Origin of the sequence: Thiomicrorhabdus sp. Milos-T2, from assembly GCF_000702325.1 — a bacterium.
Lineage (GTDB): Bacteria > Pseudomonadota > Gammaproteobacteria > Thiomicrospirales > Thiomicrospiraceae > Thiomicrorhabdus.
In genome coordinates this window covers 1,437,332-1,495,002 of the sequence record NZ_KL370891.1, presented here as the reverse complement: position 1 = coordinate 1,495,002, position 57,671 = coordinate 1,437,332, and the positions used below count along the sequence as shown (strand labels likewise).

Annotated in this window: 55 protein-coding genes and 3 tRNA genes (2 of these 58 running past the window's edge); 41 read left to right on the top strand and 17 right to left on the bottom strand. The window is 38.0% G+C overall.

Features of this window, described 5'->3' with window-relative positions:
• Both BS34_RS0106800 and BS34_RS0106795 read right to left on the bottom strand, forming a co-directional pair.
• A protein-coding gene (locus tag BS34_RS0106800; RefSeq protein WP_029407783.1) for a PhoH family protein crosses the window boundary here: on the bottom strand, window positions 1-508 show its 5' end (the start). 899 nt of this gene lie to the left of the window's left edge; the window shows 508 of its 1,407 coding nt (coding positions 1-508); it begins with the start codon at window positions 506-508; its stop codon lies off the left edge, out of view.
• An 88-nt stretch (window positions 509-596) separates the two neighbouring features.
• A complete protein-coding gene (locus BS34_RS0106795; protein WP_029407782.1) occupies window positions 597-1,076 on the bottom strand; it encodes a peroxiredoxin in 480 nt (159 codons plus the stop codon).
• 215 nt (window positions 1,077-1,291) lie between these two features.
• On the opposite strand from BS34_RS0106795, the gene dapA reads away from it, so the two are divergent.
• The 4 genes from dapA to BS34_RS0106775 all read left to right on the top strand — a co-directional run bounded on the left by dapA (window position 1,292) and on the right by BS34_RS0106775 (window position 9,460).
• Window positions 1,292-2,173 carry a 4-hydroxy-tetrahydrodipicolinate synthase gene (gene dapA / locus BS34_RS0106790; protein ID WP_038126304.1) on the top strand — a complete coding sequence of 294 codons (882 nt, stop codon included), beginning with the start codon at window positions 1,292-1,294 and terminating at the stop codon, window positions 2,171-2,173.
• Between the two features lie 62 nt (window positions 2,174-2,235).
• Window positions 2,236-3,357, top strand: coding sequence for an outer membrane protein assembly factor BamC (gene bamC, locus BS34_RS0106785; protein WP_029407780.1), 1,122 nt, complete (start codon window positions 2,236-2,238; stop codon window positions 3,355-3,357).
• Window positions 3,358-3,445: 88 nt separating this feature from the next.
• Entirely contained in the window at window positions 3,446-7,315 is a 3,870-nt protein-coding gene (purL, locus tag BS34_RS0106780; RefSeq protein WP_029407779.1) for a phosphoribosylformylglycinamidine synthase, read from the top strand.
• Window positions 7,316-7,546: 231 nt separating this feature from the next.
• Window positions 7,547-9,460, top strand: a complete 1,914-nt coding sequence (locus BS34_RS0106775; protein WP_029407778.1) for a 5'-nucleotidase C-terminal domain-containing protein — start codon at window positions 7,547-7,549, stop codon at window positions 9,458-9,460.
• Between the two features lie 229 nt (window positions 9,461-9,689).
• Here the strand turns inward: BS34_RS0106775 and BS34_RS0106770 are convergent, their stop codons facing one another.
• From BS34_RS0106770 to ettA, 4 genes are all read right to left on the bottom strand, one after another.
• The gene (locus BS34_RS0106770) at window positions 9,690-10,160 is read right to left on the bottom strand and encodes a hypothetical protein (protein WP_158660986.1); all 471 of its coding nucleotides are present in this window, start codon (window positions 10,158-10,160) and stop codon (window positions 9,690-9,692) included.
• 246 nt (window positions 10,161-10,406) lie between these two features.
• On the bottom strand, window positions 10,407-10,898 hold the full coding sequence (locus BS34_RS0106765; protein ID WP_029407776.1) for a DsrE family protein: 492 nt from the start codon (window positions 10,896-10,898) through the stop codon (window positions 10,407-10,409).
• Window positions 10,899-10,975: 77 nt separating this feature from the next.
• Window positions 10,976-11,887 (bottom strand): GGDEF domain-containing protein, encoded by a 912-nt coding sequence (locus BS34_RS0106760; RefSeq protein ID WP_029407775.1) that lies wholly within the window; start codon window positions 11,885-11,887, stop codon window positions 10,976-10,978.
• Window positions 11,888-11,890: 3 nt separating this feature from the next.
• Complete coding sequence (gene ettA, locus BS34_RS0106755; RefSeq protein ID WP_029407774.1) at window positions 11,891-13,561, bottom strand: energy-dependent translational throttle protein EttA; 1,671 nt, start codon at window positions 13,559-13,561, stop codon at window positions 11,891-11,893.
• A gap of 250 nt (window positions 13,562-13,811) precedes the next feature.
• Here ettA and glyA point away from each other — a divergent pair, with 250 nt between their 5' ends.
• The 8 genes from glyA (at window position 13,812) to thiL (ending at window position 21,388) form a co-directional block, all read left to right on the top strand.
• Window positions 13,812-15,083 (top strand): serine hydroxymethyltransferase, encoded by a 1,272-nt coding sequence (gene glyA, locus BS34_RS0106750; protein ID WP_029407773.1) that lies wholly within the window; start codon window positions 13,812-13,814, stop codon window positions 15,081-15,083.
• 133 nt (window positions 15,084-15,216) lie between these two features.
• Window positions 15,217-15,681, top strand: a complete 465-nt coding sequence (nrdR, locus tag BS34_RS0106745; RefSeq protein WP_029407772.1) for a transcriptional regulator NrdR — start codon at window positions 15,217-15,219, stop codon at window positions 15,679-15,681.
• 13 nt (window positions 15,682-15,694) lie between these two features.
• Window positions 15,695-16,849: a bifunctional diaminohydroxyphosphoribosylaminopyrimidine deaminase/5-amino-6-(5-phosphoribosylamino)uracil reductase RibD gene (gene ribD, locus BS34_RS0106740; RefSeq protein WP_029407771.1), complete on the top strand. Its 1,155-nt coding sequence runs from the start codon at window positions 15,695-15,697 to the stop codon at window positions 16,847-16,849.
• 12 nt (window positions 16,850-16,861) lie between these two features.
• Entirely contained in the window at window positions 16,862-17,512 is a 651-nt protein-coding gene (locus BS34_RS0106735; RefSeq protein ID WP_029407770.1) for a riboflavin synthase, read from the top strand.
• 2 nt (window positions 17,513-17,514) lie between these two features.
• A complete protein-coding gene (gene ribBA, locus BS34_RS0106730) occupies window positions 17,515-18,630 on the top strand; it encodes a bifunctional 3,4-dihydroxy-2-butanone-4-phosphate synthase/GTP cyclohydrolase II (protein ID WP_029407769.1) in 1,116 nt (371 codons plus the stop codon).
• Between the two features lie 396 nt (window positions 18,631-19,026).
• Window positions 19,027-19,488: a 6,7-dimethyl-8-ribityllumazine synthase gene (gene ribE / locus BS34_RS0106725; protein ID WP_029407768.1), complete on the top strand. Its 462-nt coding sequence runs from the start codon at window positions 19,027-19,029 to the stop codon at window positions 19,486-19,488.
• A complete protein-coding gene (gene nusB / locus BS34_RS0106720; RefSeq protein ID WP_084151580.1) occupies window positions 19,488-19,967 on the top strand; it encodes a transcription antitermination factor NusB in 480 nt (159 codons plus the stop codon). The genes ribE and nusB overlap by 1 nt, the downstream gene beginning before the upstream one ends.
• A 362-nt stretch (window positions 19,968-20,329) precedes the next feature.
• Complete coding sequence (thiL, locus tag BS34_RS0106715) at window positions 20,330-21,388, top strand: thiamine-phosphate kinase (RefSeq protein ID WP_233993159.1); 1,059 nt, start codon at window positions 20,330-20,332, stop codon at window positions 21,386-21,388.
• Between the two features lie 91 nt (window positions 21,389-21,479).
• Here the strand turns inward: thiL and BS34_RS0106710 are convergent, their stop codons facing one another.
• Entirely contained in the window at window positions 21,480-22,550 is a 1,071-nt protein-coding gene (locus tag BS34_RS0106710; protein WP_029407765.1) for a 3-deoxy-7-phosphoheptulonate synthase, read from the bottom strand.
• 327 nt (window positions 22,551-22,877) lie between these two features.
• Here BS34_RS0106710 and BS34_RS0106705 point away from each other — a divergent pair, with 327 nt between their 5' ends.
• Entirely contained in the window at window positions 22,878-23,171 is a 294-nt protein-coding gene (locus BS34_RS0106705; RefSeq protein ID WP_029407764.1) for a DUF3579 domain-containing protein, read from the top strand.
• A 534-nt stretch (window positions 23,172-23,705) separates the two neighbouring features.
• Here BS34_RS0106705 and BS34_RS0106700 read toward each other — a convergent pair.
• Window positions 23,706-24,491, bottom strand: coding sequence for a prepilin peptidase (locus tag BS34_RS0106700; protein WP_029407763.1), 786 nt, complete (start codon window positions 24,489-24,491; stop codon window positions 23,706-23,708).
• A 268-nt stretch (window positions 24,492-24,759) separates the two neighbouring features.
• Here BS34_RS0106700 and BS34_RS0106695 point away from each other — a divergent pair, with 268 nt between their 5' ends.
• From BS34_RS0106695 to BS34_RS0106620, 16 genes are all read left to right on the top strand, one after another.
• Complete coding sequence (locus BS34_RS0106695; RefSeq protein WP_029407762.1) at window positions 24,760-25,461, top strand: DUF502 domain-containing protein; 702 nt, start codon at window positions 24,760-24,762, stop codon at window positions 25,459-25,461.
• 269 nt (window positions 25,462-25,730) lie between these two features.
• Window positions 25,731-27,515 (top strand): aspartate--tRNA ligase, encoded by a 1,785-nt coding sequence (gene aspS / locus BS34_RS0106690; protein WP_029407761.1) that lies wholly within the window; start codon window positions 25,731-25,733, stop codon window positions 27,513-27,515.
• Between the two features lie 26 nt (window positions 27,516-27,541).
• Complete coding sequence (nadA, locus tag BS34_RS0106685; protein ID WP_084151579.1) at window positions 27,542-28,678, top strand: quinolinate synthase NadA; 1,137 nt, start codon at window positions 27,542-27,544, stop codon at window positions 28,676-28,678.
• An 82-nt stretch (window positions 28,679-28,760) separates the two neighbouring features.
• Window positions 28,761-29,279 carry a crossover junction endodeoxyribonuclease RuvC gene (gene ruvC / locus BS34_RS0106680; RefSeq protein WP_029407759.1) on the top strand — a complete coding sequence of 173 codons (519 nt, stop codon included), beginning with the start codon at window positions 28,761-28,763 and terminating at the stop codon, window positions 29,277-29,279.
• Window positions 29,280-29,292: 13 nt separating this feature from the next.
• Window positions 29,293-29,925, top strand: coding sequence for a Holliday junction branch migration protein RuvA (gene ruvA, locus BS34_RS0106675; protein WP_029407758.1), 633 nt, complete (start codon window positions 29,293-29,295; stop codon window positions 29,923-29,925).
• Window positions 29,926-30,927, top strand: a complete 1,002-nt coding sequence (gene ruvB / locus BS34_RS0106670; RefSeq protein ID WP_029407757.1) for a Holliday junction branch migration DNA helicase RuvB — start codon at window positions 29,926-29,928, stop codon at window positions 30,925-30,927.
• A 165-nt stretch (window positions 30,928-31,092) separates the two neighbouring features.
• A complete protein-coding gene (gene tolQ / locus BS34_RS0106665; protein ID WP_029407756.1) occupies window positions 31,093-31,779 on the top strand; it encodes a protein TolQ in 687 nt (228 codons plus the stop codon).
• A gap of 90 nt (window positions 31,780-31,869) precedes the next feature.
• A complete protein-coding gene (locus BS34_RS0106660; protein ID WP_029407755.1) occupies window positions 31,870-32,325 on the top strand; it encodes an ExbD/TolR family protein in 456 nt (151 codons plus the stop codon).
• Entirely contained in the window at window positions 32,325-33,365 is a 1,041-nt protein-coding gene (gene tolA, locus BS34_RS0106655; protein WP_029407754.1) for a cell envelope integrity protein TolA, read from the top strand. The genes BS34_RS0106660 and tolA overlap by 1 nt, the downstream gene beginning before the upstream one ends.
• A gap of 176 nt (window positions 33,366-33,541) precedes the next feature.
• Window positions 33,542-34,921: a Tol-Pal system beta propeller repeat protein TolB gene (gene tolB, locus BS34_RS0106650; RefSeq protein WP_038126530.1), complete on the top strand. Its 1,380-nt coding sequence runs from the start codon at window positions 33,542-33,544 to the stop codon at window positions 34,919-34,921.
• Window positions 34,922-35,017: 96 nt separating this feature from the next.
• The gene (gene pal / locus BS34_RS0106645; RefSeq protein WP_029407752.1) at window positions 35,018-35,602 is read left to right on the top strand and encodes a peptidoglycan-associated lipoprotein Pal; all 585 of its coding nucleotides are present in this window, start codon (window positions 35,018-35,020) and stop codon (window positions 35,600-35,602) included.
• A gap of 9 nt (window positions 35,603-35,611) precedes the next feature.
• A complete protein-coding gene (gene ybgF, locus BS34_RS12600; RefSeq protein WP_029407751.1) occupies window positions 35,612-36,508 on the top strand; it encodes a tol-pal system protein YbgF in 897 nt (298 codons plus the stop codon).
• Complete coding sequence (queC, locus tag BS34_RS0106635) at window positions 36,508-37,209, top strand: 7-cyano-7-deazaguanine synthase QueC (protein WP_029407750.1); 702 nt, start codon at window positions 36,508-36,510, stop codon at window positions 37,207-37,209. Before ybgF ends, queC begins: the two co-directional genes overlap by 1 nt.
• A 504-nt stretch (window positions 37,210-37,713) precedes the next feature.
• Window positions 37,714-37,789, top strand: a tRNA-Lys gene (locus tag BS34_RS0106630).
• A gap of 54 nt (window positions 37,790-37,843) precedes the next feature.
• Window positions 37,844-37,919, top strand: a tRNA-Lys gene (locus tag BS34_RS0106625).
• A 54-nt stretch (window positions 37,920-37,973) separates the two neighbouring features.
• Window positions 37,974-38,049 (top strand) — tRNA-Lys (locus BS34_RS0106620).
• A 218-nt stretch (window positions 38,050-38,267) separates the two neighbouring features.
• On the opposite strand, the gene BS34_RS0106615 is transcribed toward BS34_RS0106620, so the two are convergent.
• Entirely contained in the window at window positions 38,268-39,035 is a 768-nt protein-coding gene (locus tag BS34_RS0106615; RefSeq protein WP_029407749.1) for a hypothetical protein, read from the bottom strand.
• 205 nt (window positions 39,036-39,240) lie between these two features.
• On the opposite strand from BS34_RS0106615, the gene BS34_RS0106610 reads away from it, so the two are divergent.
• The 6 genes from BS34_RS0106610 (at window position 39,241) to BS34_RS0106585 (ending at window position 44,478) form a co-directional block, all read left to right on the top strand.
• Window positions 39,241-39,492 carry a hypothetical protein gene (locus tag BS34_RS0106610; protein WP_029407748.1) on the top strand — a complete coding sequence of 84 codons (252 nt, stop codon included), beginning with the start codon at window positions 39,241-39,243 and terminating at the stop codon, window positions 39,490-39,492.
• 206 nt (window positions 39,493-39,698) lie between these two features.
• On the top strand, window positions 39,699-40,367 hold the full coding sequence (locus BS34_RS0106605) for a metal-dependent transcriptional regulator (protein ID WP_029407747.1): 669 nt from the start codon (window positions 39,699-39,701) through the stop codon (window positions 40,365-40,367).
• A gap of 5 nt (window positions 40,368-40,372) precedes the next feature.
• Window positions 40,373-41,431, top strand: a complete 1,059-nt coding sequence (gene glnL / locus BS34_RS0106600) for a nitrogen regulation protein NR(II) (protein WP_233993158.1) — start codon at window positions 40,373-40,375, stop codon at window positions 41,429-41,431.
• A 2-nt stretch (window positions 41,432-41,433) separates the two neighbouring features.
• Window positions 41,434-42,894, top strand: a complete 1,461-nt coding sequence (gene ntrC / locus BS34_RS0106595) for a nitrogen regulation protein NR(I) (protein WP_051640727.1) — start codon at window positions 41,434-41,436, stop codon at window positions 42,892-42,894.
• A gap of 52 nt (window positions 42,895-42,946) precedes the next feature.
• Window positions 42,947-43,714 (top strand): hypothetical protein, encoded by a 768-nt coding sequence (locus BS34_RS0106590; RefSeq protein WP_029407744.1) that lies wholly within the window; start codon window positions 42,947-42,949, stop codon window positions 43,712-43,714.
• A 215-nt stretch (window positions 43,715-43,929) separates the two neighbouring features.
• Window positions 43,930-44,478, top strand: coding sequence for a hypothetical protein (locus tag BS34_RS0106585; protein ID WP_029407743.1), 549 nt, complete (start codon window positions 43,930-43,932; stop codon window positions 44,476-44,478).
• Window positions 44,479-44,751: 273 nt separating this feature from the next.
• Here the strand turns inward: BS34_RS0106585 and BS34_RS0106580 are convergent, their stop codons facing one another.
• The 3 genes from BS34_RS0106580 to asd all read right to left on the bottom strand — a co-directional run bounded on the left by BS34_RS0106580 (window position 44,752) and on the right by asd (window position 46,620).
• Window positions 44,752-44,961: a cold-shock protein gene (locus tag BS34_RS0106580; RefSeq protein ID WP_029407742.1), complete on the bottom strand. Its 210-nt coding sequence runs from the start codon at window positions 44,959-44,961 to the stop codon at window positions 44,752-44,754.
• Between the two features lie 401 nt (window positions 44,962-45,362).
• Entirely contained in the window at window positions 45,363-45,701 is a 339-nt protein-coding gene (locus tag BS34_RS0106575; RefSeq protein ID WP_029407741.1) for a P-II family nitrogen regulator, read from the bottom strand.
• A gap of 25 nt (window positions 45,702-45,726) precedes the next feature.
• Window positions 45,727-46,620: an archaetidylserine decarboxylase gene (asd, locus tag BS34_RS0106570; RefSeq protein WP_038126302.1), complete on the bottom strand. Its 894-nt coding sequence runs from the start codon at window positions 46,618-46,620 to the stop codon at window positions 45,727-45,729.
• A gap of 290 nt (window positions 46,621-46,910) precedes the next feature.
• Between asd and BS34_RS0106565 the strand changes: the two genes are divergently transcribed.
• The 5 genes from BS34_RS0106565 to BS34_RS0106545 all read left to right on the top strand — a co-directional run bounded on the left by BS34_RS0106565 (window position 46,911) and on the right by BS34_RS0106545 (window position 51,162).
• Window positions 46,911-48,125 (top strand): argininosuccinate synthase, encoded by a 1,215-nt coding sequence (locus tag BS34_RS0106565; RefSeq protein WP_255327160.1) that lies wholly within the window; start codon window positions 46,911-46,913, stop codon window positions 48,123-48,125.
• A gap of 147 nt (window positions 48,126-48,272) precedes the next feature.
• Window positions 48,273-48,770: a phosphatidylglycerophosphatase A family protein gene (locus BS34_RS0106560; RefSeq protein ID WP_029407738.1), complete on the top strand. Its 498-nt coding sequence runs from the start codon at window positions 48,273-48,275 to the stop codon at window positions 48,768-48,770.
• A 159-nt stretch (window positions 48,771-48,929) separates the two neighbouring features.
• Window positions 48,930-49,226, top strand: coding sequence for a rhodanese-like domain-containing protein (locus BS34_RS0106555; RefSeq protein ID WP_029407737.1), 297 nt, complete (start codon window positions 48,930-48,932; stop codon window positions 49,224-49,226).
• Between the two features lie 185 nt (window positions 49,227-49,411).
• Window positions 49,412-50,674 carry a dicarboxylate/amino acid:cation symporter gene (locus BS34_RS0106550; RefSeq protein ID WP_029407736.1) on the top strand — a complete coding sequence of 421 codons (1,263 nt, stop codon included), beginning with the start codon at window positions 49,412-49,414 and terminating at the stop codon, window positions 50,672-50,674.
• Between the two features lie 143 nt (window positions 50,675-50,817).
• Complete coding sequence (locus BS34_RS0106545; protein WP_029407735.1) at window positions 50,818-51,162, top strand: hypothetical protein; 345 nt, start codon at window positions 50,818-50,820, stop codon at window positions 51,160-51,162.
• Between the two features lie 93 nt (window positions 51,163-51,255).
• On the opposite strand, the gene BS34_RS0106540 is transcribed toward BS34_RS0106545, so the two are convergent.
• The 3 genes from BS34_RS0106540 to BS34_RS0106530 form a co-directional block, all read right to left on the bottom strand.
• Entirely contained in the window at window positions 51,256-52,032 is a 777-nt protein-coding gene (locus tag BS34_RS0106540) for a UDP-2,3-diacylglucosamine diphosphatase (protein WP_038126300.1), read from the bottom strand.
• A gap of 136 nt (window positions 52,033-52,168) precedes the next feature.
• Window positions 52,169-52,672, bottom strand: a complete 504-nt coding sequence (locus tag BS34_RS0106535; protein ID WP_029407733.1) for a peptidylprolyl isomerase — start codon at window positions 52,670-52,672, stop codon at window positions 52,169-52,171.
• A 25-nt stretch (window positions 52,673-52,697) separates the two neighbouring features.
• Window positions 52,698-53,291: a peptidylprolyl isomerase gene (locus BS34_RS0106530; protein WP_029407732.1), complete on the bottom strand. Its 594-nt coding sequence runs from the start codon at window positions 53,289-53,291 to the stop codon at window positions 52,698-52,700.
• A gap of 227 nt (window positions 53,292-53,518) precedes the next feature.
• Between BS34_RS0106530 and cysS the strand changes: the two genes are divergently transcribed.
• Window positions 53,519-54,895 (top strand): cysteine--tRNA ligase, encoded by a 1,377-nt coding sequence (gene cysS / locus BS34_RS0106525; RefSeq protein WP_029407731.1) that lies wholly within the window; start codon window positions 53,519-53,521, stop codon window positions 54,893-54,895.
• A 388-nt stretch (window positions 54,896-55,283) separates the two neighbouring features.
• Here cysS and BS34_RS0106520 read toward each other — a convergent pair whose 3' ends face one another.
• Together BS34_RS0106520 and BS34_RS0106515 are read right to left on the bottom strand one after the other, a co-directional pair.
• On the bottom strand, window positions 55,284-57,242 hold the full coding sequence (locus BS34_RS0106520) for a transglycosylase SLT domain-containing protein (RefSeq protein ID WP_233993155.1): 1,959 nt from the start codon (window positions 57,240-57,242) through the stop codon (window positions 55,284-55,286).
• Window positions 57,243-57,422: 180 nt separating this feature from the next.
• Window positions 57,423-57,671, bottom strand: the end of a protein-coding gene (locus tag BS34_RS0106515) for a lytic transglycosylase (protein WP_158660984.1). The gene runs 1,560 nt beyond the window's last position; the window shows 249 of its 1,809 coding nt (coding positions 1,561-1,809); the start codon falls outside the window, past its right edge — the gene reads right to left on this strand; it ends in the stop codon at window positions 57,423-57,425.

The following is a 57,671-nucleotide window of genomic DNA, read 5'->3' as shown; positions in this document are numbered from 1 at the left end:
CCGCATCTTCTAAAACACGGTCGTTAAAATAGTCTTCGGAGTGCAGGCCTACTGCCGAGGACTTAATACGCATGTTAATGTCTTTAGTGACTAAGGTGACATTACGATTATTGTATTTCTCTTTTAAAGCTAAACCGGTTTGTAGAATGTGGTTATCGGCTTTATGGCTAGGTAGGGAATCTGGTAAATCAACCGCCAGCGGTTCAGTTTCAAAGAAGAGTTTACCTAAGATAAGTTCTTCTTGATTGGGGTTGGGGTGAATGCGTTCTAGTGATAAGCCGGCTTTAATCTCCTCAAAACTAGCATTACTAATGATTTGATCGATAAGTCGGTTCGTTTCTCGAACATTTCGTGAAACTTCAGACATTCCTTTTTTACCGGCATCAAGTTCTTCTAATACCGTCATGGATAAAAAGATATCATGCTCTGCAAAATTAAAAAGAGCCATAGGGTCGTGCATTAATACGTTGGTATCTAAAATAAATAATCGTTTACAATCATTGGTCATCTAAGATCCTTTGAAAATTTGCTTGATTAGTTTGAGCTCTTTACACGAATCATAAGTAAATAAAAAAGATGTGATTTGTGTAAAGGTTTTAGTTTTGTAAATTTTTAAGTGTTTCTAATACTTCTTGAGCGTGGCCTTTTACTTTTACATTTCTCCATTCTTTAATTAATTCACCGGTTTTGTTGATAATAAAGGTGCTTCGAACTATGCCCATGTACTCTTTTCCAAAATTCTTTTTAAGCTGGTAAACACCAAAAAGTTTGCAAAATTCGGTTTCAGGGTCTGAGATAAGTTCAAAGCTAAAATTCTGTTTTGTGATGAAGTTTTCATGGCGCTTTATTGAGTCGAGCGATGCACCATAAATTTGGGTGTTAAGTTTAAGAAAGTCTGGCGCTAGGGCTGAGAAGTCTAAGCCTTCTGTTGTGCAGCCAGGGGTGCTATCTTTGGGGTAAAAATAAATGACTGTGTAATGGTTTAAAAAATCGTTTTGTGTGAGGGTTTTGTGAGAGTTAGCCGATACAGAGGTTACTGAGAAGGAAGGAAGTTTTTCGCCTATTTGTAAAGTCATTAATATGTCCTAATATTTAATTTCTAAGATTTAGTATGCCGACTTTTATTGGTATGTACAAGTATAAAAAAGCTTTAAATTCAGTAATAAATAAGAAAGCTTAAACATGATGTTTGGCTACAGAGGGATAAGGGGAATATTTGGTTGAAGTGTGGGGTTGGAAAGGGTAATATTACATTTTTTATACGACTGTAAAATGAATGGAGAAATTCACCGTGTTTAGAGGCAGTATGGTGGCGTTAGTCACACCTATGTTAGAAGATGAAACTGTAGATTTTAACGCCTTAGAAAAATTGGTGGAATTTCATATAGCTTCTCAAACAGATGTTATTGTAGCGATGGGAACCACGGGCGAGTCTGCGACTTTAAACATGCAAGAACATTGTGAAGTTGTACGTTTTGTGGTTGAAAAAGTAAATGGTCGAATTCCTGTTATCGCTGGTACGGGCGCGAATTCTACTAGCGAAGCTATTGACTTAACGCAGTGTGCCAAAGATTCGGGTGCAGATGCTTGCTTGTTGGTAACGCCTTATTACAATAAACCAACCCAGGAAGGCTTGTATCTTCATTATAAAAAAGTGGCAGAAACAGTCGATATTCCACAAATTCTATATAATGTACCTGGTCGTACAGCTTGTGATTTATTACCTGAAACGGTAATTCGCCTGGCGAAAGTTAATAATATTATTGGTATTAAAGAGGCTACCGGTGAAATTAATCGAGTGGCTCAAATTAAAGCTGGTGTATCTGATGATTTTGATTTGTATACCGGGGATGATGCGTCAGCGGTAGATTTTATTTTAGCTGGCGGCCATGGTGGAATTTCAGTGTCAGCCAATGTAGTACCTAAACAACTTCATGATGTTTATGCAGCGGCATTAGCGGGGGATGAAAGTAAAGCTCGTGAGTTAGATGCACCATTGCAAGTAATTCATAAGGATCTCTTTGTTGAATCAAGCCCTATTCCCGTGAAATGGGCTGTAGCTGAAATGGGCTTGATAGGCTTAGCTATTCGTTTACCTCTTACTCCCCTTTCTTCAAGTTGTCAGCCGATTGTGCGTAAAGCTTTGTTAGAAGCGGGTGTCAATCTTAAGTAATTTAAATTTTTTTATTATCGAGACGAACTGATTAACGGTCTCCAATTAAAGGTAAAAGTTTTATGCGTCTTTATGCAAAAACGTTTGTATTAACTACATCTATAGCGACTATAAGTTTAAGTGGTTGTTCAACAATTTCGAATCTGTTTGGTTCAGATGGAAGCTACCGTGATAATGAAGGTAAATTAGTAAAAACGCTTGAGATACCACCAAATTTATTTAATCCCGCAAAACCTCAAACTGAGATGCCTTTAGCTTTGAAAAAAGCAGAGCAAGATGCGTTGGCTGAAAAAGATACTTATGACTATATTCCAAACTTTAAATCAAAAGGTTTAGCAATTAAAAATAACCTATCTGAACGTTGGATGGAGATTGACTCGACAAATAGTGAGCAAGTTTGGTCTAGTTTAAAACGTTTCTTTATTTCTAAAGGGTTTGGTATTGCTGAAGAACGTAAAGATATTGGGGTTTTAAAAACGGATTATTTGCAACGTACAGAGCTAGTTCCTTTAGATGATGTAGGTCCACTGACTAAAATGTTGAATAGCTGGCGTCCTGAATTGGCTGATGGCGTTTACGATAAATTTACTGCAAGGGTTGAATCTGATCCTAAAGATGGGGTTGTTAGAGTCTATATTAATCATAGTGAACTTTATTCTCCTGATGCAAATGAGGCACGTGAAATAGATCGCCAATGGCGTATCAAGCCTTATAATCCTGTTATGGAAGCACAAGCTTTGTATGAAGCGATGGTTTTCTTTGGTTCAAGTAGTGAAAAAGCACTCGCTCAATTGAAAGTCACTGAGCAAATGGTTGAGGTTGTAGAGGGTGAAGAACTTGAAGGCCTAGCCTTTAGAGCGAGTATGGACAAGAGTTGGAGTTATTTACAGGCGATGATTTATCGCGCAAGCTGGTCTATTGATAAGGTTAAGGCTTCAGCCAATGAAATGTGGGTTCAAGTACCTAAATCTGCTAAAGAAGATGATTCATTCTTATCGAGTTTAGCTTTTTGGCGTGATTCAGGTAAAAAAGCCTTACCTGATTTGTTAAAACTTAAATTAACGCAATCAGAAACAGATTCTGAAAAAGTTATCTTAACGGTTAGCTCACCAGAAGGTTCTGCACCTTTAAATGATAGCCAGAGACGTTATGTATTTGAAAGTCTGGGATTATTAACAAAATAATTAAAATAGTATTTTGCCCTCTTTAAAGAGGGCTTTATTTTTTATGAGACCTAATAAAATTTAGGTCTTTGTAGTAAGGGTCAAAAGTATGCAAGTAATCTGGGGTAATCCAGCTCATTCAGCTTATCGTTTAAATCAACTGTTAAATAAGCTTAAACAAGTCGGTTCAATTCAAAGTTTGCAGTCTCAATATGTCTATTTTGTAGATTTGGACGGTGAGCTAACAAGTACTGAATTATCGCATTTACAAGTTCTGTTAAATAATTCTGAAGAAGATAAAACCTCAACTTTGTCCAAAACGAGCTGTATTGTTACCCCGCGTTTAGGGACAATCTCGCCTTGGTCTTCAAAAGCGACGGATATTACTCATACTTGCGGTATTGAGCATGTTCATAGAATTGAGCGTGGAGTAGTTTATACGTTTGGTGGTGTGAGCGCGGAAGATCAAAAAGCGATGATTCCTATTGTTCATGATCGAATGGTTGAGCAGGTTTCTGTTGATTTTGAAACGCTTGAAGGTCTGTTTTCTCATCAATCGCCTAAGCCTTACTCGAGTGTTGATATTTTAGGCGGTGGCCGAGATGCATTGGCGGTTGCCAATACTGAAATGGGGTTAGCGTTAAGTGATGATGAAATTGATTACTTAGTTGAAGCTTTTGTTGGATTAAAGCGTAATCCTGTCGATGCTGAATTAATGATGTTTGCTCAAGCAAACTCAGAACATTGTCGCCATAAGATATTTAATGCAGATTGGACGATTGATGGTGAAGATAAGCCGAACTCTCTGTTTGGTATGATTCGAAATACTTATCAAAAGAACCCAGAAGGCGTGTTGTCGGCTTACAGTGATAACGCTGCAGTTGTTGAAGGTTATTCTGCCTCTAGATTTTTCCCTAATCCTGAAACTCGTGAATATGAAACGCATCCAGAAAAAGTGCATTTTCAAATTAAAGTAGAAACCCATAATCATCCAACAGCAATTTCTCCTTGGCCAGGTGCGGCTACAGGTTCTGGTGGTGAAATTCGTGATGAAGGGGCAACAGGTAAAGGCTCTAAGCCTAAGGTTGGTTTAACTGGGTTTACGGTTTCTAACTTAAATATTCCTGGCTTTAAACAGCCATGGGAAGCTGAATATGGCAAGCCGGCACGTATTGTAACGCCATTTGAAATCATGATTGAAGGTCCGCTTGGTGCGGCTGGTTTTAATAATGAATTTGGCCGACCTGCCATTAATGGTTATTTTCGTACCTATGAAAATGCCTATATAACCCATGATGGTGAAGAGGTTCGTGGGTATCATAAACCTATTATGCTTGCCGGTGGTTTGGGTAGTATTCGTGAAGAGCATGTAGAAAAGGGCGATATCCCTGTTGGGGCTAAACTGGTTATTTTAGGTGGTCCAGCAATGTTGATTGGTTTAGGTGGTGGTGCCGCCTCTTCTGTTGATACGGGTGCAGGTTCTGAAGCTTTGGACTTTGCTTCTGTGCAGCGTGAAAACCCAGAGATGGAACGTCGTGCTCAAGAGGTTATTGATCGCTGTACTTATTTAGGTGATGAAACGCCAATTGCTTCAATACATGATGTAGGCGCAGGTGGTATTTCAAACGCCTTCCCTGAGCTAGTAAATGATGCAGGAAAGGGAGGGCGCATTGATTTACGCTCTGTTCCAAACGATGAGCCTGGAATGTCTCCTATGGAGATTTGGAGTAATGAATCACAAGAGCGTTATGTTATTGCAATCCATCCCGATAAGATTGATCTATTTGAAGAAATTTGTAAACGTGAACGTTGTTTATATGCCATTGTAGGTGAAGCTACAAAAGAACAAGAATTGGTGGTAAATGACACCATCTTTGATAATAACCCAGTTGATATGCCATTAAATGTATTGTTAGGCAAGCCCCCTAAAATGCATAGAACGGCTGAAACTCGTCAGATTCCACAAGCTGGCTTTGAAACGGCTAATTTAGATTTTAATGATATAACCGAACGTCTTTTAAAGTTACCGACTATTGCCAGTAAAAACTTCTTAATTACTATTGGTGATAGAAGTATTACAGGCATGGTGACTCGTGATCAAATGGTTGGGCCATGGCAAGTTCCTGTCGCTGATGCTGCAGTAACTTGTGCGGATTACAATGGTTATACAGGTGAAGCAATGGCTTCTGGAGAGCGTCCTCCCGTGGCTCTAATTAATCCTAAGGCATCGGCGCGTTTGTCAATTGCTGAAGCGATTACCAATATCGCTTGTGCCAAGATTAAAAAAATGAGTGATATTAAAATCTCTGCAAACTGGATGGCAGCAGCAGGACATCCTGGTGAAGATTCAGCTCTGTATGATGCGGTTGAAGCGGTAGGTTTAGAGTTGTGTCCTGAACTTGGAATTGCCGTGCCTGTTGGTAAAGACTCAATGTCTATGAAGACCGTTTGGCAAGATGATGGTGAATCAAAAGCGGTTATTTCTCCGGTTTCATTAAATATTACGACTTTTGCTCCTGTTGAAGATGTGCGTAAAACGGTTACACCACAATTACGTACGGATCTGGGTGAAACAGAGCTGCTAGTGATTGATTTAGGAAAAGGTCAAAACCGTGTTGGAGCAAGTTGTTTAGCACAGGTTTATAATCAAGTGGGTGATGTTGCTGCAGACTTGGATAACTCAATAGATTTATTAAACTTGTTTAATGCTACGCAAGCAATGATAGCTGATGATTTACTGCTGGCTTACCATGATCGTGCAGATGGTGGTTTATTAGTTACGCTATTAGAAATGGCATTTGCAGGTCACTGTGGTTTGAATGTTGATGTAACAGCTCTTGGTTCTGAACCGGTAGCGGCATTATCTGCAGAAGAAGTGGGTGTGGTAATTCAAGTTAAAGTGGCTGACAAACCAAAGGTTGAAGCTATTCTTAATCAACACGCTCTCGGGTCTATTTCACATTGGATTGGGTCAATTGCAGAGAACGATCAAATTCAAATTGTGGCGCAGGGTAAAACCATGTTGGATAAATCACGTGTTGAACTTCAATCATGGTGGTCTGAAACCTCATACCGCATGCAAGCTCTGCGTGATAATGAAAATTGTGCTCAACAGGAATTTGATGCAGTTAAACATTCTGAGAATACCGAAATTTCTCCAGTAGTAAGCTTTGATATTAACGATGATATTACCGCTGAGTTTGCTGGTAAACCCAAACCAATGGTTGCGATTTTACGTGAGCAAGGGGTGAATGGTCAGCAAGAAATGGCAGCAGCATTTAATCGTGCAGGCTTTGATGCGATTGATGTTCATATGACAGATGTGTTGTCTGGAGAAGTTAAGTTTGCAGATTATAAAGGTTTGGTTGCTTGTGGTGGTTTCTCTTACGGTGATGTTTTAGGTGCAGGAAGAGGTTGGGCTAACTCCATTCTATTTAATGATACCGCTCGAGCAGAATTTGAGGCTTTCTTTAATCGTGATGATACCTTTACTTTAGGTGTTTGTAACGGTTGCCAAATGCTTTCAAATTTAAAAGAGATTATTCCTGGGGCTCAGGGTTGGCCTGCTTTTGTACGAAATGAATCTGAGCAGTTTGAAGCACGTTTCTCGCAAGTTGAAATTCAAGAATCGCCCTCTATCTTATTAAAAGGAATGGAAGGGACTCGAATCCCTGTAGCGATTGCCCACGGTGAAGGTCGAATGGATTTTGGTAAGGGATCTTCAAGTGATGTAGATGGCTTGGTTGGGGTTCGTTATGTTGATGCAATTGGCCAACCAACTGAAGCTTACCCATTTAATCCAAATGGAACAGAAGCGGGTATGACCGGGCTTACAACGCCTGATGGGCGTGTGACAATTATGATGCCTCACCCTGAACGTGTATTTAGAACCGTGCAAAACTCATGGCATCCAGACGAGTGGTTAGAAGATGCGCCTTGGATGCGTTTATTTAGAAATGCTCGTAAATGGGTTGGATAAATCGTTTTTCATTACTGATAAAACCTGCAAAATTCTAAACAGGTTATTTCAGAAATGAGTTAAGTAACAAAGTTGCTCATCTAGTTTATTAGAAAATCCTAATAAGTATTTTCTAATAGATGATAACTTTCCTTTATTTGACTTTATGTGGGCTACCACTTACATTTGTCAGACAAAATTTTAATGTCCTTGTAAAAACAGGGCGTATTTTTCATAAAAACGGAGAGACCTATGTCTTTAAATCGCCGCGAATTTCTTCATGTAATGTCAATGGCTGCAGCTGCAGGGATGTTACCTGGTACAGCTAGTGCAATGTCTGGTGGGGCTGATAAAGCTGCTGCTCTTAAGGCATCTGATGAGATTTATAACCAACCTATGAAAGGTAAGGTTCGTCTTTTACATATTACTGATACACATGCTCAGTTAAAGCCTATTTACTTCCGTGAGCCTAACGTAAACTTAGGTACAGGACCTGCTTTTGGTAAATTACCTCACGTTGTAGGTCATAAATTATTAAAAGAAATTGGTGTTAAAGAAAATACACCTCTAGCACACGCTTTTACTTACTTAAACTTCCAAGATGCTTCAATGCAGTATGGTAAAGTCGGTGGTTTTGCACATATCAAAACACTATTAGACAAGTTGCGTGAGCAAGCTGGTGGTCAAAATAATACTTTAACAATGGACGGTGGTGATTTATGGCACGGTTCAGGTACAGCGTTATTCACACGTGGTATGGATATGGTAGAAGCATCAAACCTTTTAGGTATTGATATCATGACTGGACACTGGGAATTCACTTATAAAGAAGAAGAAGTGCTTAAGAATGTTAACGCTTTTAAAGGTGAGTTCTTAGCGCAAAACCTTCGTATTAAAGAAGATTCTTTATTTGGTGACGAATATCGTGAAATGGTTGATGCAAACAATGGTACTGGTCTTTATGATGAAGATGAAGCTCGTGCATTCAAGCCTTATACCATTAAAATTGTAAATGGTGAGCGTATCGCGGTTGTTGGTCAGGCATTCCCTCGTACTGCTAACGCTAACCCTCAATCTAACTTCCCTGATTGGTCTTTTGGTCTTCGTGAAGATGCTTTACAAGAAACGGTTGATAAAATCCGTGAGAAAGAAAAAGTAGCGGCAATTGTTATGATTTCTCATAACGGTATGGACGTTGATATCAAAATGGCTTCACGTGTCAATGGTATCGATGCTATCTTTGGTGGTCACACTCATGATGGTGTTGCAAAAACAACTCCAGTTAAAACTCCAGAAGGTGGCGTATGTCACGTAACTAATGCCGGTTCTAACGGTAAGTTTGTTGGTGTTATGGATTTAGATATCGTTAAAGGTAAATTACGTGGTGTTGACTACAAGTTACTACCTGTTTTCTCAAATGTTTTAGAAGCAGATCCTGAAGTTCAGACTTACCTTGATCACCTATACACTAAAAAATATGATGAGAACATTATTGAATCACGTAACCCTGATCGTGCTGTAAATAAAGACCGTTTAGGTAAGACTTATGGTGAAATTATGGGTGAAGAGCTAGCGGTAGCAGAAGATACTCTATACCGTCGTGGTAACTTCATGGGGACATGGGATCAGATTATCGTAAACTCTTTACGTGAAGAGCATGATACTCAAATTGCTATGTCTGCCGGTGTTCGTTGGGGTACTTCAGTATTAGCTGGTGAAATGATCACTATGGAACGTGTTATGGATGAAACATCTATGACATATGGTGAGACTTATAAGTCAGAAGTAACGGGTGCAGCAATGAAAGATATCCTTGAAGGTATCTGTGAAAACCTATTCCAAAAAGACCCATACCTACAATCTGGTGGTGATATGGTTCGTTTGGGTGGTATGGACTATACTTGTGAGCCAAATGCTAAATTAGGTAGCCGTATCTCTGAAATGCGTCTAGATGATGGTACGCCTTTAGAAGCAAACAAAACTTATACGGTTGCTGGTTGGGCACAGGTTGAAGCTGTGGGCCAAGGTCGTCTAATGTGGGATGTTGCTGCTGACTACCTACGTAACCATAAAGGTTCAACTAAGCTTAAGAAAGTTAACCATCCTAAGCTTAAAGGTGTTAAAAATAACCCAGGTATCGAAGCATACCCAGGTGAAATGGCTTAATTTAAAAGCTATTTAACGCACCATAAAAAACCGGCTATACGCCGGTTTTTTTGTATCTGCTATTAAGATATAAAGTTAGAGAAATCTTGGCAAGAGTGTGGTAAAAAAGTTTCTTAGAGTTTGTCGAGGGCTAACTATTGTTGATTAATTGATTTTACCAGGCCTGGTAGTTTATGAAATTAAGAAGAAGGAAAATTAATAAGAGAAAGTAAGGAGAAGGGCAATAAGATTAAATATGACATAGTTGTTTATTAATTTTATGAATCGCTACGTTATTGCCTGCAAGGTCTTCGTATTGCACCACGACGTCTTTCTCTAAACCTTTGCTTTGAATGGTGTAAAAAAGGTCTGTTTTACAGTAGCTATCAATAATATCGAGCGTAAAGCTGTTTTGAAAGTTTACGCCATTAACTCGGCTTGCTGATTGAGCAATACCGTTAATAAGATTGCTATAGCAAATTTTTGGGTCATGGATGATTTGAACGATGATTTGTTGGTTTTTTTGAATGGTAGAAACTTCTTTAATACCAGGAATTGTATTGCTATGAAGTTGTTCTTTTAATGTACTGTTTAGATTATTTACTAAATCGTAGGTATTGCTCTTTATGGGTTTTTCAATATCACTATTATCATTTGCCATAATGGGTAATGAGTGTTGAATTAACGCCATAATAAGTATAGGTTTTAGTATCGATTTCATGTTTTATTAAAGGGTACATTTTTTAGTAAATTGTCTATTTATTATAGTGGGGGAGTAATCTGAAAGAAACCGGTAACAGTGAAATTTATGCTGAACTCAAGTATGTAGTAAGTATTTTGAATTAGCCTTTTTTAATTTTGAGGGCTACTATTTGACGGCTACTAAATAATCAGTTAATCAAAATCAACCAGGCCTGGTTGTTTCTTTTCACTTCCTTAAAATTAAGGAAGTGGTGTTTATATTTAATTATTGAACTTTAAGATAGGCATAACCTTCACTTTGTAAAATCGCGATTTTTGCCACTCCTGAAGGTGTAAATTCAATTCCTTTGTATACGTTACTTTGCGGTAAGCCAACTTCATCACGTGTTTTATCACATAACTCCACCTTAACACCGCGAACGTTAATTAATGCATCTAAACGACCTTTAAGTTCAGCTCGTCTATCCAAGAGAGCTTTATCAGCTTCATAAGGCGTGCCTTTTAAATTATCGTCTGTTGTAAATCGTAAGCCGTAACCTACAAAAACTAAATGCACATCGGCTTCCATTAATTCAGAATCATAGAAGTTTAAGATGTTATTAATTGAAGTTAAGGTGGCTGAATAACGCGTAGGATCTTTAAAATCTACATGATAAACCACTTTGGCACCATCATCTGCCGCTTGAGTCGTTAGAGGGAAAGCCATCAATAGGCTTAAGCTAAAAGCAGTAAAGCCTTTTAATATTGTTTTTAACATAATTTTTCTCCTAACTATAGTCAATAATAGAACTTGGATTCATGCCTTTATATTACGTTAGTACATTACTTAATACATTACATAATACGAGTAATATCACGAGTACCTTCGGCGGCTTGAATAGCTTCATTAACACGTTTAAATAATACTTGGCTGTCCTCTTCGTTGTTGCGTAATTCTGTGATACCTGCATGACTGGTTAAACAAGTGGTTTGACCATCTTCAAGTTTAATGGTTTGCGATGAGATGGTTTCTTGCGCAAGTTTTGCAATACGAAAAGCATCTACGGCTTTAACTTCAGGCAGCAGTATCATAAATTGGTCACAGCTTAGGCGTCCAATATAGCCCAGCTCTTTAACTACGTTTTGAATAGCGTGAGCGGCGGTTAGTATTGCTTTGTCACCCATTTCATGACCATGACCATCCGTTATACGTTTAAAGCAATCAAGATTGATTTTAGCTAATGACAGCGCCTTATTATTTAAGCGCGCTTTGTTGAGTTCTTCATCCACTAAACCTAAAAAGAAGTCACGGTTAAATAGGCTCGTTAGCGGGTCAGTAGAAGAGAGGTGTTCTATTTGCTCTTCCATATATTTACGGCTGGTAATGTTAATGGCTAACCAAATAACAGCAGGTTGTTCATAAGTTCCATCACTAACCGGATATACACGCGCTTCATACCATTGACCACCTTTAGGGCCGGCTTCAACACCTTCTACTTCATCATTTGCAAGTTGGTATTCGATTTCTTGCAATTGTCCTGAAGCGATGGCTCTTTGAACCACTTTTAAAAAGCGGTTAGCCATTTGTTCTGGTAATACTTGATGGTAGTTTTTACCTATAAGAGTTGAACCATCAGCATAAAGGTTACGAGCTTGTCCGCCAACAATATCTAGATAAGTTCCATCTTGACCCATAACAAAAATAGGGTCAGGCATTGCATTTGCAATAGCTTCTATATGGGAGGCTGTAGTAAGAATTTCAGTCATGCTCTAATCCTTTGAAATGGGCTTGTATTTAATTCTGTGAGGTTGTGCTGCATCTGACCCTTTACGGCGTTTTAAGTCTTCTTCATAATCGGAGAAGTTACCTTCAAACCACTCTACATGTGAATCACCTTCAAAAGCAAGCATATGTGTTGCAATTCTATCTAAGAACCAACGATCGTGGGAAATTACCACGGCACAACCTGCAAACTCAAGCAGAGCTTCTTCTAAAGCACGTAAAGTTTCAACGTCTAAATCGTTTGTGGGTTCATCTAATAACAATAAATTACCGCCACTGCGTAAAGTTTTAGCTAGATGTACTCGGTTACGTTCACCACCTGAAAGTTGGCCAATTTTCTTTTGTTGGTCTCCACCTCTAAAGTTAAAACGACTACAGTAGGCACGTGAGTTTACCTCCGTATTACCGACCATAAAAACTTCATCTCCTTCAGAGATTTCTTCCCATACCGATTTTTTGTCATTTAAAGCATCACGACTCTGGTCAACATAAGAAAGGTTAACCGTTTCACCAAATTCAATCGAACCACTGTCGGGCTGTTCTTGGCCGGTTAACATTTTAAAAAGGGTCGATTTACCTGCACCGTTGGCACCAATAATTCCAACAATCCCTCCTTGTGGTAATCGGAAATCTAAGTCGTCAATTAATAAGCGGTCTCCAAATCCTTTTGAGATATGGTTAACTTCAATTACTTTTTCACCTAAGCGTTCCGCCACAGGGATAAAAATTTCACTGGTCTCGTTACGTTTTTGAGACTCTTGACTGCTTAGTTCTTCAAAGCGAGTCATTCGAGCTTTAGATTTTGCATGGCGACCTTTAGCGTTAGAGCGCACCCATTCAAGTTCGTTTTTGATGGTTTTCATGCGAGCAGCTTCAGATTTGGATTCTTGTTCTAAACGTTTCTCTTTTTGATCAAGCCAAGAGGAGTAGTTACCCTCGTAAGGAATTCCTTCACCACGGTCTAATTCTAAAATCCATTGAGCGGCATTGTCTAAGAAATATCTATCGTGAGTAATGGCGACGACGGTTCCTGGGAAGTCCAGTAAAAAACGCTCCAGCCAAGCAATAGATTCTGCATCCAAGTGGTTGGTTGGCTCGTCGAGCAAAAGCATATCTGGTTTTTCTAAAAGCAGTTTGCATAATGCAACACGACGTTTTTCACCACCAGACAAGTGTGTAACTTCTGAGTCCCAGTCAGGTAATCGCAGAGCTTCTGCGGCAATCTCTAAGGTACGTTCAATATTGTGACCATCTTTTGCTTGAATAATATCTTCAATTTCGGCCTGTTTTTTAGCAAGGGCATCGAAGTCAGCATCTGGTTCGGCATAAGCAGCATAAACCGCATCTAGTTCAGCGAGTGCATCTTTAACTTCTGATACAGCTTCTTCGATATTGCCACGCACGGTTTTATTTTCATCAAGTTGAGGTTCTTGAGCTAAATACCCAATTTTAATGCCGGGTTGTGGTCGTGCTTCACCGATAATGTCGCTATCAATCCCTGCCATAATTTTTAATAGGGTTGATTTACCTGAACCATTTAGACCTAATACGCCAATTTTAGCGCCTGGAAAAAATGATAAAGAGATGTCTTTTAATATGTGTCTGTTTGGTGGAACCACTTTACCCACGCGGTTCATGGTATATACAAACTGAGCCATGTAATTTCCTAACTATGATTGATATTTGTTTTGTAAATGATATGTATAAATTTATTTTAAGAAACTTTAACTAAAAATAGTCATTATATAAAGCACAAAGCTTTATATCAGTGAAGATTTTATCAGATGCACTACATATAGTGGTTAAATGGTGGTTAATTGCTAGATTACATTTGGCTATTTGCTGTAAAAAAGGTAAAATCTTCCTCTTTGAAAATATTCGATCTTTTTGAAACGGAGAACCGTAAAAATGTTCACAAAATCAATGACCATCGCTGGCTATGACGATTTAATTGCGGATGCAATTAAAAATGAAGAAAAACGCCAAGAATCTCATATTGAGTTAATTGCATCTGAAAACTACACTAGCCCACGTGTTATGGAAGCTCAAGGTTCCTATTTCACAAACAAGTACGCTGAAGGTTATCCTGGTAAGCGCTACTATGGTGGTTGTGAATATGCAGATGTGGCTGAGCAAGCGGCAATTGATCGCGCTAAAGAATTATTTGGTGCTGACTATGCAAACGTTCAACCTCACTCTGGTTCTCAGGCAAATGCGGCCGTTTATTTAGCGCTTCTAGAAGCGGGTGATACGGTTTTAGGTATGAGCCTTGCTCATGGTGGACACTTAACTCACGGTTCTCATGTGAGTTTTTCAGGTAAATTATACAAAGCTGTTCAATACGGTATTGATCCCGTTTCAGGCAAGATTGATTATGATGAGGTTCAAGCATTAGCCAATGAGCATAAGCCGAAAATGATTATTGCTGGTTTCTCGGCCTATTCTCAAGTAGTTGATTGGGCAAAGTTCCGTGAAATTGCAGACTCAGTTGGGGCTTACTTGTTAGTAGATATGGCTCATGTTGCTGGTTTAGTTGCTGGTGGTGTCTACCCAAGCCCAGTTCCATTTGCAGACGTTTGTACGACCACTACGCACAAAACTTTACGTGGACCTCGGGGTGGTTTAATTATTTGTAAATCAAATCCTGATTTAGAGAAAAAGTTCAATTCAGCTATTTTCCCTGGTAGTCAAGGCGGGCCTTTAGTTCATGTAATGGCAGCTAAAGCGGTTGCCTTTAAAGAGTGTCTAGAACCATCTTGGAATAGCTATTGTGAAAACGTAGTAAAAAATGCCCAAGCGATGGCTAAAGTATTTATGTCGCGTGGTTGTGATGTTATTTCTGGTGGTACAGAAAACCACCTGTTCTTAGTCAGCCTGATTGAAAAAGGGTTAACCGGTAAATTGGTTGATAAAGCATTAGATGAAGCTCACATTACTGTTAATAAAAACTCAGTACCTAATGATCCAATGTCACCATTCGTTACTTCAGGTATTCGTGTAGGGACAGCAGCAGCGACTACTCGTGATTTTAATGAAGAAGATTGCACTAACTTAGCAACCTGGATGTGTGATGTTATTGATGCATGTGACCAAGAAAAAGAAACTTGGGATGAAGCCGTTATTGCTGAAGTACGTTCTAAAGTTTCTGCTTTATGCGAAGCTAAACCTGTTTATAAGTAAAGAATGCTAACTTCGGTTTGGATAATCAAACCGAGTTTAGCTTGTTTATGACTAAACAATGACTAAAAAACCACCAGGCCTGGTGGTTTTTTGGTTTTTAAAATTTAAAAAATGGTTTATTAGAGGAGTTTTTATGCACTGTCCTTTTTGTAATGCAGCGGATACAAAGGTCATTGATTCACGTCTGGCAACAGAGGGTGTTCAAGTTCGCCGTCGTAGAGAATGTATTCACTGCGGAGAGCGCTTTACCACCTATGAATCTGCTGAATTGTCTTTGCCTCGAGTGGTTAAAAGCGATGGGAATCGTGAGAAATTTGATGAGTCTAAAGTTCGTGCGGGGTTGATAAAAGCCCTTGAAAAACGTCCTGTTTCTAGTGATGCTATTGATCATGTGGCAAGCCAAATAACAAAACGTTTAATGTCTGAAGGAGTGAGGGAAATTCCTTCTTCGCAATTGGGTGAATGGGTAATGGACTCTCTTCGTGAGCTAGACCAGGTTGCCTATGTTCGTTTTGCTTCTGTGTACCGTTCTTTTCAAGATGTGAATGCTTTTAGAGAAGAGATAGAGCGTTTGGTAAAAGTCACTACAGCCAAATAATTTAGGAAAATAAATGTCATTAGTCTCTTCTGCCGATTTGCTTTATATGCAACAAGCTATTGATTTAGCAAAAAAGGGCTTGTACTCTACTAAGCCAAATCCAGCTGTGGGTTGTGTCTTAGTTAAAGACGGTGTTGTGGTTGGTGAAGGCTGGCACCAAAAAGCGGGGCAACCGCATGCAGAGCGAGTGGCTTTAGCGAATGCAGGCGATAAGGCGAAAGGCGCTACTGCTTATGTTACTTTAGAGCCGTGTTCACATTTTGGTAGAACGCCTCCTTGCGCAGATGGCTTAATTGAAGCGCAAGTCAGTAGGGTTGTGGTGGCAATGCAAGACCCTAACCCGATGGTTTCAGGGCAAGGTATAGAGCGTATTCGAAAAGCCGGTATTGAAGTTTTAGTGGGTGTTTTGGAAGCGGAAGCTAAACAAATCAATTTAGGATTTATTAGAAAGATGGAAAAACAGTTACCATTTGTAAGATTAAAAATGGCCAGTAGCTTAGATGGTCGTACCGCAATGGAAAATGGTGAAAGTTATTGGATAACTGGTGAAGAATCACGTTTAGAAGTTCACAGAATGAGAGCCCGTTGTGGTGCGCTCATTACTGGAATAGGAACGGTATTGGCAGATAATCCAAGTTTAACTGTACGTTTAACCGATAATGAATTAGCTAAGCTCAATTTAAATCAAGACAATTGTCACCCCATTCGTGTTGTGTTAGACCCCCATTTAAGCATGCCTTTAGATGCCAAAATGCTGAGTTTACCTGGTCGAACTATTTTAATGACTTCTCTTGAAACGGTAGAGCGTAGTTCAGAAATTGTAGATGCAATTCATGCTAAAGGTGTGGAAATAGTTGCGGTTTCTGCTGAAAATGATCGTTTAGATATTGAATCCATTTTGCGCTATTTAGCGGAAGCTGAGCAAATTAATGATGTGATGGTTGAATCCGGTGCTATTGTTGCTGGCGCATTCATTCTGTCAGGCCTGGTCAATGAAATACATTCTTTTATTGCACCTTCGCTAATGGGTAATATGGCTAAACCTATGTTTGTTTTACCGGGTTTAGAAACGATGGATGATAAAATTAATTTAAGTATTCAATCTATGGATCGTTTTGGTGAAGATGCTCGTATTATTTTGGTACCAAAGCAAACTACATTAATCTGAGGGATAACAATAATGTTTACAGGAATTATTCAAGCCGAAGGGGCAATATCAAACATTGAACCGCGCGATGGAGATTGGCGAGTTACTATTAAAGTGGGCAAACTTGACATGCATGATGTTCAAATTGGCGATAGTATTGCGGCAAATGGAATTTGCTTAACTGCGATTGAGGTTGGCGATAATTATTATGTAGCAGATGTTTCTGGAGAAACGCTCAATGTCACCAATGCAGGAAAGTGGTCATTAGGAACGCCTGTGAACTTAGAAAAAGCATTAACTTTGCAAGATAGATTAGGTGGGCACTTAGTCAGTGGACATGTTGATGGTGTTGGCCAGGTAAAGTCAATTTCACAAGATGCACGCTCTTGGCGTTATGAAGTAGAAGCTCCGCTTGAAATCGCTAAATATATTGCCGTAAAAGGCTCTATTTGCATTAATGGAATTAGTCTGACAGTGAATGAAGTAGATGATTGCGTTTTTGGGGTGAATATTGTGCCGCATACCCATCAAGAAACAACCATTAAGCACTTAGAGGTTGGTTCAAGTGTGAATTTAGAAGTTGATTTATTGGCGCGCTATTTAGAAAGAATGATGACCGCACCGCAGGCATCACAAACAGGTACAATAACCCAACAATTTTTAGCAGAAAACGGATTCAAATAACCATGCCATTAAATACAATAGAAGAACTTATAGAAGATTACAAACAAGGAAAAATGGTCATTCTTATGGATGATGAAGACCGTGAAAATGAAGGTGATCTTTTAGTTCCGGCAAGTACATGTAGTGCTGATGATATTAACTTTATGGCAAAATATGGCCGTGGTCTTATTTGTTTAACACTTACCAAAGAGCGTTGTAATCAACTGCACTTACCACTGATGGTCACAAACAATACTGATCAAAACGGCACCAATTTTACGGTTTCAATTGAAGCGGCTGAAGGGGTAACAACGGGGATTTCTGCCGCGGATAGAGCCATAACGGTGCAAACCGCAGTGGCGGAGAATGCTGGTCCTGCTGATATTGTAACGCCAGGTCATATTTTTCCGTTAATGGCTCAACCCGGTGGGGTTCTAACTCGTGCAGGGCATACTGAAGCGGGTTGTGATTTAGCTCGTTTATCGGGTTTAGAAGCAGCTTCTGTTATTGTTGAGATCATGAATGAAGATGGTTCAATGGCGCGTCGTGAAGACCTTGAAGGTTATGCGGCTGAGCATGGTTTAAAAATTGGAACGATTGCCGATTTAATTGAGTATCGTTTGCAAAATGAAAAAACGATAGAACGCGTTTCAGAATGTAAATTTCCAACTCAATTTGGTGATTTTAAACTGATTGGCTATCAAGATATCTTAGAACAGAAAGCACACTTTGCTTTGGTCTACGGTAATATTGATAGTGCGCAACCCACCGCTGTACGTGTTCATATGCTAGATACTTTGTGCGATGCATTTGGCTCACAACGCCAAGAGTGTGGTTGGTCTTTAGATAAAGCAATGGAGCAAGTCGCAGAAGAAGGTTGTGGAGCCATTGTTGTATTGCGTAAAAATGAAGAGGCGGCTGAACTATTAGACAAAATTCAGCAATATCAGATGAAAGATATGGGGGTTAAATCCCCCGAGAGAATCTCTGAAGATGACACTAAAACCTATGGTTTAGGAGCTCAAATCATTGCCGATTTAGGGATTAAAAAATTAAAGATTATCGGCTCTGCATGGCGCATGACAGCTTTAAGTGGTTTTGGTCTTGAAATTACCGAAGTTATTGAGAAAAAAGACTAAGAGATCTTTACGTAGGTCTTATCAATTTAAAAAAGGTTGTTTTAGGTTTTCCTGGTTGGAATGAGACCTTTGCACGAGAGTAGGCACGAGTAAAAATGGTTCTAGGTGCCCCTTGAGGGTAAAAATTCACCTGATTTTTGTTGTACCCCAAGGGCACTTCCGTTGGGCGACAACTTGCGAATAGCTAGCTATTCCCTGCGTTTTCCGCCGCAAACGAAGAACTCGACGCCCGAAGGGGTAAGTCGAGAATCAGGCAAATTTTTTACCCTCAAGGGTACTTACGCCTATTTTTCTTTCGCACCTATCTCGTGCAAAGGTCTCAGAATAAGTTTTTAAACCCGGTAATTTATGGCAAAATAACCGGCTAATACAAATAGAATTTAAGAGAAGTAGATTATGGAAATGATTCAAGGCAATTTAAATGCTGAAGGAATGAAGCTTGGCTTTGTGGTAACAAGATGGAATAGCTTTGTGGTTGACCACCTTGTAAAAGGTTCTATTGAAGTCGTAGAAAGACATGGTGGTTCTGCTGATAACATTACCCAAGTTATCGTTCCTGGCGCATTTGAAGTCCCTTTGGCTGTGGAAAAAATGGCCGCTTCTGGTAAGTACGATGCCATTGTTGCATTAGGTGCAGTGATTCAGGGTGGAACTCCTCATTTTGACTATGTTGCAGGTGAAGCAACTAAAGGCATTAGCAGTGTAATGTTGAAATACGGCGTACCGGTTGCTTTTGGTATTTTAACCGTAAACTCAATTGAACAAGCAATTGAGCGTTCTGGTACCAAAATGGGTAATAAAGGTGAAGAAGCTACGGTTTCTGCTATTGAAATGGTTAACGTGTTGAAGCAACTTTAATGAAAACAATCAAAGATATTCAACCAGGCCAGGGCGAAGAAGTCGCAGAACATGAAGGCCAAATTACTCCTAGAACTCAATCGCGTAGGGTTGCTCTGCAAGCACTTTATCAGTGGCAGATGACTAATGAAGAGATTCCAGAAATTATTAAACAGTTTAATGAAGATGGTTTATTGGAAGGGTTAGAATTTGATTTCTTTAAAGAAATTATTTCGTATGTCTCTCAAAATTCAGAAGCACTAGATGCTTTATATAGTGAACATTTAGACCGTTCTGTAGCACGCATTGACCCCGTTGAACGTGCGATTATGCGTATGGGTGTTTATGAGTTGCAGTCTAAAATCGAGATTCCGTACAAAGTGGTTATTAATGAAAGTGTTGAACTTGCTAAACGTTTTGGTGCTGAAGAGAGTCATAAATACGTAAATGGTATTTTAGACAAAGCGGCAAAAGAATTACGTGAAGCTGAGTTTGCCTAAAGTGTTTTAAATTTACTTGGTGATTTTTGGTAATTATTACACCAAGCGGATTATTTAAGCCCTGCTTTAAAGCAGGGCTTTTTTTATTTGTTAGAATCAACATCCTCCTATTAGATATGGGTTAAAAAATACGGGTATATGTATTTTATGATTGATTAAACAAACCTTTTAACCACGAAGACACGAAAGCACGAAGATTTCTAATATCTAATACCAACTTAAATTTAACGAATAACCAAACTAAACGTAATAAATTAATCGCTGTTAAACTTTACAAATACCGAGTTTATAGGCGTGACTTAAGATTGTAAGGTTATGATTTTTGAATCACTTTTATTTGTTTTTTCAACCTTCGTGCCTCTGTGTCTTCGTGGTTAATTTTTACAATACTGGATAATCAATCACAAAATACGGATACCCAAAAATACAAAGTTATGGCATCAGAATTCGAGTTAATAAAAGAATGTTTTCAACCTTTATCCAAAGGGTTGGCTTTAGATGAATTAGGGATTGGTGATGATGGTGCGGTTATGAATGTACCACCAAATCATCAACTTGTTGTCGTAACCGATACTTTAGTTAGTGGAGTGCATTTTCCTGAAGAGACCAGTGGGTTTGATATTGCTTGGAAAGCGGTGGCTGTTAACTTAAGTGATTTAGCAGCAATGGGGGCGAAACCTGGATTTTTCTCTTTAGCGTTGACTTTACCTAATAATGACCAGGCCTGGTTAAAGTCATTTTCAAAAGGCTTAAAAGCAATAAGTGAACGTTATACTATTCCGCTGATTGGTGGAGATACCACAAAAGGTCATTTAACCATTACGGTAACTGCGCAAGGATGGGTAGAACAAGGTAAGGCGGTATTGCGTTCCGGCGCTCAATTAGGTGACTTAATTTGTGTAACCAATACTATTGGAGATGGTGCATTAGGGTTAAAGGTGGCGCAAGATAATCTACCAGGCCTGGTTAAAAATGATTTAAATGATAGTGAAATAGATTTTTTATTACAGGCTTTAAATAGACCTACACCTCAGCTTGAATTGAGTTCGGTTTTATGTGATTACGCAACGAGTGCGATTGATATTTCTGATGGTTTATTGGCCGACATAGGGCATATTTTTGAGCATTCAACGTGCGGGTTAAATGCGGAGATTGAATTACAGAAAATTCCACTTTCTGAACCGGCCAAAAATTATATTGAAACTTCTCAGGATTGGTCAGCAATTTTAGCGGGGGGAGATGATTATCAGATTTGCTTTACTATAAAAGAAGCTAATTTAGTAGAGGTGCAGGAAAAAGCTAAAAAAGTAGGCGTTGCAGTGACGGAAATAGGTCGAGTGCTAAAAAGTGAAAACCTTGTTTTAATACATAATGGTGAAGAGTTTTCACAAAAAGGGTTAAAAGGTTATTTACACTTTTAAGTTGGGTTTTTGAATGTTTGATAAAAAAGGCTCAATACTTAAACTTAAGTATTGAGCCTTTTACTTGAAATCGCGATGTAGAAAGGTAAGTTTATTTTGCTTGATGATTTCTACGCGCTTTTACGCCATTCGAGAGGGTTTCTAAGACAGTTAAGCTATCATCCCAATCGATACAAGCATCGGTAATACTTTGACCATAGTTTAAGGGTTTTCCTGGTTCTACATCTTGACGACCGCCAACTAAATGACTTTCTACCATTGCTCCCATAATGTATGGAGAGCCATCGGCTAATTGTTCAGCAATAGAATCAGCAACAATTAACTGTCTTTCATGTTGTTTACTGCTATTTGCATGACTACAGTCAACCATCAGTTTATCTTCAACTTTAGCCGATTGTAATTGGTTAACGGCATCAGCCACAAAAGAAGCTTCATAGTTAGGGCCATCATTTCCACCGCGTAAAATAACATGACAATCTTCATTACCGTTAGTTTCAAAAATAGCGGATTGACCTTCTTTAGTCATGGACATAAAAATGTGAGGATTATTGGCTGCACGAATAGCATCAACGGCAATTTTAAAACTACCGTCGGTTCCATTTTTAAAACCAATTGGACAAGATAGGCCTGAAGCTAATTCACGGTGTCCTTGGCTTTCTGTGGTGCGTGCCCCAATGGCGCCCCAAGAGATAAGGTCAGCAATATATTGTGGAGAAATTAAATCTAAGAATTCAGTCGCTGCTGGAACACCCATGTCATTAACATCACGTAATAGCTCACGAGCCAAGCCTAAGCCTTTATTAATTTTAAAAGAGTCATTTAAATCTGGGTCATTAATCAAACCCTTCCAGCCTACAGTAGTTCTTGGTTTTTCAAAGTAAACACGCATAACAATGAGTAAGTCTTCTTTGTAAAGCTCAATTTGTTCTTTTAATTTTTTAGCGTACTCACGAGCCGCGCCAGTATCGTGAATTGAACAAGGCCCAATAACAACTAGAAGACGATCATCACGTCCAGCGAGAATATTGTGAATTTGTTGACGCGTATCATAAACCGTCTGAGCGGCATTTTCGCTTAGAGGGAGTTCGTTATGCAATTCACTGGGAGCACGCACCTCTGTGATGTTTTTGATGCGTAAGTCATCTGTTTGATACTGCGTCATTTTTAAACCTTAATCTTGAGTTTTGGGGTAAGTATTGCTGCTGCTTATGCAGCTAGTTGTAGGTTACTTTATAAGACGGAATATTATGCCATTTTATATAAGTGTTTGCTTTAGATTTACTTAATCAATTCACATAATTGCAAATAATTGATTCCGCTTGATTAAGTTTTAAGCGTTTTTTAAAATCTTAATCACCAGGCCTGGTATAAGTTATTGATTGAAATAAGGTATTTAAAAAGAGCTAAAAAACTCTTTTTTGAAATGAAAGAAAAGTGATTATTGTGGTAAAATTCGAGGGATAAAAATTCTGGATATGGACTAGTTAAAGTGCACCAATGTAAATATATTATTCAAGGCGTTACCGAAGATGGGCGCAAATTTAGACCAAGTGATTGGATTGACCGTATTTCATCTATGGGTGCAACCTATGAGATGCAGCGTTTAGTGTATTCAGACATGCTTCATCCTGAGCTTTATGATGGGCAGAAGTGCTTGATTATTGATATGGCTTTGGAAGAGAAAAATCCGGGTATGTTTCAATATGTAATGAATTTTGTCAAAAGTAATAAGTTACAAATGACTGCTATTTGTGATTTGGTTGAGTCTAAGATAGGGCAGTAATGCAGTATTATTAGCTTAAAAGTAAGTTAATAGAATTGAGTTTTTGGGTGGAAATGTTAAAACCTTAAAATGTTAAAATTATAAGTAAAAAACTTTAAGTAAAAACTAGAAACTTAACCTGATTATGGGTTAACGAAAAAAAGCGCCATCGGCGCTTTTTTTGTATTTAAGTTTTAATCTGAAGTTTATGATTTTGCTACAGTTTTGTTTATAAGATTGGGTATATGTATTTTATGATTGATTAAACAAACCTTTTAACCACGAAGACAGGAAAGCACGAAGATTTCTAATATCTAATACCAACTTAAATTTAACGAATAAGCAAACTAAATGTAATAAATTAATCGTTTTTAAACTTTATAAATTTTAAACTTTACAAATACGGAGCTTATAGGCATGACTTAAGATTTTTGGGCTAAGATTTTCGAATCACTTTTATTTGTTTTTTTAACCTTCGTGCCTCTGTGTCTTCGTGGTTAATTTTTACAATACTGGATAATCAATCATAAAATACGGATACCCAAAAGATTTTTCTTAAAATATATTAGGACCTAAGAATAAAGTTGCCCAGCCAGCAATGGCTAGAAATGGACCAAATGCCATAGGGGTATCTCGCCCACGCGTTTTTAAAATCATTCCTATAATGCCAATTAAAATGCTGGTTACGGCTGCTATTAATATAATTTGTGGCAAAGCAATGAAGCCAAACCAAGCACCTAAAGCCGCTAAAAGCTTAAAATCACCATAGCCCATACCTTCTTTACCCGTTAACATTTTAAAGGCATGAAAAACAATCCAAAGCAGTAAATAGCCAATTGCGGCTCCCCAAATCGCATCAACGGGTGATGCAAATAAGGTTTGTGTATTAAAGAGTAGTCCTAGCCAAAGCAGTGGCAGACTTAAATTGTCTAAAATGAGTTGATGTTCAAAATCAATCACAAAAATAGCAATTAATATCCAACTAAATAAAGTAGCGGCAATCCCTTCAGGTGTGAGTCCAAATTGCCACATACAGGCAATCGTAAGTAAAGCCGTTGACGTTTCGATTATGGGGTAGCGTGGTGAAATTTTTGCCTGACAATTGTGACATTTTCCTTTTGTGGATAGCCAGCTAAAAAGTGGAATAAGTCTATACCAAGGTAGGTTGGCATGACATTTAGGGCATTTTGAACCGCCTAAACTGATCTCTTTAAATTGGGCTTCTTCCTCAAGCATCATAATGCGTGGTAGTCGCCAGGTTAGCATCGATAAAAAGCTACCTATTACTAAGCCTAAAATCCCGCTAAATATTAGAAGTTGTGTCGAGGAAAGCTCTGTCATTTTATTTGCTCTTAAATGTGTTTTTAAAGGAGATAAGTTTCAATGTTCTTCGATTTATTGATGATTGTAAACCATGGCTATACAGTTTGTGCATTTTCGTTCTTATCTTGTATAAAGGTCTTTAATTAACCTGAGTTTTGGCTGTTTTTTAAAAGGGTTAAAATAATTGTGAAAAGCTATCCTTAAAGTGTAAATCTGTTGTTAAAAGTGTTGTGATTTACTTTATAATACGTTGTTTTCTTATTGTTAATTCTTTAGGTCGTGTTAAGTGTCTTTTTTTAAGCGTTACTTGATTGCCGGTTTGTTAGTTTGGTTGCCATTAGGTGTGACCATTGCCGTCATTAGGTTTTTGGTCGATTTTTTCGATCAAACATTGTTACTAATACCTCATGATTATCGACCTGAAGTACTACTAGGCTTTAATATTCCTGGGTTAGGGGTGGTTTTATCCTTTTTGCTTATATTAATAACGGGGATTTTCGTTGCTAATTTATTGGGCAGTAAACTTATAGAATTATGGGAAGCATTCTTATCAAGAATCCCTTTGGTTCGTTCAATATACAATGCGGTAAAACAAATTGCTGAGGCAGTTTTGGGTTCTGGTGATCAAACCTTTGAAAAAGCTTATTTAATTGAATACCCAAGAAAAGGGTTGTGGACACTGGCTTTTCAAACGAGTTCACATCAAGCTGAAGCTCAGAAAAAGACGGGGATTAATGATGTGGTGAATTTATTTGTACCTACTACGCCTAACCCAACCTCTGGTTTTTTTATTATGGCAAACCGTCATGAAATTGTTGAGCTGGAAATGAGTGTTGATGATGCTTTAAAAATGGTGATTTCAGGTGGGGTTGTTGTTCCTGGTATGAAGAAACGTAAAAACGCTAAATCAGAAGAATTAGAAGAATTAGAAAATCAGCAAAATTCTCAAAGTGTTAAGCCAGTTTCACCTCCGCTGAGTGAGAAATAATTTTTGGCTAAGTTTGCTAATCGATATAGCGAACTAGATTGTCTAGCTAGAATTAAAAGAAAGATTAAAACAAATATATTTTAGAGGTTGTGTATTTTACAACCAAAGGAGTCTTTTGAACGAGCGTATCGTTGAATAAAAATGGTTAAAAATCACCTAGTTTTTACTCATTTTTCTTTTACACCTACCTCGTGCAAAGGTCTCAAAGTAATAACAACTGCTTGGTTTTTTAAAATTAAGCTGTTAATTCATTAAAGGTATTAAAGAGTATGCGTACGCAGTATTGTGGGCAAGTTACAGAATCATTCATTGACCAAACCGTAACCGTAGCAGGTTGGGTGCATCGTCGCCGTGACCATGGTGGGGTTATCTTTATCGATTTGCGTGACCGTGAAGGTTTGGTGCAAGTGGTTGTAAACCCAGATACCGCAGAAATATTTGCCAAAGCAGAACGTCTTCGTGCAGAGTGCGTTTTACAAATTACCGGTAAGGTTATTCCAAGAACGGAAGGTACGATTAACCCAAATATGGCTACGGGTAAAATTGAAGTTGTGGCTTCAGAACTTAATGTATTAAGTATGGCTGAACCTATTCCTTTTCAGTTAGATGATAAGAATGTAGGTGAAGAAACACGCCTTAAATACCGTTACATTGATTTACGTCGTGACGAGATGCAAGAAACTCTAATGCTGAGATATAAAGTGACACGTTCTATGCGACGTTACCTAGACGATAACCACTTTATGGATATTGAAACGCCTATCTTAACCAAATCAACACCTGAAGGTGCTCGTGATTATTTAGTGCCAAGTCGTACTCATCAAAATAAATTCTTTGCGTTACCGCAGTCTCCACAGTTGTTTAAACAGTTATTAATGATGTCTGGTTTTGATCGTTATTATCAAATTACCCGTTGTTTCCGCGATGAAGATTTACGTGCTGACCGTCAACCAGAGTTTACGCAGTTAGATATTGAGACTTCTTTTATGGAAGAAGCAGCGGTTATGAATGTTATGGAAGGTCTGACTAAAACCATTTTTAAAGAAACGATTGGTCATGAATTTGATGGCGACTTCCCTCGTATGCCTTATTCAGAAGCGATTGAAAAGTATGGTATTGATTGTCCAGATTTGCGTATTGATATGCAGTTGGTTGATGTCGCTGATTTATTGCAAGATATTGAGTTTAAGGTTTTTGCAGCACCTGCTAAAGATCCAAAAGGTCGAGTTGCAGCGCTAAAAGTACCTGGTGCGGGTTCAATGAGCCGTAAAGATATTGATGCCTATACTAAGTTTGTAAGCATCTATGGAGCAAAAGGTTTAGCTTATATTAAGGTTAACGATCTTTCTGCAGGCATTGAAGGTCTACAATCTCCAATTGTTAAGTTCTTCCCTGATCAAGTCATGGAAATTATGAAGCGTGTTCATGCTCAAGACGGCGATATTGTGTTCTTTGGTGCAGATAAAGCCCGTATTGTGAACGATGCTTTAGGGGCTTTACGCGTTAAAATTGGTGAAGACTTAGGTATGCTTAATGGTAAATTTAAGCCGGTATGGGTTGTAGACTTCCCAATGTTTGAAGAAGATGAAGAGGCAGCTCGAATGACTGCGATTCACCACCCATTCACACAGCCTAAAGCGACAACTGAAGAAATATTAAATCATGACGCTCCAGAGCAAATGTTGTCTAAAGCTTATGACCTTGTTATTAATGGTTTAGAAGTGGGTGGCGGTTCAGTTCGTATTCACGATACAAATATGCAAGCAGCGGTATTTAAATTATTGGGTATTTCGGATGAAGAAGCACAAGAGAAATTTGGTTTCTTATTAAACGCGCTTAAATACGGTTGTCCTCCTCATGCGGGTATGGCATTTGGTTTAGATCGTTTAGTCATGATTTTAGGTAATATTGATTCCATTCGTGATGTTATCGCATTCCCTAAAACACAATCTGCTGCTTGCTTATTAACTGAAGCACCAGGCCTGGTAGATAATGCTCAATTGGAAGATTTAGCATTACGCTTCAGAAAACCTGTACGTGGTGAAGCAAGTTAACACTAAGCTTATGCGAAGAGTTTAAAATGTCACAGATTGAACAGCAAATTGAAGAGCAAATTTTAGCGGAAAATACGCAACAAAACTTACTGATTAAAGCGTCGGAAATTCCTATTCAACTTGGATCACGTATTCAAAAGTTAGCGAATGAAGCTTCTACTCAGCCTTGGTTGAGTGCTCAGCAAAAAGCCGATTTAAAAGCTGAAATTAAGCAACTGTTAACACAAAATAATGCAAAATTAATTGCCCATTATTATGTAGATGATGAGTTGCAAGCTTTAGCCGAAGAGACTGGCGGTACTGTTGCCGACTCTTTAGAAATGGCCAACTTTGGTGCTCAATCTGATGCGGATATGTTGGTGGTTTGTGGGGTTCGCTTTATGGGTGAAACCGCTAAAATGCTAAGCCCTGAAAAAACCGTACTTATGCCTGATTTAGAGGCAACGTGTTCATTAGATGTGGGTTGTCCAGCGGATGAATTTGCAAATTTTTGTGCTCAATATCCTGATCACACCGTAGTGGTTTACGCCAACACCAGTGCTGAAGTTAAGGCCATTGCGGATTGGGTTGTCACTTCAGGTAATGCTTTACAGATTGTTTCTCATCTTAAAGAACAGGGTAAAAAAATCATTTGGGCACCGGATAGACATCTAGGTGACTGGATTGAAAAGCAAACCGGTATTGAAATGATTCGTTGGCAAGGGCACTGTATTGTGCACGATGAGTTTAAAACCTTTGAGTTAGAAGCGTTAAAGCAAAAATATCCACAAGCTAGAGTTTTAGTACATCCTGAATCGCCTTCAGAAGTGGTTGATTTAGCCGATGTGGTTGGTTCAACTAAAGTGCTGTTAAATGCAGTTGAAACCATGCCTGATGACGAGTTTATTGTGGCAACTGACTATGGTATTTTTTATAAAATGCAGCAGGTCGCACCCAATAAAAGTCTTTACATTGCTCCAACAGGGAGTAAGGCTCAAGCTTGTAATAGTTGCGCTCACTGCCCTTGGATGGCAATGAATGGTTTGCAAAATTTACGTGACTGCTTAAAAAATAAAACCGGAGAAGTTCAGGTTCCTGAATCAATACGACAAAAAGCGCTGATTTCATTACAAAGAATGCTCGATTTTTCTAGAAAAGCAGGCCTGGTAAAATCAGCAAATTAAACGTAATACGATAGAGCGGGTCTTTTAGCCCGCTTTTTTATGGCTTGTATAAAACTACCAGGCCTGGTCAGAGGTAAATTGTTTGGCAAAATTAAAACGTATTTTGGGTATTGACCCGGGTTCACGTAAAACCGGTTTTGGTATCGTTGAATCTGGCCGCTATTCAGCCACTTATTTAGTTAGCGGTGTTATTCGTGTAGAGAAATTTTCTGGCGCGCAACGTTTAAAAAATATCTTTGAATCTATTTGCCAGATTATCGACCAATATCAACCCGATGTGATGGCGGTTGAAAAAGTATTTGTTTATAAAAATCCTAAATCTGCGATTACTTTAGGGCAGGCTCGTGGCGTAATATTATGTGCGGCTGCGATTAAAGGTGTGGATATTATGGAATATACACCGACACAAATAAAAAGCACGATTGTTGGTAAAGGCCACGCAGGCAAAGATCAAGTGCAGTATATGGTTCAAAATTTATTAAAGTTAACGGATACTCCTCAAGAAGATGCGGCAGATGCCTTAGCTTGTGCATTATGTCATGACCGTTATATGTCTTTAGGGATTGATGCAGAATTGCTTTCAAAAGGCACAAAATTTTAGGAGAGTATAAGTTGTGATCGGCTTTTTACGAGGAAACTTAGTTCAGAAAACACCGCCCATGCTCTTGTTGGATGTTAATGGGGTGGGTTATGAAATTGAAGCGCCCATGTCGACTTTTTATCAATTAGAGTCTGTGGATGAGCAAGTGACGATATTAACGCATATGCATGTTCGTGAAGATGCGATGTTGTTATTTGGTTTTGCTACAGAATCTGAAAGAGTGTTGTTTAAGACGTTAATTAAAGTTAATGGCGTGGGGGCAAAAATGGCCTTAGGTATTTTGTCAGCCATGTCGGTTAACGAATTTTGTAGTTATGTAGATAACGGTGATATTTCAGCGTTAACTCGTATACCTGGAGTGGGTAAAAAAACAGCAGAGCGTTTACAGATTGAGATGCGTGATCGACTTAAGCCGATTGTGGAATCTGGTTTACTAAATTATCAACCTGTAGCTGACGCCTCTTCGTCACAAAAATCAATCCCTACGGCTGGGTTTGCTAGCTCAATACAACAGTCAGCTTGTGAAGCACTCGTTGCATTAGGATACAAAAATAACCAGGCAGAAAAAATGGTTGCAGGGGCCTTCGAAGAGGGGTTAACATTAGAAGCCATTATTAAACGAGCCTTACAAGGAATTAAACTTTAGATGATTGAAACAGACCGTATTATCGGCAGTCAAGAGACAGAAGATGACATCTATAGTATTCCTACTGTTCGTCCACAGCAAATAACCGAATATATTGGTCAAACCGCTGTGCGAGAGCAATTGCAGTTATCAATGGATGCCGCTAAAATGCGTGGTGAGTCTTTAGATCACGTATTGCTTTACGGCCCACCGGGCTTGGGTAAAACCACTTTGTCCAATATCATTGCTCAAGAAATGGGTGTGACTTTGCGCCAAACTTCTGGGCCAGTCATTGAAAAACCCGGGGATTTAGCTGCGATATTAACGCGTTTAGAACCGCATGATGTTTTGTTTGTGGATGAGATTCATCGTTTAAGTCCTATTGTTGAAGAAGTTCTATACCCGGCAATGGAAGACTTTCAAATTGATATTGTGATTGGTGAAGGCCCTGCAGCACAAAGTGTCAAAATAGATATTCCTCCATTTACTTTAGTTGGGGCGACAACTCGAGCAGGTTTACTAACTTCTCCGTTACGAGATCGTTTTGGTTTAGTGCAACGTTTAGAGTTTTATAGTGATGATGAATTGACTCAAATCGTTACTCGTTCGGCTTCTATTTTAGGAATGCACTCTGAAGCTGAAGGGGCTCAAGAGATTGCGAGACGCTCAAGAGGCACTCCGCGTATTGCAAACCGATTACTTCGCAGAGTTAGAGACTATGCTCAAGTGAAAGGCGATGGCATTATCACGCAATCTATTGCGGATTTGGGGTTAAATCTTTTAGAGGTTGACTCTCTTGGCTTAGATAAAATGGATAGACGTTTTTTAGAAACGATTATTCATAAGTTTGAAGGTGGGCCTGTTGGCATTGACAGTATGGCGACCGCTTTGGGTGAAGAGCGTGGCACAATTGAAGATGTGATTGAACCTTTTTTGGTTCAACAAGGTTTTTTGGTAAGAACTTCACGCGGACGTATGGCGACTTCGCACGCCTATAGACATCTTAACTTTGAAGAGTCATAGAGAGAATTCTGAAAATAGATAGCTTAAGTTTTAGATAGCTTAAATTAAAGTACTAAAACCAAGCATAATAAATAATAATGTAAATATTTTACATTATTTAAAATCCAGCAAGAAATACGTTAGAATAAACCATAAAATTTAACTAGATTTTAAAAAGAGAAACTCATGAACGATAGTGATTTAATTGAAATTATATTAATGGCCAGCCCAGTAGTTCAGGCAGTGATGATATTATTGGCTTTAATGTCATTAGCGGCTTGGTCAGTTGCTTTTGCAAAATCCTATCAGGTTCGCAAAGCCTTGCGTCAAGCTAAAGCTTTTGAAAAAAAATTTTGGGAAACGCAAGAGCTTTCAGGTCTATATCACCAAGTAGAAAGTAGTCGCGGAGATGCTTCTGGTTTAGCATTAATCTTTGCAGATGGTTTTAAAGAATTTGCGCGTTCAAAACAACAAGGAGTTGAAGAGGCCGCTGATTTGGTCTCAGGTGCACAACGTACAATGAAAATTGCCTTTTCTAAACAAACCGATGCCTTAGAAAATCACTTATCTCTACTAGCTACAGTAGGTTCTTCAGCGCCATATATTGGTCTGTTCGGTACCGTTTGGGGCGTTATGCATGCCTTTCAATCTTTAGGCGATGTTCAGCATGCAACCTTAGCCGCGGTTGCTCCGGGAATTTCTGAAGCTTTGATTGCTACTGCAATTGGTCTGTTTGCCGCTATTCCCGCCGTTATTTCTTATAACCGTTTATCAAACAAAGTTGACCGTTTACTAAATGAATACGAAAACTTTGCTGAAGGCTTTTTAACCATTTTACAGCGTCAAGCTCATTCGGTTAAAAATAACGGCTAAGGACTTTATATCAATAAGGTCTTATATCAATTTAGTCAACGGACTCACAAAGGTCTCACTAGGGTTTAAAGGGAATAACAAGGTCAAACAATGCAGAACGGTTTTCGTAACAATAGAAGCAAAAAACGCTTAATGGCTGAAATTAATGTTGTGCCATATATCGATGTAACTTTAGTTTTGTTAATCATTTTTATGGTAACCGCACCTATTGTTCAACAAGCGGTTACAGTCAGTCTTCCTCAAACTCCAGAGATAGCTAAGCCATCAGCCCCCGTAACAGAAGAAAATAAGCCTTTTGTGATTACGGTTACAAATGAAGGCTTGTATAAAACCTCTGAACAGCCTGATATTAGTTTAAGCAGTAAAGATTTAGCTAGTTTAGTCGCTGAAGTGATGGCTCGCTCTCAATTAAATCAACAGCCTATTTATATTCAAGGTGATCGTTCTGCACCTTATGGAAAGGTAGTGCATATTTTTGTATTGCTAAAAGCCAATGGTGTTGAAAACGTCTCTTTAATGACTGAACCAGAATTGGTGAAACCCTAATGTTAAGCTTTATTAAAAAACACCCTATATCAGTCCTTTTGGCTTTAGTGCTCCATATTGCCATTGTTGGCGCTTTTAGTATTAATTGGAATGAATCCGAAAAGGTCAGAGTATCTTCTCAAGGAAAACAAACTCTCCAAAAACCGCTAAAACAGAATTCGGTTAGTCAGATTGCTCAATTAGAACCCATGAAAACATTCACGGTTGACGCGAGTCAAGTTCAAGCTCAGCTTAGTAAACTTAAAGAGCAACAAGAGGCTAAACGTCTTGAGCAGCAGAAACTTGCTGCAAAAACAGATAAAGAACGTGCGCATTTAAAAGAGCTACAAAAGAAACAAAAAATTGAAAAAGCAAAAGCTAAAGAAGCTAAAAAACTAGCAGAAAAACAAAAACGAAAAGCTGATGCTGAACGTAAAAAAATCGAAGAAGCAAAACGCTTAGCCTTAGTTGAAAAAAAGAAGGCAGATGCCGCTCGTAAAAAAGCAGAGAAAGCTAAAAAAGCCGCTTTAGATGCCGAAAAACAGAGAAAAGAAGCCAAAGAAAAGACGGCACAAGCTGAAAAACAACGTTTAGCGGAAGAGAAGAAAAAACAAGCTTTAGAAAAAGAGTTAATAGCTAAAGAAAAACAGAAAAAAGTGTTAGAGAAGGCTGCGATTGAAGCGGAGCGTAAAAAGAAACAACAAGAGGCGGCGGCAGCTTTGCAGCGTCAGTTAGATGAAGAAGCGGCTGAACTTCGTGCGGCACAAAAACGTAAGCAAATGCTTTCTTTAAGAGAATCTTATATCTCTGCGATTACCGCTAAGGTAAAAGATAGCTGGAGAACTCCGGCTAGAATCTCGCCTGAGGCTCAGTGTGATTTGAAAATTACCCAGTCGCCAGGTGGTAATATAACAAGTGTAAAAGTTTTAAACTGTAATAAAGACGCAACTAAGCAGTTTAAGCAGGCTGCTGAAAAAGCGGTGTATAGAGCGGAGCCATTACCGGCTCCACCAGCTAAAGAACTCTTTGAACGTGAAATTACTTTTGAGTTTAAACCATAACTAAAAAAATCATTAATTAAAAAGTACCAGGCCTGGTAAGGTCTCGTATAACAATCTTGTTTAATATCTTAAAGAGGCTTTTGTAAGAGTCGATGAATGTACAAAAAGGTGATAATTTTCACTTTTTTTACATGCATGACTCGTGCAAAGATCTCATAAAATAAATGGTGATTCCTTTGAACTTACAGTTAAAACGCAATCTTAAAATTCAATCATTGGTATTGAGTGTATTATTGGTTTTCTCTTTACCGGCTTGGTCTGAACTCACAATAGAAATTAATGAGAGTTACGAAAATGCTTTACCGATTGCAATTGTGCCTTTTGGCTATGAAGAATCTCTTAATCCTGCATTAACGGCATCAACTGCTCAAACCGGTACTAACCAAGCAGCTCCTGTTTCAAAAACAGCCCCGGTTGATCTTGCTTCTATTGTTGCCGCTGATTTGCGCAGAAGTGGTCGTTTTAATCCACTTTCTAGAGATACTTTCCCTGCCTTGCCAACCGATATTGATGGCATTGTGTTTGAGGACTGGAAATCACTAGATTTAGATAATATGCTGATTGGTAAAATTGTTTCTGAGGGCAATGATTTATACCAAATAGATATGCGTTTTATGGATGTTTTACGTAAAAAGCAAGTGATAGGTAAACGTTGGTCAGGTATTCCTAAAGATAACTTACGACAGATTGCACATCAAATGAGTGATTTGATTTATGAAGAGTTGACGGGTGTTAGAGGCGCCTTTAATACACAAATTGCTTATGTGACTCTGCGTAAAGTGGGGGGTAAACGCCTTTATACTTTAGAAATTGCCGATGCAGATGGCTTTAATCCACAGCCCATTCTAAAGTCTAAGATGCCTATTATGTCTCCAAGTTGGTCACCAGATGGCAAAAAGTTAGCCTATGTCTCTTTTGAAAGCGGGCGCTCTAACGTTATTGTGCAAAGTTTGGATGGTAAATATCGTAAGGTCATTGCTAACTATAAAGGGCTCAATAGTGCTCCTGCATGGTCTCCAGATGGAACAAAGATGGCTTTGACCCTTTCTAAAGGGGGAAGTGCCGATATTTATATAATGGATTTAGCGACTAAGAAATTACGTCGTTTGACTCGAAACTGGTCAATTGAAACGGAAGCTAGCTGGGCAGCCAATGGAAACTCTATTTTCTTTAATTCAGATCGTCGTGGACAGCCTCAAGTCTTTCAAGTGTTTTTAGATACGGGCGAAGTTCGTCGCGTTACTTTTGATGGTAAATATAATGGTAATCCTGAAGTTTCACCAGATGGTCGTTACTTAGCAGTGGTAAACGGCAATGGAGGGTTCCATATTGCCTTACAAGATTTATACACTAATGAATTTACGGTATTAACGAATACTTTTTTAGATGAATCGCCTACCTTTTCTCCAAATGGTGAAATGATTCTTTATGCGATGAATAAAAACAGTAAAGGTGAATTGGCTGTAGTGGCTATTGATGGTCAGGCGTCTCAAACACTTAAAGTGAAAAATGGTGAAGTGCGTGAACCGGCTTGGGGACCCTATTTAGCCAAATAATTACTGATTAATTCGTCTTAAATAGAACTAAATATTAAAGAAAACTACGTAATGATTGAACTACGTAATGATAGATCTAAATTAATGAGGTTTCAAATGCATACATTACTTAAACTTTTTTCGGTTGCTGCTATTTCTTTGTTGGCGGCATGTAGTTCAACACCAGATAAAGGGGGTGTTGGCACAAATGACCAAGAAGTAACCACTGATACCGCTCCTGGAGTAGGGCAGAAAGATACCGGTTCAGAAAATGGTGTTGAAGTCATTCCTGCTAATGGTTCGCAAACAAGTGGTGAAAACTTAGGATCGGGTCAATCATTGGATGAAATGAAAATGATTGATGTTGACTCAATCTATCCACCTATTATTTATTTTAAGTATGATCAGTATGATTTAGATGATAAAGCGACGGATGTGGTTCGTTATCATGCCGATATATTAATGGCTAATCCAAATCAAAAAGTGGTTCTAAAAGGGCATACCGACGAACGAGGAACGCCTGAATATAACTTAGCTCTAGGTGAGAAAAGAGCTCAAGCGGTTGCACAGGCCATGATGCTGTTTGGCGTTGAACAAAACCGTATTGAGGTGATTAGTTTTGGTGAAGAACAACCCGAAGATATACAAAGTAATGAAATTGCATGGCAAAAAAATCGCCGTGTAGAAATCGTAATTAAGTAAGGATTGATAATGCGTAAATTTGTTTTAATGTCTACTGTTTCAGCACTTTGTTTAAGTGTCGCTATACCGGCTCAGGCGGTACAAGGAGCAACGTTAGATCAGCGTGTTAATAGATTAGAACGTATGCTAGAAAACCCGGTTTTACTGCAGTTAAGCCGTAGATTAGGTGAGCAACAGCGAGATATTCAAACTTTACAAGATGAAAACGATCGTCTTAAACGTGACTTAAGAAATTTTAAAGCCTTGATGGACAAACGCTACAAAGAGAGTGATGAACGGTTTAGTGCTCTGGAAGGTGGTCAGTCACCAGTTCAACTAGATAAAAAGGTTTTACAGACACCACTTACTGAAAAGATAGATCAACCTAAAGAAGACCAGCCTAAAAAAGACCAACCTAAAGATTCTCAATTAGCCTCACCAGAGAATACTTTAAAACAAGAATTAACGGTTAACGCTAAAGAAGTAGAGATACAAAGCAAGAATAATCAGCCTAAGGAAACACTTTTAACGCCAATTAAAACCCGTAAACCAACACAGGTGGAAAAGGATAAGTATAAAGAGGCGTTTGCGTTAATGAGAGCCTCTAAATATGAAGCGTCAATTACTGCTTTTCAAGGCTTTTTGGCTAAGTATCCAGAAAGTGATCTAGCCAGTAATGCGGCATATTGGAGTGGTGAAGGTTATTTGATAAAAGATGAAAATGAAGCTGCTTTAGATTCTTTTATGTTGGTGATAAAGCGTTACCCAGATTCAACAAAAGTCCCTGATGCTAAGCTAAGAGCTGCGGATAGTTATGTTCGGTTAGGTAACGAAGCAGCGGCCAAAACACTTTATCAAAACATTATAGATAGTCGTCCACATAGTAAGGCTGCTAAAAATGCAAAAAAACGTTTAGAGAAACAATAATGTCAAATATTCGAAACCAAACAACACAAAAAGCAGTTGTTTTGCTTTCTGGCGGGTTAGATTCAGCCACTGTTTTAGCGATTGCGACTGCTCAAGGGTATGAATGCCATACAATGAGTTTTGATTACGGTCAACGTCACAGAGCTGAATTAAAGGCGGCTGAAAAACTAGCTAAAAAATTAGGTGCCAAAACTCATCGTGTGATGAATATGGATATGAGAGCGATTGGTGGGTCGGCGTTAACGGATAATAATATTGACGTGCCGGTTTCTGGCGTGGAAGAAAATGAAATTCCCATTACTTATGTTCCTGCCCGTAATACGGTATTTTTGTCTTATGCCCTTGGTTTAGCAGAGGTATTAAAGGCGGATAATGTGTTTATTGGTGTTAATGCCGTTGATTATTCTGGTTATCCAGATTGTCGTCCTGATTATATTGCGGCTTTTGAGAAGATGGCTAATTTAGCTACAAAAGCCGGAATAGAGGGGCATAAAATGCATATTCAAACCCCACTGATTGATTTAACGAAAGCAGATATTATTAAAAAGGGAATTAAAAACGGAGTTGATTATAGTTTAACGGTCTCCTGTTACCAGGCAGACGAAAATGGACTAGCTTGTGGCGTTTGTGATTCTTGTCGTTTGAGAAAGCAAGGGTTTATTGAGGCGGGAGTTTCTGACCCAACGTTGTATCAATCCTAATCTGTTATCACAATTTTTCGGGTTTATGTATTTTATGATTGACTAAACAAATCTTTTAACCACGAAGACACGAAAGCACGAAGATTTCTAATATCTAATACCAACTTAAATTTAACCAATAACCAAACTAAACGTAATAAATTAATCGCTTTTACACTTTACAAATGCAGAGCTGCATAGCTTATAGGCATGGCTTAAGATTCTTAGGGTATGATTTTTTAATCACTTTTATTTGTTTTTTCAATCTTCGTGCCTCTGTGTCTTCGGAATTAATATTTACAATACTGAATAATCAATCACAAAATACGGATACCCAATTTTTCTTTCGTAACTAATCTGTGAAAAGTTCTCTATAAGCAAAATTTTGAGATGTTTTCTAGCAAAATCGCATTCATTTTGTTTGCTAAAAATACAACAATAGATAAAAACTAAATAAATGATAAATAATTGTTAAAAGGACTTGCACACTTTTTGCAGACTTGTATAATACGCCCCATTCCAAGCGGGTCGTTAGCTCAGCTGGTAGAGCAGTTGGCTTTTAACCAATTGGTCGAGCGTTCGAATCGCTCACGACCCACCATTTATTTTGGGTTTGTTTGGAAAAATTAGTATTGAGCTTATCATATACGATTATGGGTCGTTAGCTCAGCTGGTAGAGCAGTTGGCTTTTAACCAATTGGTCGAGCGTTCGAATCGCTCACGACCCACCATTTATTTTGGGTTTGTTTGGAAAAATTAGTATTGAGCTTATCATATACGATTATGGGTCGTTAGCTCAGCTGGTAGAGCAGTTGGCTTTTAACCAATTGGTCGAGCGTTCGAATCGCTCACGACCCACCATATTTTAAACCCCGTGTTTCTTTTTGATTCACGGGGTTTTTTATTGCCTATTATTTATGTTTAAGCATAAAGCATAAAGCATAAAGCATAAAGCATAAAGCATAAAGCATAAAGCATAAAGCATAAAGTGAATGGGGTTATCAGAGAAAGTACCAGGCCTCTATCTAATCTTTAACTAATATAGCCAGGCCTGGTTAGTTGGGGGGAGGTATTTTAGGCTAAAGGTGTTTTTTAGCTATATCTCTAAGAGTTGGAACATTTAACTCGGCTTGGTCGGCAAAATGGATTGCTCTAGTTAATCTTGCTGGTGCTGATCGCCCCATACAACCGTGAGCCAAATCTCCATTAATCGCTTCTAATAGACCACTCATTAAACGATTTCGATCATTGGATGTGTCTGTTAGCCAGTCCTGAATATCTAATACGTCATTGGCCACTGAGATCATAATATCTTCATGGTCATTGGCTAGACTTTCGACATTACCACCCACTTCTAATCCTGCGATATTAGTCGTCAAAATATATAGATTTTTGCGCACTAATTCATAGGTTAATTCTTCTTCTGAATCTAATATAAAGCTAGGAAGATCTACTTGTGATAAAGCATCAAAGACTAGCTTAGCATTTGCACCAAAAATTGGCGATGGCAAAACCACCTTGCTGTCCATGCCTTTTTTCTTTTCAAACCAAACAGAGATAACGGTCGGATTGTTAATTTCAGCAGCATGCCAATCTCTTGGTAGTAATTCGTTTTGCAAAAGAATGGTTTTATCTTTCCATTCTTGAGGTAAGCTGTTGAGCGTTTGTGTAATATCGGCTTCACCAACGGCAATCAGAATAGCTTTAGGATTAGGGATTGTTTGGGATACTATTGCGATATTCATATCTCTAGTAACGCCTTGAACAGGGTAGCCTAAACGTAAAAAGCCTCTTGCAAAAACGCTACCTAATTCACCAAGTCCGATAACAATAATGGGTTCTTTCATTTATTCACCTTTTGAGAGATTTGATTTGTAATTTAAATTAATGCGTAGATTCGGATAATAAGTGCATTCTATAACTTTTACTGTGCATAATTGCACCAAAATGGAGTAAGTATTGTATTTAAATTCTTTTTTAAGTGTAAAATATATTAACTATAGACTTTTGTAAGAAAGCCTCAACTAAAAACTAATAGTAGGAATAGTATCAATGAATCAACCAAAAGCAAAATTTACCTGGCATTACTATGTGATGGCGTTTGGCGCTTTGCTTGCTATGTTAGCTGCAACATTAGGCACAGTCGGTGGAATTGTTTCAGGGTTGGCGATTGCCATTTTGAGTCACCCTAAAATACAGTTTCAAGGTGTGGGACGATTTGTATTCTATATTCTGTTTATAATTTTATATGTATTTGCATTTCCTGACCCTGAAGTAGTTAGAGAGATGATGACTCAATCGTAAAATTGGTTTGTATGACAAAACTAAAGTGATTAGTTTTTGTTTGATTAACCTGTACCAGAAAAGTTCAAAATAATGTGTTGTAAATTGTCTGATTGAGACCAAAAAAATCATTTAATAATGAACTATTGGTAAGTTTATCAATGGCAACTAGGTGAATGTTTTCATCTTATTCGTACAACACTTTCAACTAAAGAGATACCTTATAAATGGCATCTAAAGCCTTAGAAGATTATTTAAAAATCATATATAAGCTTGAAGATAATAGTTCTGAAAAGGGAGTGCAAACTTCTGTGATTGCAGAACGCTTATCCATTTCTCAGGCTTCTGTTTCTAATATGCTAAAAAAACTGGCTGAGAGAGATTTTATCTCTTACGAACCTTATTATGGGGTGAGTCTGACATCGTCTGGACGCAAGATTGCTCTTAATATGGTTAGAAAACATAGAATTTTGGAACTCTATTTAGTTGAACGTTTGAATTATTCGTGGGATGAAGTCGATGAGGAAGCAGAAGTGCTTGAACATGCTATTTCTGACAAGCTAGCTAACCGCATGTGGGATGACTTGGAACAACCCACTCATGATCCTCATGGCTCGCCAATTCCTTCGATTGAGGGCGAACTAATTAAACAAGATTTAGTGCCTTTAGTTGAGGTGCCGATTGAACAAAAAAGTCAGGTGGTCCGAATTAAAAACCGAAGCCCTGAAGAATTACGCTACTTAGCAAATATTGGTTTAACAACTGGAGTTTCGTTAAAAATAAAAAATATGGCTCCTTTGAATGGTCCTTTATTAGTTGAGATTGAAGATGAAAATTTGCATGCGATTGATTACCGGTTAGCAATGGCGTTGTATGTAAGTAAAGTTAAAAGTTAAAAATTATGATGTCTAAAAGTTTTTATTACGAAGTTTTGGAAGGACTGACGACCGCTGTTTTGTGGTTAGATAAAAATGAAAATATACAGTTTATGAATGTCGCTGCAGGTGAGATTTTTCAGGTAAGTCCTAAAAGAATGTTGGGCAAATCATGGAAAATAATACTACCAGGCCTGGTAGATACATTAAACCAATCAGTGGATAAGAGTATCACGATTCATGAGTATACTGTTGCTGTTCAAGATTTTGAAAAGATTAGGGTTAGTTGTTCTATTTCACCTTATGAATTAAGTGAGGATATGGGTTGGTTGGTGGAAATTTACAACACTGAGCGTCATCACCGTATTGTGGAAGAGGATGAGCGTTGGCACCAATATGAAGCTGGTAATCTTTTAGTGAAAACCTTAGCGCATGAAGTTAAAAACCCTTTAGCGGGAATTTTAGGTGCAACTCAGTTACTGCAAAAACGTTTTAGCACAGATGACAAAGAGTCGGCTTTTTTGGAGATTATTTCTAAAGAAGTGACACGTTTAAAAAATCTTGTAAATAGAATGTTAGGGCCAGAAAAAAGGGCTGAAAAAGAGCCGCATAATGTGCATGAATTAATTCGTTATGTATTACAGGTTGTTGAAGGTGAAAAGCCAGAAAATGTCTATATCAAGTTAGATTATGATCCGAGTATTCCAGATATTTATATGGATTTTGAAGCGATGATTCAGGCTTTACTGAATTTAATTCAAAATGGTATTCAAGCAATGGAAGAGACGGGTGGGTTTTTAACGATTAAAACCCGTATAGAGCATAAATTTACGCTTGGAGCAAAAACTTATCCCCTGGTTGCCAAAATTAGTATTAAAGATGAAGGAATGGGAATTCCAGATTCGGTATTTGATTCTATATTTTATCCTATGGTCACCAGTAAAAAAGCAGGAACAGGTTTAGGGTTACCGGTAGCTCAAAATGTCTTACGTCAACATGACGGTTTAATCGTGGCAGAGAGTGAACCAGGTAATACTGTGTTTACGGTGTATTTACCCCTTAAACAAAAGGAAGATAAAGAATGAGCATGAATAACGACAAGGTTGAGGAAGTTGTTGAACCGATTGAACCGATTGAACCGATTGTTTGGGTTGTAGATGATGATGCTTCAATTCGTTGGGTTTTAGAGGCCGCTTTAGAAGACAAACCTTATTTAGTGAAAATTTTTGATTCACCATTAATGGCTTTAAAAGCTTATGACGATTTTCCCCCTTCTGTTGTGGTGAGTGATGTTCGTATGCCAGATATGGATGGCTTAACTTTTATGGAAGGTCTTCATGAATTAGATAAAAATATTCCTGTTATTATCATGACGGCGCACGCAGATTTAGACACGGCAGTTAAATCGTTTCAAAGTAAAGCGTTTGAATATTTGCCAAAGCCGTTTGATATTGACGAAGTCACGACTTTAGTCGATAGAGCGATTAAGCGTTTTCAATCTGGAGGGGTTAAAAGAGCTAAGCGTTCCCCTAAAACGGATAAACAGCCTTTAAATATTATTGGTGCAGCACCTGCGATGCAGGAGGTGTTTAGAGTTTTAGGTAGGGTTTCACAGTTAGATGTAACCGTTTTAATTAATGGTGAAACCGGCACGGGTAAAGAGTTAGTGGCTCAAGCACTTCATGAATTAAGTCCACGTTCTGATGGGCCTTTTGTTGCATTGAATACGGCTGCCATTCCTCGAGAGCTATTAGAGTCGGAGCTATTTGGGCATGAAAAGGGTTCTTTTACGGGTGCGCACTCGCAAAGAGAAGGGCGTTTTGAACAAGCCAATGGTGGCACACTGTTTTTAGATGAAATTGGTGATATGCCGGTTGATTTGCAAACACGTTTGTTGCGTGTGTTAAATGATGGAAGTTTTTATCGAGTGGGTGGAAAAACGTCTATTCAGACCAATGTAAGAATTGTTGCCGCAACTCACCAAAATATGAAACAGCTTGTAAGAGAAGGTAAATTTCGAGAAGATTTACTATATCGATTAAATATTATTCGTATTAAGGTACCAGCCTTAAGAGAAAGAGCACAAGATGTACCGCTGTTGCTGCGTTTTTATTTAGAAAAAGAAGCTAAATCACTCGGTTTAGAAGAGAAGTCTTTAAGCAAAGAAGTGACTCAATTTTTATCTAATTTAGCTTGGCCTGGTAATGTAAGGCAGTTAAGAAGTCTCTGTACTTGGCTGACCATTATGGCACCAGATAAAACGGTTTATATGGAAGATTTGCCTCTAGAACTGCAAAACCCAAGCGAAACGGATGGTGAGGCAACAAGTGGTGATAATTGGGAAAAACCACTTCGTAAATGGTCTGAAGCCTTTTTGAAAAGTGGAAGAGAGGGGTTGCATACCTCGGCAGAACAAATCTTTGAAAAAGTGTTGATTGAAGTGGCAATGAAAGCCAGCGGAAATCATCGCCAAAAGGCTGCTGTTTTGCTTGGCTGGGGAAGAAATACTTTGACACGTAAAACCCAAGCTTTAGGGTTAGACGATTAAATCAAGAATCAGGTAGTTAGATGGATTTACAATTCACTAGGGGTTTTACTCAATGATCTTTGAGTTCTGGCAGTATCTTACAACGCCGACTCAAATAGAGCAGGCAAAAAAAATGGGCTATTTAAAAGAAGCCATTGCTATGGCTGCGAGAGCTGATCGCTGCCAGCAGGAATGGGGTGAGCACTATCAATCTTGCCAAAAGGCGATTAATCAAGCCATAAATCGTGCTGTTCAACACAGAACGGCATTGATTTTTGGCGCAGGTTCTTTAAAAGATGTTCCTCTAGATGAATTATCCAAAAAGTTTGAAAAAGTATTGCTGGTTGATTTGGTTTTTTTAAAAGAAGCCCGAGATAAAGTGGCTAAATTTAACAATGTTGAACTGATTGAGCATGATGTGACTGAATCCTTATCATGGATTTCAGAAGGTCAGGATTGGGTTCAGGCTCCCTCTACCTGGTTAGATGATACACATATTGATTTAGTGGTTTCCTTAAACTTAATTACTCAACTTCCATTAATCCCCGTCAGGTGGCTTCTTAATGATTATAAAGTACCAGAAGCAACTGCTGATATTGTCGGAAAACAACTGATTTTTGCTCATGTAAATTACCTTAAACAATTTTCTGGAGAAGTGTGTTTAATTGCAGACTATTTAGACATTGAATTTGATAACAAAGGTAATGAAATAGAGCGATTCGACCCTTGGTGGGATGTTGAGCCCCCTAAGCCGGAAATTACTTGGGAGTGGGAAGTGGTGCCTTTAGGCGAAGCGGGTAAAAAATGGCAAAAAAACCATGTTGGTGTTTCTTTTCTATAAGCTGATTTTATAGATTTTAGCTAGCCTTTCAAATAGACACATTCGTCTCCTTTTCTTCTTGTAAAAATACCGTAAACCCCTCTAATGATTGCTTGCTTAAAATGATGCAGGTGATTACGTATAACGCTTGTTTATAGTTACCATAGTATTTATTAAAAGCAGATTAACCTAGGCCGTGATAGCATTTATTTAAAACGAATTAAAAAGGATACTAGATGGCGGTTTTGATTGAAGGCTATTCAATAGTGATTAATAAATCTCAAGCATTAAAAAATCAAAAGGCTTTAGATACATTGGGTTCTGTAGAGGGAACTTTGCATCCAACTGCAATTTGTTCAGATAAAGATTTATTAAGAATAGGTTTTTTGGATTTAAAGCAGGCAAACGAGTTTTTAGCTGCCTTAGAAGGTGGTGGTTTGGTGCCTTCTGAAGATATGGTAATGCTTACTCAATTTGGAGAGCAAGAGGTGAGCTGTGATTGGTTAACGGTTCAATTTACTAAGCTTAAAGATGGTACGTTAATTTGTTTGGCTAATAAGGCTTCCACGGGAGCTATAAACAGTATTGCTATGCCAAAAGGTTGGAGTTTAGAGTTGTCATTATTAAAGCGCTATTACGACGAGCGTATTCATTATATGCATGAAGAATATCGTTTAGTAAGAGAAGAACCTATGCATAGTGTTTACAAACACAATGAAACAGGAGAAGAAGTGCGTTTATTGCGTTTAAATCTAAAGGAAATGGAAGAGTCTGAACTGCAATAAGTGTTTATAGAGACCTTTGCACGAGAGTATGCGCGAGTAAAAATGGTTAAAATTCACCTGCTTATTGTTGAAAAACTTGCGAATAGCTAGCTATTCCCTACGTTTTCCGCCGCAAGCAAGCAAATTTTCTCTCATTTTTCTTTCGCACCTATCTCGTGCAAAGGTCTCTAATAGAGATTTAGATACAAAAAAATGCAAGTTAAGATAACTTGCCTTTTTTTATATTGTTAGCAATCGTTTAACTTTTTTGGTTAAACGACTTAATCTTAAAGATTAAAGTGCAACGATATTTTCAGCTTGAGGACCTTTAGGACCTTGAGTAACTGTAAACTCAACTTGCTGACCTTCAGCTAGCGTTTTGAAACCAGAACCAGTGATAGCGCTGAAATGTGCGAAAACATCTGGACCAGATTCTTGCTCTAGAAAACCAAAACCTTTAGATTCGTTGAACCACTTAACGGTTCCTTTAACTGTATTTGACATGATATTTATCCTGACTTTTAATTTGATAGTATTGCCTCAAGAGGCTTGTGTAGCATGGAAATCTTGACTGATACTTTAAAACTTCAGAACGGTGTTACGAATAAAACGACGAAATGGAGGTTGTAAAACTTAGGCTTTCTTTCTTGCTGAGGAATACAGTACAGAGAATAGGGGTGAATGTCCAGTATTAATTGAATTAATTAGTAAAAATAGGGTTAATTGACGGGTTAATTTAGGAATTGGGCAGATTTAGAATTGGGTAGAACAATCGTTCTTTGATATTTACCAGGCCTGGTAGTCCTTGATAGGTATAAATTATTAAGGCTAAATTATTTATAGTTTAAAAATCAAAACGCTACACAGAGGTAGCGTTTTAAGTAGTGTATTGTTTTTAACTAGGTTTAAAGTGCTTCTGCGCCTGTTTCACCTGTACGAATACGGATAGTCTGCTCTATGTTTGTGACAAAAATCTTACCATCACCAATTTTACCTGTTTGAGCGGCATTGATAATGGCTTCAATTGCGGAATCAACCATTTCACCTTTTAGAGCAATTTCAAGCTTTAATTTAGGAAGAAAGTCTACAACGTACTCTGCACCACGATACATCTCTGTATGGCCTTTTTGACGACCATAACCTTTCACTTCGGTAACCGTCATGCCGTGAATATCAATTTCATGTAGGGCATCACGAACATCATCTAATTTGAATGGTTTAATTACCGCTGTAATCAGTTTCATATTTCTTCCTTATTCATTTAAGAATTTATGCTTCCAGGTGTTCATTACTATTTGAACTCTTAGGGTATTTTGCCAAAAGTTGACCCATTTTAATAGGGGTATCTGCATGAATCTTGCCTAAATCTGGTAATTGCCCTTCAGTGGTAAGTAAAACCACTGTTGAACCCATGTTGAAACGTCCAATTTCATCGCCTTTAGTAAAATGAATAGACTCTTCTTCATAATCCCAGTGTTGGATATTAGGTTCATATTCTGGAGTGATTTTACCTTGCCATACGGTCTCCATGCTACCAACAAAAATAGCTCCCACCATGACTAGGCAAAATAGACCTTGTTCATTTTTAAAACGAATTACAAGGCGTTCGTTGCGAGCGAACAAACCGTCAACAAGGCGAACGGTTGCTGGGTTCACAGCAAATAAATCGCCAGGTACATAGGTCATAGAAATTAGTGTTGCATCAACGGGAATGTGAATTCGATGATAGTCTTTGGGTGATAGATAAATGACTGCGGCTTCACCATTATTGAATTTTTTAGCATAGCTGATATCACCACCAACTAGGGCTTCAACGCTATAGGGGTGGCATTTTGCTTGAATAATCTTATTGCCTTCAATGTGTGACGACTGACTAATTAAGCCATCAACCGGACTAACCCAACTATCTGGAGTAGTGTCAATAGGACGAGCTTCTGGTTTTAATGCTCGAGTAAAAAAGGCATTAAAATGTGGATAGTTGTTGATGTCTTCATCTGCTGCTTCACTGACATTGATGCCGTAAATTTTAGTTAATAATTTAATGACATTATTTTTTATCCACGGTGTTTCTACTTGCATAAACCAATGCATGCCGCTAGATAAAAGATGTTTTGGAATGAAATATTGTGGAATGACTTTAATGAAGTCGGTCAGTTTAGCCATGAGAAAAAGTTCCTAAATTAATTATTTTGACATTTACGACATGTGAAAAGTCTTATTGAATTAAATGGAATTTTAATGTAAATCAGTCAAACTGGCTAATTAAACTTTGAGTAAAGTTAGAATTCGGCGTTTTGTGCGAATTTATTCAGTAGTTGATTAGGTTGTAGAGCTTGTATTTAAGCGATAAGTAGATGAATAAGTGTTTCTTAACGGACAAACCTAAAATCATGATGTTTTGGGCTATTTAATGTATAATTCGCGCAATTAATCGTTTTATAGTAAGGAAAACAATCATGTCTGACGTTAAAAAGGTCGTTTTAGCCTATTCTGGTGGTTTAGATACTTCAATTATTGCTAAGTGGTTACAGGATGAATATAACTGCGAAGTGGTAACGTTTACTGCGGATATTGGCCAAGGTGAAGAGATTGAACCCGCCCGCGCTAAAGCTCAAGCAATGGGCATTAAAGAAATCTACATTGAAGACCTTCGTGAAGAGTTTGCTCGTGATTTTGTTTTCCCTATGATGCGTGCTAACGCAATCTATGAAGGTGAGTACCGTTTAGGGACTTCAATTGCACGTCCTTTAATTTCTAAACGTTTGGTAGAGATTGCTCAAGAAGTTGGTGCGGATGCGATTGCTCATGGTGCCACAGGTAAAGGTAATGATCAGGTTCGTTTTGAATTGAATGCTTATTCTTTAATGCCAGATGTTAAAGTCATTGCACCATGGCGTGAGTGGGATTTAATGTCTCGTGAAAAGTTAATGGCTTATGCTGAAGAACACAACATTGCGGTTGAGAAAAAGAAAGGTAAAAAATCACCTTATTCAATGGACGCTAACTTATTACATATCTCTTATGAGGGTGGAATTATTGAGCAACCTGAAAATGAGCCTGAAGAAGATATGTGGTTATGGACGGTTTCGCCAGAAAACGCGCCTGATAAAGCAACATACTTAGATATCGAATTTGAGAAGGGTGATATTACTGGGATTAATGGTGAGAAAATGTCACCGGCTACGGTTATGGAATTCTTAAACAAAATCGGTGGCGAGAATGGTATTGGTCGTGATGATATTGTTGAAAACCGTTTTGTTGGTATGAAAGCCCGTGGTTGTTATGAAACACCTGCTGGAACAATTATGCTAAAAGCCCACCGCGCAATGGAATCTTTAACATTAGACCGTAATGCGGCGCATCTTAAAGATGAATTAATGCCTAAATATGCTGAGATGATTTATAACGGATTCTGGTTCTCTCCAGAGCGTGAAATGATGCAGGCGTTAATTGACCAGTCGCAAGAGTTTGTTTATGGAAATGTTCGTTTAAAACTTTATAAAGGCAATGTCATTATTGTTGGTCGTAGTTCAGATAATAGTTTGTTTGATGAAGCAATTGCTACGTTTGAAGAAGATGGCGGAGCTTATGATCACAAAGATGCAGAAGGCTTTATAAAATTAAATGCATTACGATTAAAAACAGCGGCTAAAAAACGATCTAAGTAATCTAAGTCTGTTATGACTTACTTAGTAAGCAGGTGTTAACTTAAAACAGCGTTATTTATAACGCTGTTTTTGTATTTAGGCCTCACTAAAAATGTTAATACGATAAAATCAGTGAGTCTTAAACTCTGATTTAAAGGACTGTTAATCATGTCTAAAAACAAACCAAGAATCCCAAAATTTTCTGAACTATTGCAAAACCCAATGCTTATGCTGGGTTTTGGTTTTGGATCAGGGTTATCGCCAAAAGGGCCAGGAACGGTAGGTACACTTTTAGGTTTACTCTTATTTATCCCTATTTTGTTATGGTCTGAATGGTTGGCCTGGTTAGTATTTGGTTTAGGTTTGTTTGTGGGAAGTTATATCTGCGGTAAATCATCTGAATATATGCAAGTTCATGATCATGGTGGGATTGTTTGGGATGAATTTGTCGGTATATGGCTAATACTGTTAGTGCTACCTGAGCAGGCCTGGCAATATTGGTTAGCTGCGTTTATTACGTTTAGAATTTTTGATATTTGGAAGCCTTGGCCTATCAAAAATGTGGATGAACAGGTAGAAGGAGGTTTTGGCATTATGCTTGATGATGTTTTAGCTGCATTTTATTCAATTTTAGTGATTTGGTTAGGTTATCTATTTATCGTGTAACACTCTGAAATAGAGTGAATATACCGATTATGGCTTATATATCATAATTATTACTTGGGTATATATTAATAAGTTTGACCAGGTATTAAGCTATTAAATTTGACTGTTTTAAGGTATATTACGCACCAAATAAAAAATACAAATGGGAGTTGAAAAACAATGTTTATTCCTTGCGATGATGCAAAACGCTTAATTAAAGAAAAAAATGCACAGTTGGTTGATGTGAGAACTCCAGAAGAGTTTGCAACAAGTAAGCTTCCTGGTGCGATTAATATTCCTCTGCAAGATATTGATCGTGTTGGAGAGAGTGTTTTGGATGCAGATTTACCGGTTATCGTTTTTTGCCGTTCAGGACAGCGTTCACATATGGCGATGCAGATTTTACTTTCGCAAAGCTTTTCAGAAGTACACAACTTAGGTTCATTTATGGCTTGGCATCAATGTCCTGACCAGTAAAAATATTTGTGTTAGTATTTTATAAAAGCGCTTAAGGCAGTAGTTTTAAGCGCTTTTTTTATATTAATCGAGAACTTTGCAAGATTCGATGAATGTATAAAAAAGGCTATAATTTTCTTTTTTATACATCCCCAACTCGTGCAAAGGTCTCCAATCCATTTCTATCAACTTGCAAAGGTATCACTATGAAATTAGCTTTACATTGGCAGATTTTAATTGCTTTAGTTCTAGCCGCCGTAATGGGTGCTTATACTGGAACAGAAGGCACTATTTGGGGAATTCATTGGTTAGCAATTTACACCTTTATTGGTACCTTGTTTTTAAATGCATTAAAAATGATTGTTGTACCATTGGTTGTGTCAGCGATTATTACCGGTATTGCAAATGTAGGGAGTCAAGGTGGTTTTGGTCGTTTAGGAATGAAAACCATTAGTTACTATCTAGCCACTAGTTTTATTGCCATCTTGATTGGCTTAGTATTGGTGAACGTTATTCAACCCGGCGTAAATGACAGTCCCGCACCGGTTATTGAATCTAATGATAAAGTTTCTATGGCAGTAGAGGGAAAATCTGCAGGTGATGTGGTCGATGTTTTCTTACGAATGATTCCAACCAATGTGGTTGATGCGGCAGCAGAAGGGCAGATGTTAGGCTTAATTTTCTTTAGTTTATTGTTTGGCTTTTTTATGACGCAATTAAAAGGGGATGTTGCAAAAACCATGAATAACTTTTGGCAAGGGTTGTTTGATGTGATGATGCTAATGACAGATTTAATTATGAAATTTGCCCCCTTAGGAGTGTTTGGTTTGGTTGCCGCTTCGGTAGCTAAAACGGGGTTTGACCAATTTGGTAATCTGGCTTTATTCTTTGCCACAGTGGTTTTAGCATTGGGCATACACTTTTTGGTTGTTATGCCAATTATATTAAGAGTATTTGGTGGCGTGAAAAACCCTTGGTTACATTACCAAGCCATGGCGCCAGCATTACTAACCGCATTTTCCACGAGTTCATCCTCGTCAACACTGCCTATCTCTATGAACTCTGTTGAACACCGTGCCGGTGTTTCTAACCGAGTGACCAGTTTTGTTTTACCTTTGGGAGCAACCATTAATATGGATGGTACCGCGCTATATGAATGTGTGGCCGCAATATTCATAGCTCAGTTATTTGGATTGGATTTAGATTTTTCTACGCAGCTATTAATTGTTGTTGTGGCTTTAACTACCTCGATTGGTGTTGCAGGAATACCATCGGCCAGTTTAGTTGCGATTAGTATTATCTTAGTTGCTGTTGGATTGCCTGCTGAGGCAATTGGTCTGTTACTGGTTGTTGACCGTTTATTAGATATGATGCGAACAGCAGTGAATATATTTAGTGATTCGGTGGGTGCTGTTGTGATAGCTAAAACAGAGGGGGAAAAAGACGTTTTGGTTAGTAAAGAATTTTAAAATAAGAGATATATAAACCTAGCAACCTACCAGGCCTGGTAGGTTTATAAAATAGTGAATCTAGCTTTAAATAAATGTGTTATTAAATGTGTTAATAAAATGGGTTTAATGTATAAAATTAACAACCATCGAGGTACTAACCTGTGAAAATAATCTTGTCAGATTTAGTTGGATTAACACTGGATAATGATGATGCTAATACCTCACAAATTCAAAAAGTGCTCAATGCTTGTATTGAGGATTACGCTGATGATTTTGTACAGGATATGAGCCATATTAGTCAGGCAGCCAATTATTCAGGAAATATTAAAGTTGATGAAATCGTCCATTTAAAAGATAACTTATACCGTTGTGATTATAGTTATGACTGGGCTATTGCTTGGACATGCTCAGGGGTTCAAGAGGGTGGAAGAGTGAAAGAAAAAGTGCGTTTTACGCTAGAACCTAGTGGAGAGTTACAATTTAAGTTTTTAAAACTGGATGCGTAGTTTTGTTGTCTTTCCTATAAAAAACCACTCTGTTGAGTGGTTTTTTTATACTTGCTAGTTATGAAGATATAAGTCGCCGTTGCTGACAAAAATTCAATATGGCAATCTCTCATCAGAGATTGAGTAATCTATTAGCTGAGGTCCATTTGAATCGACCTTAATGATTTTAGCCTGTGGGCGCCAATCGCCTAATACCCAACGATGTAAAGTTTTGTGTTCTGCTTCAATAATGTGATGATTTGGTCGATGTGTATGGCCGTGAATCATGTGGCTAACTTCAGGGTGCTGTTTAAACAACTCGCAGAGCGAGTTTTGATTGACATCCATGATTTGTAGGTCTTTTTGTTTGCTATGTTGCTTAGAATTGGTACGCATTTTATGACCAATAAACAGCCTGCGTTTACGGCATAAGTGTAAGAAAATCCACTGTATTAATTGGTTTCTAAAAAGTTTACGCATTCTCTGATAGCCTATGTCATCGGTACATAAATTATCACCGTGTAATAGTAAATAAGGTTCGTTATAGAGTGTGATGACCTCTATATCATCTAAAATATTAATTCCTGTTGCTTCACTAAAGGCGTGTTTCATCAAGAAATCACGGTTTCCATATTGTAAGAATATAGGGAGTCCATTTTGGGTTAAACTTTTAAATTTGTGAATGAACTTTGCATATTGTTCTAAACCAATATCATCTCCAACCCACATTTCAAAAAGATCTCCCAAAATATATAAAGCTTCAGCTTTGGGAGCTTGTTCTTCTAAAAAAGCATAAAAGGCTTGGTTGATAGGATGATTGTCTTCAGGCTGAAGGTGAATATCCGCAATAATTAGGGTGTATGGGGAATGAGAAGGTTCTGAATTTTGCATGCATTGATTCTAGCAAGATTCATGAATAACGCCTAGTTTTTTAGGTAAATGAATATTGATAGGGAGAAATAAAAAACCAAGTTTTGAGAATGTCTGCAAAACTTGGTTTTATAAGTAAAAGATTTATGCAAAAAGCTTAATCTTCAATAAGAGTGGTTTTTAGGATGGTAATGTCATCAACCGGTACGTCTTGATGACCCATTCGGCTAGTGGTTTCAACTTTAGCCATGGCGTCAACAATATCCATACCTTCAGTCACTTTACCAAACACAGCATAACCCCAACCTTGCATATCTTTACCCGTGTGATTTAGAAAATCATTGTCTTTTAAGTTAATAAAAAACTGAGTCGTCGCTGAGTGCGGGTCACCTGTACGAGCATAAGCCAAAGTGCCGCGGTCATTTTTTAGACCATTGTCAGCTTCATTTTCAATGGGTTCACCAGAAGGTTTGTCTTGCATACCTTCAACCATACCACCACCTTGAACCATAAAGTTTGGAATGATGCGGTGAAAAATAGTATCTTTATAAAAACCTTCCATTACATAATGAATGAAGTTCTCAGCACCAATCGGTGCTTTTTCATCATCGACTTCAACAGTGATGTTGCCCATGGTGGTTTCAATAACAACTTTTGACATGAATAATCCTTGTATTTAAATTCAATTACTTAATTTGGCGAGCCTTAATGATTTTAACGGTTTTCTTTGGAACATCTTTCATTCCGTTTACAAAGCCTGTTTTAACCATACGAATTTTATTAACGGTTTTCATGCCGCTAATCACTTTACCAAATACTGCATAACCCCAAGCTCGGCTAGTTTTTTCACGAAAATCTAAAAAAGTATTTTGCGCGGTATTAATAAAGAACTGTGCCGTGGCAGAATGTGGGTCATTGGTTCTTGCCATAGCCACTGTGCCTATACGATTACGCAATCCATTATCGGCTTCATTTAAAATGGGAGCATGGGTGATTTTTTTATCAAAACTTTCTGTAAATCCACCGCCTTGAATCATAAAACCAGGAATAACGCGGTGAAAAATAGTTCCATCATAAAAACCTTCATTGACGTATTTAAGAAAGTTCTCAACGGTTTTAGGCGCTTTATTAGGGTACAACTCCATAATAATAGTTCCTTCAGAAGTTTCGATTAGAACTTCAGGGTTAGTTGTTTCAGTTGCACTTTGTGCGAAAGCAGAGCCACTAATAAATACAGCAATTAGGGCAGCTTTAAAGGTTAAAAACAGTCTTCTATTCATGATTCACTCCAACATATTAAATCGGTTATAAGATACAATATGCAGCATTCTAACACCTAGGTTAAATAGGCTAAACAGTTTATAACTGAATTTTAAGGATTGAGTCAGTTTCTTAAGACTGTCGTCCATAATTAACGCATTAATTCACTAGAGATAGTTGTAACAGGTAAATGCATACAACGCATACAACATTCTCAATTATTAAGAAACCACACAGCAGGAAAATTATGAGCCTACAAATTTTTAATACGGAAACCCGTAAAAAATCGGTATTTACCCCTATTCATCCCGGAAAAGTAGGTTTATATGTTTGTGGTGTTACCGTTTATGACTTATGCCATATTGGACATGCACGCGTTATGGTGGTTTTTGATACGGTAGTGCGTCATTTACGAGCATTAGGTTATGACGTTGATTATGTACGTAATATCACCGATATTGATGACAAAATTATTAAGCGAGCATTAGAAAATGGAGAGTCCATTCAATCTCTTACTGAACGCATGATTAAAGAGATGCATGCGGATGAAGCCGCAATGAATGTGCTGCGTCCAGACATGGAACCCAAAGCAACCGAGCATATGGATGAAATTCGTCATATGATTGAAACCTTAATCGCTAAAGGGTTTGCTTATCCAGCGGAAAATGGCGATGTGTATTTTAAAGTTAAAGCGTTTGATGAATATGGTCGCTTATCAGGTAAAAATGTGGATGATCTTGAATCTGGTGCTCGCGTTGATGTGAATGAAGTTAAACAAGATCCATTAGACTTTGTGCTTTGGAAAGCCTCTAAAGAGAATGAACCTAGTTGGAACTCTGAGTGGGGGAACGGGCGTCCAGGTTGGCATATTGAGTGTTCAGCGATGTCTACTAAATGTTTAGGTAATCATTTTGATATCCATGGTGGTGGAATGGACTTATCCTTTCCTCACCATGAAAATGAAATTGCGCAATCGGAATGTGCAACCGGTGAACATTATGTAAACATTTGGATGCACTGTGGTTTTGTGCGTATTGATGATGAAAAGATGTCTAAGTCATTAAATAACTTCTTTACGATTAGAGAAGTATTAAAAGTTTATCATCCAGAAGTCATTCGTTATTTCTTGCTATCTAGTCATTACCGCAGTCCTGTTAATTATTCTGAAGACAACCTTAACAGTGCTAAAGCGAGTGTTGGCCGCTTATATTCTGCGTTAGAGAGCGTTAGTATTGATAAAACAACAGAACCCACAGCCGATTCAAATTATGAAGCAGAGTTTATGGATGTCATGAACGATGACTTTAATACACCTAAAGCCTTTGCCGTATTATTTGAATTAGCTAAAGAAGTGAATAAAACCAAACAACCAGGCCTGGCAGCTCTTTTGATTAAATTAGCAAATCAAATTGGTTTGTTAGAAGAGGGTGCTGAAAGTTTCTTTAAGTCTCAGCCAAGTGATTCAAATTTAAGCGACGAAATGATTGCGCAGTTAATTGAAGAAAGAAAAAAGGCAAGAGCAGAAAAAAACTTTGCGAGATCAGATGAAATTCGTGATCTATTAGTTGAGCAGAAAATTGAATTATTAGATACCGCTGAGGGAACAACTTGGCGAAGAGGCTAGTTGTAACCCTTTTATAATCAGGGCTTAAGCTTAGTATTGAGACATGAATAATTTTCCTATTGAAAATAAGCTGATATAAAACAGTTACTTAAATACGCTTATAAAATTTAATTGTTCAATCTAAGGGTTGCTTATGCTTGACAAGATAAGAAAATGCTTATATACTAGAGTCATTCATGTTTCTTCATGAGTATCCTCCTCTGATTATTTCTAATGAGATAATATATTTAAACTCGAGTTGTCCAACTCGGGTTTTTTTTGCCTACTAAAACTATAAATGGCCTTTCAAGCTACTAAAAGTCTATTGAAACCGCCCTTTAAATAACTTCTAGTACAAATCTCGCTTTATATATCAAGTGAGATGGGGTGTAATGCCAGCTTGGCAATTTTAAGGGTGTTTAGGATCTGTTTTTTTAAATTTTTGGCCACCGATTGGAGGCATAACATCTTCCAAGCGATCATATTTTTTATTAAGAAGTGATTTAAAAATCGTTGTGTACTCTAAAACGGCCTTTACGTAGGCACGAGTTTCTGTAAAGGGTATGGAATCTATCCACTGATCCGCAGCGATAGAACCTTTAGCAGGAATCCAAGAATCAACACGATTTGGGCCTGCATTATAAGAGGCCGTAGCGAGTACTTTGTTACCTGCATATTTATCATTTAAGTAACTTAAGTAGGCACTTCCTAGTTCTATATTGTTTTTAGCTTTGGTTAAATCTTTAAAAGAGACCTTTTTAACCCCGATTTTTTTTCCTATGTATTGAGCTGTTTTAGGCATTAGTTGCATTAATCCCACCGCTCCAACGGGGGATTTTACATCCTCTGAAAAGGCACTTTCTCGGCGCATAATTCCATAAATCCAAGCCGGATCAATTTTATTTTTATCGGCATTTAGCATCACGGGTTGTTTATGTGGAGTTGGAAAACGTAAATCTAAGTCATGCCAGGTTTTTGCTTTAGCTAGGCTACGGATGGATTGAGAGTATTGCTCCCACTGGTTAGCTAATACCGCAATGGCTTGTAATTCGTTTTTGTCTACGCGGTTTAATAATTGATACCACTCTCGTTTTGCACTTAACGGCCAGTCAATAGCCATTAGTTCTTGAATGCGTTGGAGTTCAGGGTACTTTTTAATTAAATATGCGGTGTCGCGTTTTTTAACTGGGTTAGGGTTAAATTGGTAAGGTTTTTTAAGTCTATCAGCTGATAAAAAGGCATAATAATTTCTATTTTTAGCCAATTTTTTATATAGATCGTTGGCTTCTTTTTGCTGTTTAGTAGCCTCTAATGCACGCGCTTTCCAATATAGCCATTGCTTTTTTTGTTGAGTGTTGGATGGCATTAATTCAATAGTTTCTAATAAGGTCGCCCAGTCAGATTGTTTTAAAGCAACCTGCGCCTGCCAGCGTAAACTCGTTTTAGTTTTCGCAGCCGTTCCATTCACTTCATGGAGTAGAGCGCCTGCTTGAGGGGAGTATCGGTAGGCGCTTCTTAATGCAACTTTTCGTTTTAAAACCGCATACTGGTCTTTGTTGATGAGGTAGCGTTTATAAAACTTATTTAAACTACTTTCTGCTAGGCTTGGGTCTTTAGAGGCTAGAAAGCGTATCCCCTGGGTAAAAATTTTCTTTTTAACGCTGGTAGAAATAGTCTTGGGCAATGGCTTTGAAACTAAGTATGGGTTTTTATAAACCTTCAACCAATAGTTGAACATAGTTTTATCTTTTTTAGATAAATCAGAACTTAACTTTTTGGCCAATGCGGTTTTACGCTTGTTCATAGCAAAGCTAATTCTTTCCCAAATCATGGTTCCAGTGAGTTTTTTATTATTACGTATTAGCTTGTCTAATGGTTTGCAGGCTTTGCTTAACTTGGTTGAGTATAGCCAAATAGGTTTAGCAAGCTTAATCGCTTTATTAACTTGTTTACGATTAGCTAAGGCCTGAATGTAATAGCATTGTAAATTTTGACTTTTTTGAGGTTTATAGTTAGTTAGAAAGGTGGTCCATTTTTTTTGAGAGGCAAGCTGAGCTAGCCATTTTGTGTAGAGTTTATCTGAGAGATAATGGTCTTTATTTTGTTTTATAAAGCGCTTAATTTGTTTAGTCGGTGTTTTTGATAAATGTAAACGGTAATCGTGGTAATTAAGGTAAAGGGCTAATGGATAGTTTTTAAGAGATTTTTTGTATTTAGCAATGGCTTTACGATCGTTACGTTTTATCGCCTGATAGGCGGATAAGTAAGCTTTCTGTTGGCTGCTCAATAAGCTAGTATTTGGACGGTTGTCGGCTTGGGCTTTTAACGGATTACTAATTAATAAAAAGGTAGCGATGGTTGCAAGCAAAAGGTTTGTGGTAGAAATGTAAAACAAATTAATAAATTTTAAGAAACTCGAATGAATTCGGGGTTTACGCATAATCAAAATAAAGCATCCATTGTTGGTAATCATAAGTTCTTAGCTAAGCTTTATTGTAATGCTTTACGTAAGAAAAAAGGTTAGGATTTAGTCCTTATTCGCATTAATCTAAGTGTTTTTACCTGTATCAAGTGGAATTTTGATTACCTGACCCGGTTTAAGCAAACTTTTGAGTGATAAGTTATTGTGTGAGGCGAGTTTTTTGGCAGAAAGTTGATTTGCTTTTGCAATATTCCATAAATTATCCCCTGTTTTTACAACATATTTTAATGACGATTGTTTACTCCAAATAGTCAGTTTCATGCCGGGTTGAAGGATTTTTTTGGTTGAAATATGATTCCAAGCGGCAATATCTTT

Coding starts and splice junctions, on each gene's coding strand:
- BS34_RS0106795 (WP_029407782.1), bottom strand. CDS start 1,076: ATGACTTTACAAATAGGCGAAAAACTTCCTTCCTTCTCAGTAACCTCT.
- bamC (WP_029407780.1), top strand. CDS start 2,236: ATGCGTCTTTATGCAAAAACGTTTGTATTAACTACATCTATAGCGACT.
- purL (WP_029407779.1), top strand. CDS start 3,446: ATGCAAGTAATCTGGGGTAATCCAGCTCATTCAGCTTATCGTTTAAAT.
- BS34_RS0106775 (WP_029407778.1), top strand. CDS start 7,547: ATGTCTTTAAATCGCCGCGAATTTCTTCATGTAATGTCAATGGCTGCA.
- BS34_RS0106770 (WP_158660986.1), bottom strand. CDS start 10,160: ATGAAATCGATACTAAAACCTATACTTATTATGGCGTTAATTCAACAC.
- BS34_RS0106765 (WP_029407776.1), bottom strand. CDS start 10,898: ATGTTAAAAACAATATTAAAAGGCTTTACTGCTTTTAGCTTAAGCCTA.
- BS34_RS0106760 (WP_029407775.1), bottom strand. CDS start 11,887: ATGACTGAAATTCTTACTACAGCCTCCCATATAGAAGCTATTGCAAAT.
- ettA (WP_029407774.1), bottom strand. CDS start 13,561: ATGGCTCAGTTTGTATATACCATGAACCGCGTGGGTAAAGTGGTTCCA.
- glyA (WP_029407773.1), top strand. CDS start 13,812: ATGTTCACAAAATCAATGACCATCGCTGGCTATGACGATTTAATTGCG.
- nrdR (WP_029407772.1), top strand. CDS start 15,217: ATGCACTGTCCTTTTTGTAATGCAGCGGATACAAAGGTCATTGATTCA.
- ribD (WP_029407771.1), top strand. CDS start 15,695: ATGTCATTAGTCTCTTCTGCCGATTTGCTTTATATGCAACAAGCTATT.
- BS34_RS0106735 (WP_029407770.1), top strand. CDS start 16,862: ATGTTTACAGGAATTATTCAAGCCGAAGGGGCAATATCAAACATTGAA.
- ribBA (WP_029407769.1), top strand. CDS start 17,515: ATGCCATTAAATACAATAGAAGAACTTATAGAAGATTACAAACAAGGA.
- ribE (WP_029407768.1), top strand. CDS start 19,027: ATGGAAATGATTCAAGGCAATTTAAATGCTGAAGGAATGAAGCTTGGC.
- nusB (WP_084151580.1), top strand. CDS start 19,488: ATGAAAACAATCAAAGATATTCAACCAGGCCAGGGCGAAGAAGTCGCA.
- BS34_RS0106710 (WP_029407765.1), bottom strand. CDS start 22,550: ATGACGCAGTATCAAACAGATGACTTACGCATCAAAAACATCACAGAG.
- BS34_RS0106700 (WP_029407763.1), bottom strand. CDS start 24,491: ATGACAGAGCTTTCCTCGACACAACTTCTAATATTTAGCGGGATTTTA.
- aspS (WP_029407761.1), top strand. CDS start 25,731: ATGCGTACGCAGTATTGTGGGCAAGTTACAGAATCATTCATTGACCAA.
- nadA (WP_084151579.1), top strand. CDS start 27,542: ATGTCACAGATTGAACAGCAAATTGAAGAGCAAATTTTAGCGGAAAAT.
- ruvB (WP_029407757.1), top strand. CDS start 29,926: ATGATTGAAACAGACCGTATTATCGGCAGTCAAGAGACAGAAGATGAC.
- tolQ (WP_029407756.1), top strand. CDS start 31,093: ATGAACGATAGTGATTTAATTGAAATTATATTAATGGCCAGCCCAGTA.
- BS34_RS0106660 (WP_029407755.1), top strand. CDS start 31,870: ATGCAGAACGGTTTTCGTAACAATAGAAGCAAAAAACGCTTAATGGCT.
- tolA (WP_029407754.1), top strand. CDS start 32,325: ATGTTAAGCTTTATTAAAAAACACCCTATATCAGTCCTTTTGGCTTTA.
- pal (WP_029407752.1), top strand. CDS start 35,018: ATGCATACATTACTTAAACTTTTTTCGGTTGCTGCTATTTCTTTGTTG.
- ybgF (WP_029407751.1), top strand. CDS start 35,612: ATGCGTAAATTTGTTTTAATGTCTACTGTTTCAGCACTTTGTTTAAGT.
- queC (WP_029407750.1), top strand. CDS start 36,508: ATGTCAAATATTCGAAACCAAACAACACAAAAAGCAGTTGTTTTGCTT.
- BS34_RS0106615 (WP_029407749.1), bottom strand. CDS start 39,035: ATGAAAGAACCCATTATTGTTATCGGACTTGGTGAATTAGGTAGCGTT.
- BS34_RS0106610 (WP_029407748.1), top strand. CDS start 39,241: ATGAATCAACCAAAAGCAAAATTTACCTGGCATTACTATGTGATGGCG.
- BS34_RS0106605 (WP_029407747.1), top strand. CDS start 39,699: ATGGCATCTAAAGCCTTAGAAGATTATTTAAAAATCATATATAAGCTT.
- glnL (WP_233993158.1), top strand. CDS start 40,373: ATGATGTCTAAAAGTTTTTATTACGAAGTTTTGGAAGGACTGACGACC.
- ntrC (WP_051640727.1), top strand. CDS start 41,434: ATGAATAACGACAAGGTTGAGGAAGTTGTTGAACCGATTGAACCGATT.
- BS34_RS0106590 (WP_029407744.1), top strand. CDS start 42,947: ATGATCTTTGAGTTCTGGCAGTATCTTACAACGCCGACTCAAATAGAG.
- BS34_RS0106585 (WP_029407743.1), top strand. CDS start 43,930: ATGGCGGTTTTGATTGAAGGCTATTCAATAGTGATTAATAAATCTCAA.
- BS34_RS0106580 (WP_029407742.1), bottom strand. CDS start 44,961: ATGTCAAATACAGTTAAAGGAACCGTTAAGTGGTTCAACGAATCTAAA.
- BS34_RS0106575 (WP_029407741.1), bottom strand. CDS start 45,701: ATGAAACTGATTACAGCGGTAATTAAACCATTCAAATTAGATGATGTT.
- asd (WP_038126302.1), bottom strand. CDS start 46,620: ATGGCTAAACTGACCGACTTCATTAAAGTCATTCCACAATATTTCATT.
- BS34_RS0106560 (WP_029407738.1), top strand. CDS start 48,273: ATGTCTAAAAACAAACCAAGAATCCCAAAATTTTCTGAACTATTGCAA.
- BS34_RS0106555 (WP_029407737.1), top strand. CDS start 48,930: ATGTTTATTCCTTGCGATGATGCAAAACGCTTAATTAAAGAAAAAAAT.
- BS34_RS0106550 (WP_029407736.1), top strand. CDS start 49,412: ATGAAATTAGCTTTACATTGGCAGATTTTAATTGCTTTAGTTCTAGCC.
- BS34_RS0106540 (WP_038126300.1), bottom strand. CDS start 52,032: ATGCAAAATTCAGAACCTTCTCATTCCCCATACACCCTAATTATTGCG.
- BS34_RS0106535 (WP_029407733.1), bottom strand. CDS start 52,672: ATGTCAAAAGTTGTTATTGAAACCACCATGGGCAACATCACTGTTGAA.
- BS34_RS0106530 (WP_029407732.1), bottom strand. CDS start 53,291: ATGAATAGAAGACTGTTTTTAACCTTTAAAGCTGCCCTAATTGCTGTA.
- cysS (WP_029407731.1), top strand. CDS start 53,519: ATGAGCCTACAAATTTTTAATACGGAAACCCGTAAAAAATCGGTATTT.